39 protein-coding genes and 2 riboswitches (1 of these 41 running past the window's edge) are annotated in these 46566 nt (G+C 46.8%); of the genes, 24 read left to right on the top strand and 15 right to left on the bottom strand.

Going from position 1 to position 46566, the window contains the following annotated elements:
* Positions 1-235: 235 nt before the first annotated feature.
* The 5 genes from AC58U0_RS27985 to AC58U0_RS27965 all read right to left on the bottom strand — a co-directional run bounded on the left by AC58U0_RS27985 (position 236) and on the right by AC58U0_RS27965 (position 2176).
* Entirely contained in the window at positions 236-685 is a 450-nt protein-coding gene (locus tag AC58U0_RS27985) for a spore germination protein GerPE (protein ID WP_497382132.1), read from the bottom strand.
* Between the two features lie 3 nt (positions 686-688).
* Positions 689-871, bottom strand: a complete 183-nt coding sequence (locus AC58U0_RS27980) for a spore germination protein GerPD (protein ID WP_057303656.1) — start codon at positions 869-871, stop codon at positions 689-691.
* A 3-nt stretch (positions 872-874) separates the two neighbouring features.
* Positions 875-1639 (bottom strand): spore germination protein GerPC, encoded by a 765-nt coding sequence (gene gerPC, locus AC58U0_RS27975; RefSeq protein ID WP_497382131.1) that lies wholly within the window; start codon positions 1637-1639, stop codon positions 875-877.
* 61 nt (positions 1640-1700) lie between these two features.
* Positions 1701-1910: a spore germination protein GerPB gene (locus AC58U0_RS27970; protein ID WP_497382130.1), complete on the bottom strand. Its 210-nt coding sequence runs from the start codon at positions 1908-1910 to the stop codon at positions 1701-1703.
* A gap of 41 nt (positions 1911-1951) precedes the next feature.
* The gene (locus AC58U0_RS27965) at positions 1952-2176 is read right to left on the bottom strand and encodes a spore germination protein (protein WP_497382129.1); all 225 of its coding nucleotides are present in this window, start codon (positions 2174-2176) and stop codon (positions 1952-1954) included.
* A gap of 131 nt (positions 2177-2307) precedes the next feature.
* On the opposite strand from AC58U0_RS27965, the gene AC58U0_RS27960 reads away from it, so the two are divergent.
* On the top strand, positions 2308-2766 hold the full coding sequence (locus tag AC58U0_RS27960; protein ID WP_497382128.1) for an Hsp20/alpha crystallin family protein: 459 nt from the start codon (positions 2308-2310) through the stop codon (positions 2764-2766).
* Positions 2767-2860: 94 nt separating this feature from the next.
* On the opposite strand, the gene AC58U0_RS27955 is transcribed toward AC58U0_RS27960, so the two are convergent.
* The 3 genes from AC58U0_RS27955 to AC58U0_RS27945 form a co-directional block, all read right to left on the bottom strand.
* Positions 2861-3379: a C40 family peptidase gene (locus AC58U0_RS27955; RefSeq protein WP_497382127.1), complete on the bottom strand. Its 519-nt coding sequence runs from the start codon at positions 3377-3379 to the stop codon at positions 2861-2863.
* Positions 3380-3620: 241 nt separating this feature from the next.
* Positions 3621-4988, bottom strand: a complete 1368-nt coding sequence (locus tag AC58U0_RS27950) for a sensor histidine kinase (RefSeq protein ID WP_497382126.1) — start codon at positions 4986-4988, stop codon at positions 3621-3623.
* Entirely contained in the window at positions 4985-5749 is a 765-nt protein-coding gene (locus AC58U0_RS27945; protein WP_497382125.1) for a response regulator transcription factor, read from the bottom strand. Before AC58U0_RS27945 ends, AC58U0_RS27950 begins: the two co-directional genes overlap by 4 nt.
* Before the next feature lie 202 nt (positions 5750-5951).
* Here AC58U0_RS27945 and AC58U0_RS27940 point away from each other — a divergent pair, with 202 nt between their 5' ends.
* Positions 5952-6275, top strand: a complete 324-nt coding sequence (locus AC58U0_RS27940) for a hypothetical protein (protein ID WP_057303663.1) — start codon at positions 5952-5954, stop codon at positions 6273-6275.
* Positions 6276-6364: 89 nt separating this feature from the next.
* Here AC58U0_RS27940 and AC58U0_RS27935 read toward each other — a convergent pair whose 3' ends face one another.
* Positions 6365-7330 carry an aldolase catalytic domain-containing protein gene (locus tag AC58U0_RS27935; RefSeq protein WP_057303664.1) on the bottom strand — a complete coding sequence of 322 codons (966 nt, stop codon included), beginning with the start codon at positions 7328-7330 and terminating at the stop codon, positions 6365-6367.
* Between the two features lie 168 nt (positions 7331-7498).
* Here AC58U0_RS27935 and AC58U0_RS27930 point away from each other — a divergent pair, with 168 nt between their 5' ends.
* From AC58U0_RS27930 to AC58U0_RS27915, 4 genes are all read left to right on the top strand, one after another.
* Entirely contained in the window at positions 7499-8605 is a 1107-nt protein-coding gene (locus AC58U0_RS27930) for an inositol monophosphatase family protein (protein ID WP_497382124.1), read from the top strand.
* A gap of 65 nt (positions 8606-8670) precedes the next feature.
* Positions 8671-9087 (top strand): hypothetical protein, encoded by a 417-nt coding sequence (locus tag AC58U0_RS27925; protein ID WP_497382123.1) that lies wholly within the window; start codon positions 8671-8673, stop codon positions 9085-9087.
* A 757-nt stretch (positions 9088-9844) separates the two neighbouring features.
* Positions 9845-10630 (top strand): hypothetical protein, encoded by a 786-nt coding sequence (locus AC58U0_RS27920; RefSeq protein ID WP_497382122.1) that lies wholly within the window; start codon positions 9845-9847, stop codon positions 10628-10630.
* 175 nt (positions 10631-10805) lie between these two features.
* Positions 10806-12161 carry a dicarboxylate/amino acid:cation symporter gene (locus AC58U0_RS27915; protein WP_497382121.1) on the top strand — a complete coding sequence of 452 codons (1356 nt, stop codon included), beginning with the start codon at positions 10806-10808 and terminating at the stop codon, positions 12159-12161.
* Positions 12162-12214: 53 nt separating this feature from the next.
* On the opposite strand, the gene AC58U0_RS27910 is transcribed toward AC58U0_RS27915, so the two are convergent.
* Positions 12215-13474, bottom strand: coding sequence for a BaiN/RdsA family NAD(P)/FAD-dependent oxidoreductase (locus AC58U0_RS27910; protein ID WP_497382120.1), 1260 nt, complete (start codon positions 13472-13474; stop codon positions 12215-12217).
* Between the two features lie 264 nt (positions 13475-13738).
* On the bottom strand, positions 13739-14635 hold the full coding sequence (locus AC58U0_RS27905) for an FAD:protein FMN transferase (protein WP_497382119.1): 897 nt from the start codon (positions 14633-14635) through the stop codon (positions 13739-13741).
* Between the two features lie 285 nt (positions 14636-14920).
* Here AC58U0_RS27905 and AC58U0_RS27900 point away from each other — a divergent pair, with 285 nt between their 5' ends.
* From AC58U0_RS27900 to AC58U0_RS27855, 10 genes are all read left to right on the top strand, one after another.
* Positions 14921-16954, top strand: a complete 2034-nt coding sequence (locus AC58U0_RS27900) for an ArnT family glycosyltransferase (RefSeq protein ID WP_497382118.1) — start codon at positions 14921-14923, stop codon at positions 16952-16954.
* 29 nt (positions 16955-16983) lie between these two features.
* Positions 16984-17952, top strand: coding sequence for a glycosyltransferase family 2 protein (locus AC58U0_RS27895; RefSeq protein WP_497382117.1), 969 nt, complete (start codon positions 16984-16986; stop codon positions 17950-17952).
* Positions 17953-18031: 79 nt separating this feature from the next.
* Entirely contained in the window at positions 18032-18934 is a 903-nt protein-coding gene (gene galU / locus AC58U0_RS27890) for a UTP--glucose-1-phosphate uridylyltransferase GalU (protein ID WP_497382116.1), read from the top strand.
* 167 nt (positions 18935-19101) lie between these two features.
* Positions 19102-19785, top strand: coding sequence for a response regulator transcription factor (locus AC58U0_RS27885; RefSeq protein ID WP_497382115.1), 684 nt, complete (start codon positions 19102-19104; stop codon positions 19783-19785).
* Positions 19782-21290: a sensor histidine kinase gene (locus AC58U0_RS27880; RefSeq protein WP_497382114.1), complete on the top strand. Its 1509-nt coding sequence runs from the start codon at positions 19782-19784 to the stop codon at positions 21288-21290. The genes AC58U0_RS27885 and AC58U0_RS27880 overlap by 4 nt, the downstream gene beginning before the upstream one ends.
* 677 nt (positions 21291-21967) lie before the next feature.
* Positions 21968-23068 carry a hypothetical protein gene (locus AC58U0_RS27875; protein WP_497382113.1) on the top strand — a complete coding sequence of 367 codons (1101 nt, stop codon included), beginning with the start codon at positions 21968-21970 and terminating at the stop codon, positions 23066-23068.
* A gap of 552 nt (positions 23069-23620) precedes the next feature.
* Positions 23621-25291: a permuted SH3 domain-containing protein gene (locus AC58U0_RS27870; protein WP_497382112.1), complete on the top strand. Its 1671-nt coding sequence runs from the start codon at positions 23621-23623 to the stop codon at positions 25289-25291.
* A 34-nt stretch (positions 25292-25325) separates the two neighbouring features.
* Positions 25326-26051, top strand: a complete 726-nt coding sequence (locus AC58U0_RS27865; RefSeq protein ID WP_497382111.1) for an ABC transporter ATP-binding protein — start codon at positions 25326-25328, stop codon at positions 26049-26051.
* On the top strand, positions 26048-27226 hold the full coding sequence (locus AC58U0_RS27860) for an ABC transporter permease (RefSeq protein WP_497382110.1): 1179 nt from the start codon (positions 26048-26050) through the stop codon (positions 27224-27226). Before AC58U0_RS27865 ends, AC58U0_RS27860 begins: the two co-directional genes overlap by 4 nt.
* Positions 27227-27247: 21 nt before the next feature.
* The gene (locus tag AC58U0_RS27855; protein WP_497382109.1) at positions 27248-29452 is read left to right on the top strand and encodes a hypothetical protein; all 2205 of its coding nucleotides are present in this window, start codon (positions 27248-27250) and stop codon (positions 29450-29452) included.
* A gap of 163 nt (positions 29453-29615) precedes the next feature.
* On the opposite strand, the gene AC58U0_RS27850 is transcribed toward AC58U0_RS27855, so the two are convergent.
* On the bottom strand, positions 29616-30530 hold the full coding sequence (locus tag AC58U0_RS27850; protein WP_497382108.1) for a metallophosphoesterase family protein: 915 nt from the start codon (positions 30528-30530) through the stop codon (positions 29616-29618).
* An 841-nt stretch (positions 30531-31371) separates the two neighbouring features.
* Between AC58U0_RS27850 and AC58U0_RS27845 the strand changes: the two genes are divergently transcribed.
* The 3 genes from AC58U0_RS27845 to AC58U0_RS27835 are packed head-to-tail and all read left to right on the top strand — an operon-like array spanning position 31372 to position 33307.
* Positions 31372-31731, top strand: coding sequence for a GntR family transcriptional regulator (locus AC58U0_RS27845; RefSeq protein WP_497382136.1), 360 nt, complete (start codon positions 31372-31374; stop codon positions 31729-31731).
* Positions 31731-32624 (top strand): ABC transporter ATP-binding protein, encoded by an 894-nt coding sequence (locus tag AC58U0_RS27840; protein WP_497382107.1) that lies wholly within the window; start codon positions 31731-31733, stop codon positions 32622-32624. The genes AC58U0_RS27845 and AC58U0_RS27840 overlap by 1 nt, the downstream gene beginning before the upstream one ends.
* Positions 32624-33307: a hypothetical protein gene (locus tag AC58U0_RS27835; protein WP_497382106.1), complete on the top strand. Its 684-nt coding sequence runs from the start codon at positions 32624-32626 to the stop codon at positions 33305-33307. The genes AC58U0_RS27840 and AC58U0_RS27835 overlap by 1 nt, the downstream gene beginning before the upstream one ends.
* Positions 33308-33349: 42 nt before the next feature.
* Here AC58U0_RS27835 and AC58U0_RS27830 read toward each other — a convergent pair whose 3' ends face one another.
* Positions 33350-33976: a DUF5701 family protein gene (locus AC58U0_RS27830; RefSeq protein ID WP_497382105.1), complete on the bottom strand. Its 627-nt coding sequence runs from the start codon at positions 33974-33976 to the stop codon at positions 33350-33352.
* 169 nt (positions 33977-34145) lie between these two features.
* On the opposite strand from AC58U0_RS27830, the gene AC58U0_RS27825 reads away from it, so the two are divergent.
* Positions 34146-34859 carry a MerR family DNA-binding transcriptional regulator gene (locus AC58U0_RS27825; protein WP_497382104.1) on the top strand — a complete coding sequence of 238 codons (714 nt, stop codon included), beginning with the start codon at positions 34146-34148 and terminating at the stop codon, positions 34857-34859.
* A 194-nt stretch (positions 34860-35053) separates the two neighbouring features.
* Here the strand turns inward: AC58U0_RS27825 and AC58U0_RS27820 are convergent, their stop codons facing one another.
* Positions 35054-35587, bottom strand: coding sequence for an SRPBCC family protein (locus tag AC58U0_RS27820; RefSeq protein WP_497382103.1), 534 nt, complete (start codon positions 35585-35587; stop codon positions 35054-35056).
* A gap of 2 nt (positions 35588-35589) precedes the next feature.
* On the bottom strand, positions 35590-35931 hold the full coding sequence (locus AC58U0_RS27815) for an ArsR/SmtB family transcription factor (RefSeq protein ID WP_497382102.1): 342 nt from the start codon (positions 35929-35931) through the stop codon (positions 35590-35592).
* 312 nt (positions 35932-36243) lie between these two features.
* Here AC58U0_RS27815 and AC58U0_RS27810 point away from each other — a divergent pair, with 312 nt between their 5' ends.
* From AC58U0_RS27810 to AC58U0_RS27795, 4 genes are all read left to right on the top strand, one after another.
* Positions 36244-36933 carry a 3D domain-containing protein gene (locus tag AC58U0_RS27810; RefSeq protein WP_497382101.1) on the top strand — a complete coding sequence of 230 codons (690 nt, stop codon included), beginning with the start codon at positions 36244-36246 and terminating at the stop codon, positions 36931-36933.
* 192 nt (positions 36934-37125) lie between these two features.
* A riboswitch (cyclic di-GMP riboswitch) is annotated at positions 37126-37220 on the top strand.
* A gap of 56 nt (positions 37221-37276) precedes the next feature.
* Complete coding sequence (locus AC58U0_RS27805; RefSeq protein ID WP_497382100.1) at positions 37277-40000, top strand: stalk domain-containing protein; 2724 nt, start codon at positions 37277-37279, stop codon at positions 39998-40000.
* A 27-nt stretch (positions 40001-40027) separates the two neighbouring features.
* Positions 40028-40122: riboswitch (cyclic di-GMP riboswitch) on the top strand.
* Between the two features lie 45 nt (positions 40123-40167).
* A complete protein-coding gene (locus AC58U0_RS27800; RefSeq protein WP_497382099.1) occupies positions 40168-42207 on the top strand; it encodes an S-layer homology domain-containing protein in 2040 nt (679 codons plus the stop codon).
* Between the two features lie 32 nt (positions 42208-42239).
* Positions 42240-46566: the 5' portion of a DUF6531 domain-containing protein gene (locus AC58U0_RS27795; protein WP_497382098.1), read on the top strand. Its footprint extends 1907 nt past the window's final position; 4327 of the gene's 6234 nt are visible here — the first part of the coding sequence; its start codon is at positions 42240-42242; its stop codon lies beyond the right edge, outside the window.

Here is a 46566-nt window from a genome sequence, read left to right as displayed (position 1 = left end):
GAATTTCTCGAGAAGTTAAAGAAAAATGAAGTAAAGCCGTTTAAACTCGCAATTTAATAAGTAATCTGTTGCTTTAGTCGACTAGTGTCCAGTATTAGGGGGTTAGACCGATCATTCGACCGAGGGTGTGGGTGCAAACATATATTCATTCATTTTTTCATTCATCCAGCAACATCACGCGAGCATACATGGCGATGGATTCCGATTTTAGAAACTCAATGTCGCTCTCCTAAAGTTACTGCTGGGGAGTCGCTTCGAAGAAGCCAACGCCTTCTTCTTTGCCTAGTTTGACAAAGGTTGTCTTTTCTTTGGGGCCGGGTTTATCTGTGACGAATTGGCGGATGTTTTTGATGCGGGTTTCGCCACTGGTGATACGATTACAGCCGATCTGCAACATAGAGGAAGAGGAAACGCCAAGAATACGGATATTATGCACACGAATAAATGAGCCTAAGTTATCCACACACATTGTGAAGGGTTCATGAGGCTGGGGGATGGGAAAGGGTCTTTGATAAAAGGGATAAGCCTTGAAGCTTCCCTCATTCCCATAATAGAAGGGAACTTCACGCTGGACAGCGAAGACTCTTGTTTTTAGAGCTGTGTTGACGTTATCGCCAACTTGCATGATACTGCTTGAGCTTAAGTCATTGATATAGACATTGCCGACGATGGATAAGCGAACCATAGGTCAACCCTCCGATGGAAGAGGTACGAATGGAGAAATGATGACCGATTCGGGAGGGGTGTCGAACATGGAGGACAATGAAATGACTTCCGTATCGCCAATAAGAAATACAGAAGAACTGGCGACCCCGATGATTCGCACATCACCTACGAAAAGTTGTTTGTTTTCCACATGTAAGTTCAGCATATTCTAGCCTTCCTTCCTTGGTAAACTGGATATGTAACTCTCAATTGCACTGATTATGTCTTGTTTTGTTTTCTCAAAAATACTAGTTGTGACGGCATCCATCGGTTCTTTGAAACCGACACTGCGGTACTGATTGATATAAAGCTGAATGCGTGTGTCTAGCTGTTTACGGATATCATCGATAATGAGGGCTTTGTAATCTTCGTCCAATGGATACTGATATTTGTTTTCGAGATTGTGCATATCGGCATGAACACCATATTGCAAGTATTGTTCTATTCCGCTAGAGACTTCCTGCTGAATGCCAAAACCTGCGGGATTTCCTTTCTCCTGTTCTTGCCCTTGATTCCCCGCCCCTGGACCTTGCTTTTGTTCTTGCTCTTGTGGTCTCTGCCCTATTCCATGCCATTGACTTATTCCTTGACCTTGCATTTGCCCTTTCATTTGCCCTTGCCCCTGAAAAAATGCATTCGCATCAGCACCGGCATATTTGCCCATCGAGGCACTATTCACTGATAAGTCATCGATTTGGTCAAGTAAGCTGGGGCTGATACCGATTGTTAAGGTCCCGTCTAGCTTTTCGACTTTGAGTTGATCGAATTTATATTCAATTTTATCGATGTGGACGCCCTTCTGATTTCTCAAGGCGTTGAGGTCCGTTTGCAGTTTGCTTACGGTTTGTTCGAGCGTATCGATTCGCTGTTTCTGCATCTCAATATAGGCGGAGACCTGCTGGGCCCATTGCTGCCAAGTTATACAATTCTGCATCTAGGAAAGGCACCTCCTTCCGGTTTCATTGAGCTTGTAACACCCCGAGCTGGGGAATATATTAAGTTGGCGGTGGTAAAGGAACCAGAGAGACGGGGTTCGTTGTGCTTGCCCCCATCTCTGGAGCGGATTCAACGAAGCCGCCTGTATTGTAAAGATTAGATAATGATCGGATAGATCCGGCGGTGCCAATTTGCAGAACGGAGGAGTTAGCGACTGAGTCCACTTTTAAATGCTGAATCATAATGGTCTGATGAATGGTCCAGTTCATTTTGGATGAACACCTCGCTCAGGTTAATAAATGAATGGATATTAAATGATAATTCCGCTGGCATTGTTTTCGATAAGGTCGGAATCGTTGGTTACGGTGGTGCTGTAGGCATTATAGATGCGAGGAAAATCCCCGGTATTAAATGAGCCTGCTCCGGCAAAAGTTTTGGAGGAGCTATTAGGTGCGATGATAAAGGAATCGCCGAATTGGACAACGGAGCTCGGCCCCACGCTGATGATTTTGACATTCCCTACGATAGATGGCATAGTTGATCCCCCCTTGCGCTAATCACAACTATAGTATATGAGGGTATTCGCCTAGTGGTGCCCTGTTTTTCCTCGGGGTGTCACATCAGGGAGTAGGCACATATACTGCTAGTGAAAATGAGGTGATGAGCTTGAGCGGGTTTAATCGCCATCCTTGGCTAAAATGGGAGCAAGTTGAGAAGTTCCTTGGGCAAAAGCTGCCTTTCGGTGAAAAAGGGCAGACCTTTCTAGATAATATGACGTGGGCCGAAGGATATGTACAGGACATGCTGAAAAAAGCAATGCCGGGTTTGGATGCCACTCTCTCTTCCCAGGGATTTGCGGGCTCTGAAATCTTTGAGACGCATGAACACGTCATTATTAAAGTGAAGATTGCCAAAGATGAAGATCCAAAAGCGCTGCAGGTGTTTGTGAAATCCAATCAGATTAAGCTGACTGGCTTTCTCAGCGGCAAGAACCGAATCATTAAGCTGCCGACCCTTGTGCAGCCGAGGACGGCTAGAGTGAGCTACAAACAACGTCTGCTGCAGATCAAGGTACGCAAGCGAGGCTTGAGGGAAAACTATGTTGAGGCGTACATCCGTTACTAGCGAGTCAGTAGGGCGGAATACATTACGGCTTGCAGATTCCTAGGTGAAAAACAAAAACCCTCAAGCCATATGGCTGAGGGTTATCCTTGTTGAACTATAGGACGCGGCGAGCGGTCATGTAACGGGACGACCAAGTTCCGCTGTGAATGTTAGTAATGCGGACTCCGCCTGCACCGTATGTCTGCAGTAGGTTACCGTTGCCCATATAAATGGCTACATGGTTAATGACGCCGGGTTTGCCCGGAATAGAGAAGAACACGAGATCGCCTGTGCGAAGGTTGCTTCTAGATACGTATGTTCCGACATGGGATTGCTGTTTAGATGTCCGCGGCAGGTTTACGCCAACCCGCTTGAACACGTATTGCGTGAAGGAGGAGCAGTCAAATGTTCGCGTTTGGCCCGCTTTTGCACCGAATTGATAAGGTCTTCCCAAATAGTTTTTACCAATCGAAATCACTTGACTGCCACGAGAAGTTGCTGTGATTGATGCATCGATAGCTGCTGCTGCTCCGGCTTGATGAGGCGCACTCACCATTCCTGCAGAAAGTCCTATGGAAACGGTCAATGCCGTAATGACTAATTTTTTATACCACGTTTTTTGATGGTTTTTCATCTGGAATGCCTCCTTAGAGTTTTCGTAAGTAAACTTACGTTGCAAGCCTATGCTAAGTTTTCATTAGAAAACTTGATTTGCAAGACTCTTCTACTGAGCTAACTTGTGGATTGTTCGTCTAACAGCCCAAGTATACCAGATGAAATTCCACCTAACATTTACCTTGCAGCCCTGTGGCCAGTGGTATCAATGGTGTTAAGATAAATTCTGAGAATATGATGAGAATTCCATTATAATATTTTTATTGACATGTTCTTGGCAGCGTAATCAAAGCGGTAGTTCCTTGACCTAAACAGCTTTTGAGCTGAATGGTCCCCTCATGCTTCTGAACGATATGCTTCGCAATAGCCAGTCCCAGACCCACTCCGCCTTGCTTGCGATTCCTTGCTTTATCCGTCCGATAGAAGCGGTCAAAAAGGTGCGGTATGTCACTTTCTGCAATACCAATGCCTTGATCAATGACTTCGATGGTAACGCATTTGTTCTCTGTGATGCCGATTTTCAACACAACCATTTGCTGGCTGTATTTGAGCGCGTTATCTAGCAAAATAATGAGAAGCTGCCTGATCTTATAAGGATCTCCGGTCATAGGAAGCTCTTTCAGATCTTGCGCAATCTGCACCTCAATCTCTCTGCTGGAGGTGACTCTAAGCGAGCCTGCGGTTTGCTGGGCAATCGGAAGGAGGTCGAAGGTGCTCTTTTGTTCACAGTCTTCTCGCTCTTTATCGGTAAGGGAGAGCAGATTTTGCGTGAGAATCTTCAGCTGGGCTGATTCGGAGATGATGGCTTCGAGCGCTTCTTCACGCAGCTTATCATCCCGGAAAGCCCATCTTCGCAATAAGCTAGCGTAGCTCTCAATGATCGTGAGCGGCGTACGCAGCTCGTGTGACGCATCCGCAAGGAATTGCTCTTGCTTTTGAAACATTTCCTTCAGCCTATCAATCATTCTATTAAATGTTGCACTAAGTATGGTTAACTCATCATTCGTGAGCTTGTCGGGCAGGGGGATGTGTCTAAAAGAGCCGCTTTTCTCAATATTTTGCATGGTGGTTGCTAATTGCTGAAGCGGCCGAAAGAGCACATTCGTGTAGAAATAACCCCCAAGGAGAGCTAGGATCAGCGCACCCGTGGAAGTTAATAAAAGTATAGAGATGAGCATGCGGGAGTATTCACCCAACCTCCGCAGGTTGCGTCCAATTTCTAAAATAGCAACCTGATGGCCTTCTTTGAACACAGGCATTTTCACGAATATAAAAATTCCGTCGGGCGCTGTTTCTAAGATGACCGTTTCTTTGTCTACATATTTGGCAAAAAAGCGGAGCAACTTGGGGTCAGAATATATTTGGTAAACAACCTTCGAATCAGGAGCAATATACCGTACCATTTCTTGCGGAATGAGGAGCTCTTCCATCTGCGAGTTATTCTGCCAATATTCCGGATGATTAGGTAAATCCTTCAGAATCAGGGTGCGGGCTTTTTCTTTCAGCAGCTCCAGTTCGCCATTGGTTGTAACCCGAATGAACATATAGTAGACAAAGGTGAAGCTGAAAAAAAGGATCAACATCAGTCCTGCGGAAACCCACAGTGTGATTTTCAACTTAAGGCTCATGAGGGTGTCTGCCCGTCTTTAGGGAGAGCTTCACCAGCTGATTCGTCCGCCTCTTTGCTTGAGGAAGGTTCAACCTTCAGCAAGTAGCCGATACCGCGCATCGTCTGAATGAGCTTGGAGGAGAAGGGCTTGTCCACCTTTTGCCGCAAATATCGGATATACACGTCAACCACGTTCGTATCCCCTACGAAATCATATCCCCAAACCTCCGAAATGATCTGCTCCCGCGACATCACTTCATCCTGGTGCTGAATCAGGAAGCGCAGTAAATCAAACTCTGTAGGCGTTAATTCGATCGGTGTACCTTCTCGGGTAACGGCTCTACTCTTTAAATCCATGGTTAGATCATCCACTTTAAGTAAATGAGGCTGCTCTGCTGACTGGTCCTGAAAGCTTTTTTGGCGGAGCAGACTGCGAATGCGGGCGAGCAATTCGATCGTGGCAAAAGGTTTCGTCACATAGTCGTTAGCGCCTTGGTCAAGTCCGCTGACTCGGTCGGGGACGGCGTCACGTGCCGTCAGCAGGATAATGGGAAGGGTAGCGGTTACCTGCCGTATGCGGCGAAGCACCTCTAGACCGCTCAATTCCGGCAGCATGACGTCAAGCAGGATAAGCTCCCAGTCCTCCGACTCGTCTAAGGCTGCATTCAGTCCAGAGCGCCCATCTGCTCTTATATGTACCTCATAGCCCTCATGCTCCAGCTCCAGCTGAAGCACCCTAGCGATGCGTTCTTCGTCCTCAATTAGCAATATGCGGCTCATGGCGGATAGATTTCACTCCTAACGGCTGGCTGATGGTCAGCGGTGTCGATTCGTTCTTTATTTTCTCTATTCGGTACATTTACATACATATGTGAAAAGCCCAGTCTTTGGGGAGTGTCTCGTTAGCGTTCATTAGCCTAGTCCGCGTTCCGCCTTTGTGACATAAAATAACCTATAGAAGACTAACGAAGGAGTAGGACAAATGAGCATAACTCCAAAAAAGAAAGTGCGCATCAAAACTAACCAAAAAGTAGCGATTTTACTGCAGGACCACGATGCTACCGCAAAAGTCTATGTAGAGATTCAAGGGGAGTTCAAATCCCGGGAGGTTATGGTTGAGGCGCTAAAACGTTTAGAAGACGGATTGATCTACGCAGACGAGAATTGTACAGAGTTAATCGAGAGTGAGTATATTGAAGTTTTCCCTAAAAAAACCCCGTATCGCCGAGAAGAAGAGGATTTCATCTTCCTCATTGACCGTGCGTATGCAGAAGACTACGTCGTATCAGCCAAAATCATCAAATAGGTTAAGGCATATGAAAAACCCCCTATCGATAGATCTAAAGGCCGAAGCCTTCGAGAACTGTCAATAAGGGGTCTTTTTAGTTGAGAATATTAGTTTTTATGAACAATAGGAGCTGTTTCTACGGAAGTCAAACGGTCATAGAAATCTACAAAGTTATTTCTTTCATCTGAGCTAAGTTGAGCCATAGCCGTACGCGGATGCTCATCAAGCGCTCCTACGATCATGTAAGGAATGAGATAGCCCCAATCCCATTTTTGACGCATAGTAATCATGTGTTTCTCGATAATTTCTAGTACTGGACGAATGTCGTAACGTGCTCCTTTTAAATAGCTAAGAAGTAGTTCCGTCGTACAGTTCCCTGCTGCGCGGCCCATTCCATATACGGAGGAATCAAGGAAAGACACGCCTTTGGAAGCACCGGCAATTGTGTTTGCGAAAGCAAGCTGCAGGTTGTTGTGCATGTGTAAGCCTAGTTCTTTCTCAGGAAGCAGACGTTGGAACTTCGTTACGAGGTAGTCAATGTCTTTATGATCCATGCTGCCGTAGGAGTCTACGATATAGACAACGTCAACAGGGCTTTTATTAATTTCTTCAAAAGCTTCAACCAGTTCATTTTCCATTACGTGGGAAAGCGCCATAATGTTAATGGATGTTTCGTAGCCCATGTTATTGAACTTTTGAACAAGCTCCAGGCCTTTATCAACGTCTTTGATGTAACAAGCAACGCGGATCAGGTCAAGTAAGCTGTCTTCACGAGGTAAAATGTCGTTCTCATCGACACGGCCGATATCTACGAGAGCAGATAGTTTTGTATCGGTTTTTTTGGTAATAACGTCACGAAGAAAGGACTCATTTAAGAATCTCCAAGGACCGGACGCTCCGCCTTTAAGCAGCTTTTCCGAGTTTTTATAACCAATTTCCATATATTCTACACCGGCTGCACTTAAGCCGCGATACATGTCTTGAACAAATTCCACGCTAAAATCCCAATCGTTCACCAAACCGCCGTCCCGAATCGTACAATCCAATATCTTGTGTTGATGCTGCTTAACCATACTCGTATTGCCCCTTTCGACTGCTTATATCGCTTCTGATTTTGCTATATTATCACTTATGTAGAGGCTGCTTGTCAATGCAGCAGTGTGCGTTTGCGACAACTTTTGCAGGGAGGATATGGTAAAATATGAGAAGGAGTACTAGATTACTTGAAGGGGCCTAAGTGAATGAATCGTAACGAGTGGTCATTAGCAAGAGAGGTTGCTGTTAAAGCGGCAACGAAAGCAGGAGAACTGGCAAGAGAGCGTTTCGGAGGTAAGCTGACCATTCAGCATAAGGATGATCGCGGCGATTTGGTCACCGAAGTAGATGTGCAGGCGGATCGTTTGATTGTGGAAGACATCCTTGCGGTGTTTCCGAGTCATCGTATATATAGTGAAGAAGCGGGTGAAGGAGGGGCAGTCAGCGATTGGGTTTGGCATGTCGATCCGCTGGATGGAACGAATAATTTCGCCTTGGGCATACCGCTTTATGGCGTTTGCATCTCTTTGAGTTATCAGGGACAAATTGTCCTTGGGGTAATCCGTGATTCGGCTTTGGGGCTAAATTATGTTGCTGTTAAAGACGAAGGTGCTTGGCAGGAGGATGTTGAACTTGAGGCGAAGCCGAAAGGAATGTTGGTCAAGTCCACAATTTCATGGATTCAAGGCCATGGGGTTGGCAAGGACGATCATAGAGCGTTGGGACTAAGGCATCATCTAGAGCATTCGGTTAAAAGAGTGCTGCGCATGTGGGCGCCGTCATTGACCTGGGCGATGCTCGCCAGAGGCGACCTTCATGGTGTCGTGTTGTACAACTCCGAAGGTGAGGATTTGTACGCGGGTTTGCTGCTCGCGCAGGAGGCCGGCGTGAAGGTGACGGATTTCGCGGGTAATCCGGTAGCTATGCTTGGTGGTACGGCTGCTGTGGTGGGTAGAGGGATAAGTGCAGGTGTGAGTGCGAGTGCGAGTGCAAGTGCGGGTGCGAGTGCGAGTGCAGGTGCAAGTGCAAGTGCAAGTGCAAGTGCAAGTGCAAGTGCAGAAATAAGTACAGGGACAAATATAGGTAGTAATGCAGATACAATTGCAGGTACAAATGCAGATACAAATACAGGTACGAATACAGATACAAATGCTGGTACAAATGCTGGTACAAATGCGGGTATAAATCCAGGTGTGAGAACAAGCTTCGAAGAGGGGAGAGAGATGGCACAGGCAGTTTACTTGGTGGCTGCTGTGCCAGAATATCATGCGGAGCTGCTGGCATTCGTGCAGGAAGCCATGAACGTAGAATAAAGTGGGAACAATATGTAGATGATAATGGCATACTTTGCATGTTGAGGAAGAAAGGATGCTGTGCGATGAAGAGCTTTGTTCCTATATTTTTTGAATTTGAGAAGGAGCGGGATGCGCTCCTTGCGCTTGATACGCTGGACGAGCTCGGCTACAAGCCGGAATTACTGGGTGGAGAGATGTCCACGGTGCATATCCATCTTGATGAACAGGAGATAACCTCAGCGCTAGAAATTGCGCAATCACACGGCGGGCGCTTAGTGGATCGCCCGCAGGCTGAGTCAGAGCCAGCGATATACTCCATGGCGTACGATCTGGAGGGTTCCATCCGCATTCCGGCCCACACCGTGAATGAGGATTGGTCCGAGAGCTACGCTGAGGCGAACGCATCGCCCGTAACCGACGCAGTGCCGAGCGAGGAAGAGGCAGCTTTTGACCCGTCTGCTGACGACTACAACCATTTCAGCGCCGGTATTCGGATGTAAAATGGAGCGGGGAGTCGGCCCGGAAGCTAAAGTGAGCGAATTCCGTTCGAATGAGCGAGCTTATGGCTCGAATGAGCGAGGTGCAGCCAGCGAGGGGCGAACCGACGCGTGGCGCAAGAAAACCGAGCTGGTCGTGCGAAAGCATAGCCATAGCGATGAAAAACATCGCTAACTCGCGCCCGCGGCCGAGCAACCCCGCCATAAGGATGAAAAACATCCTTATGTTGGGCCAGCTTCACCTACCCTCACAATCCACGTGTCCACTCATCCGTGGGCGTTCCTTAGCACTAGCCCGAACTGGGTTAGTGCTTTTTTGGTAGGAAGCCGAGTTGTACCACGTACAACAATTTCCATGATTTCATCTGGGTAAGCTAAAGAATGTTGTATGTTGTACAACAATTTAGCCTTTTTATAGGCTATAGAGCCACATTTGGCTGGAATTGTTGTATTTTCTGCAACATTCGCGCGGGAAACCTCGATTAGCTTGCCTATTGTTGTACAAAATACAACATCTCACGGATAAGCAACCGAATGTTACACATATTCGTCTTGGGCGTAACTTTTGTGCATAAGCCTTTGCAAACACTCTCGCCCAAGGACTGAGTAAGCCGAGTACTTCAGCTTATTTATTCACTTCTATCTCTGCTGCTTTCTAGGCATGCGCCTTTTTATTGTAGATAACACAGAATGCGTAACCTTTACCATCATTACCGCGTCTGGTGAGATAAGGAAGTAAATTTGTGGAGGAGTGATTCGGATGAGACGCATGGTGGAGATGGTTTTGGTGGCAGCAATAATAAGCGTGATGACTGGATGTATGGGTGATCAAACAAAAGGTGCCACAGGCACAAGCAATAGCAGCAGCCCTCAACCGACATCAATGGCCCCACAGACAGCAGCTCCTTCTGCATCATCGACGCCAATCTCACCGGCACCAACACTCACACCGAATTCAACCGCACAGGTACCGAGATCAACTACTACTCCTCCTAGTATCAAACCAAGTCCAACTTCGTACGCCAAAGAAGCCGACGCGAAAAAAGCAATCGAAAGCCGAGCCAAAGAAACGATACAAGCGCTGAAAGAGAAGGATCTGAAAAAGCTAGCTGAGCTAATCCATCCCAAAAAGGGTGTACAATTCTCGCCGTACTCCTATATTCATGTGTCGAGTGATGTCCAGGTTCTAGGCAGCGGGCTTGCAGCCCTTTGGGCAAATACAAGTACGACACACTGGGGCGATTACGACGGTTCAGGTGACCCCATTGATCTCACTTTTCCCAACTATTGGAACAAATTTGTATATAACGAAGATTTTGCAGCCGCACCGCAAATCAGTTATAACATGATTCTCGGCAAAGGGAATATGATTAATAATGTATTCAGTGTATATCCGACGACTTCAGCGATTACGGTGGAGTATCATTATCCCGGTCTAGATCCACAGTTTCAGGGGATGGATTGGACCAGTCTGCGGCTTGTTTACGAAAACTCAGGGACTCAGTGGTATCTAGTTGCAATTGTGCATGACCAGCATACGATGTAAATCCATTTTCCGAATTCAATAAAACGTTTAAAAGCCGTATTAAACCTCGATTTTTCCGTGGAATAGTTCGGTTTTTCGTTTTTTTTGAAAATTAATTATTGACAGGTTACGCCTAATGTCATATTCTTATCCCATAAAACCGAGTAACATCGTAGGAATTAAGGAGATGATTCTAGTGAATAACAATTTAGTGACGGCATTTCAAACCAACTGGGTCAGCCTAGTCGTATCCATTATCATTATCGGGTTCCTCTTCTTATTGGCGAAAAAGAGAGTAAGCTTTGGTAACCGTGTTTTCATTGGTTTAGGACTTGGTTTAGTAGCAGGGGTAGTTTTTAATCAACTGGGGCTTCAATTTAAAAGTGTGAGTACGATCGGAACTATCTATGTAAACTTGATCAAAATGCTCGTAATGCCTTTAGTACTTATTCTAGTCATAAACAGTATTTCATCGTTATCCAGTCTAGGCCAACTCCGTAAACTGGGTTTGAAAACGATCGGTTGGTTCTTGCTAACAACAGGAATCGCAGCGCTGATCGGTTTGATTGTTGCTTTGGTGATTGATCCGGGTAACGGCATTGCACAGGCTGTACCGAAGGATTTTAAAGCAAGAGAAATTCCTACGTTTTCACAGGTTATTCTGGACTTAGTACCTTCCAATCCAATTAACGATATGGCAACTGGGAAAGTTGTACCGGTTCTGATCTTCGCGATTTTTGTTGCTGTAGCCATTGTACATGTCGGCTCGAAAAAGCCAGAAAGTGTAGCAGCAGTTAAATCGTTTATTACATCGGCAACAGCTGTGGTCCACCAAGTAGTTAAGTATGTTATTCGTCTGACACCTTATGGGGTGTACGCGTTAATCGCAGCAATGGCTGCCAAATATGGTTTGGATACACTTGCTCCTCTGGCTAAAATTATCCTAACTTCTTATGTAGCTTTGATTATTCACTTCGTGTTGATCTTCGGTGGTTTGGTGCTTTTCGTGGCAAAAGTAAACCCAATCAAATTCTTCAAAAAGGCTTATCCGACAATTGCTGTCGCATTCACAACACGAAGCAGCTATGCAACGCTGCCTGTGAATTTGGAAGTAATTACGAAGCGCCTTCGTGTATCACCGCGTATTGCAAGCTTCGTGGCACCGCTTGGGGCAACGATGAACTTCAACGGCTGCGGCGGGGTTTGGCCGGCGGTTGTGGCGATATTCGTAGCGAAGGTTTACAATCTTCCGCTTGGCATTTCCGAATATATTATTCTTATCTTAGTTAGTGTGGTTTCCTCCATTGGTGTGGCTGGCGTTCCAGGTCCAGCTGCGATTTCGACAACAGTTGTACTTACAGCTTTAGGCTTGCCTTTGGAAGGTATGGGTCTTGTGCTTGGTGTTGAAGCACTGATCGACATGGGCCGTACAGCAGTTAATGCTACAGGAACAACAGTTACGGCATTGCTCGTGGCTGAGTCTGAGGGAGAATTCGATCGTGCAGCATTTGATCGTGACGAAGAAGACGACCTCGAATTGGCTACAGCATAATCAATGAACAAAAGGAAGAAGGACCTGCATCTGAGGATGCGGGTCCTTCTTTTTTATGCCTGCTGAGCAGCATTCTTGCCAGCCATATAGCCAGTAGAAAATGCCGCGGTAATGTTATAACCGCCCGTATAGCCGTGAATATCGAGGATCTCACCGCAGAAATAAAGCCCATTCACGAGCTTAGACTGCATCGTGCTCGGATCGATTTCTTTCAGCTGAACGCCGCCTCCTGTGACGAAGGCTTCTTCTATAGAGAGTGTCCCTTTGACGATAACGGGGAAGGCTTTCATCAGTTTGCACAGCTCGAGCCATTTTTGCTTCGGGATATTGTCGTACGTAAGCTGATCGTCCAAGCCAGACTTCTCGAGCATGATCGGGATTAGGCGATCGGATAGAAGTGGCTTAAGCACGTTTTTGATCGCTTTTTTAGCTTCAGCTTTGGCGAGAGCCATGCTTTGGTTGTAAACCTCGTCCGTGCTTTGATCCGGAAAGAGATCAACGGTTAAGAGTACTTCTTTACGCTCTGATTTGGCGAGCTCTTTTATGACGAATTGACTACAGCGCAGCGCAATCGGCCCTGACAAGCCAAAATGAGTAAATAACATATCGCCGCGGTGGGAGATGATCGATTTCCCTTTGGCGTTCCACACGCTGAGTGTCACGTCCCGCAAGGAAAGACCTTGCAGCTCACGGCTGCGGATAAAAGCTTCTTTCGAGGTTAAAGGCACCTCGGTCGGGAACAGCTGCGTGATGGTGTGCCCGCCAGCTTCGGCCCAAGCATAACCGTCTCCTGTCGAGCCGGTATGCGGCACAGAGCATCCGCCGGAAGCAATGATAACAGCTTTGCTGTTCATCGTTTCGCCGGAATGCAGACGAACGCCTTGGACGCTGCCGTCCTTGTACAAGACCTGCTTGACCGGACTATTCGTCCGGATCTCGACACCCTGTCTGCGAACTTGGCCGATCAACGCGTCTACGACGGTTTTGGCCTTGTCGCTGATAGGAAACATACGACCGTTGTCTTCTTCCTTCAGGCGTATCCCGAGATTTTCAAAGAAATTAATGATGTCCTTGTTGCTGAAATGGGTTAAAGCACTGTATAAGAAGCGCCCGTTGCCCGGAATATGCTTGATCAATTCATCCATGTCTTTGTTGTTCGTTACGTTGCATCTGCCGCCGCCGGATATCCCGAGCTTACGCCCCAGCTTGTCCCCTTTATCCACCAAAAGCACCTTCGCGCCATCCATACTCGCAGCAATGCTGGCCATGAGTCCAGCGGAACCGCCGCCAATTACAATTACATCATATGTCATTTGAATAAAGCCCCTACATCGCATATTTTGACACCATCATAGCATGCAAAGCGTGTCTAGTTCAAAGTAGGGGGACAGTCAGATATCCGATTTAGGTGTTAACAAAGTTATAAAAGATGCACACAGGTTGTGGATAACATGTTGATAAAACAGATTATTTTGTGAATAAATTGTAAGGGTATTGTGGATAAAGTGTAATTGAATGTGGACAAAGGGCGGAATTAGAAAAAGTAATGGCTAAAACCTGTGTTTAATTGTAATTACTCAGGACGCCACGTCCTGAAAGTGATAATGGTCAACGTGCATGTCCAGCCATCTTCTATTAAGAGATGCTTCTCTCCCAAAGTAATGCAGCTCCTGGTTCGTGGAGAGCACTATAGCTTCGCAAACGGAGGTGCGCTTTGCAAGCAAGGCAAGCCCTGCTTCGACGCCAAGAATACACAGTATTCTTGCCCACACTTGGCACTCAACCATATCTTGGCCAGCAACGGTGCACTGCACGATATCGCTGCTGGGAACGGATGTTTTATCCTCAAATGGACTATAAGTGGACAGGGAGCCCTCCGGCATCGCGATGGCGCCCAGTTTGGCGTTCGTATTCCATGGGTTTTGAATGCCAATGACCCAAGGGTCTAGCTTCAGTGAGCTGCGGCCCCATACGGTGATATCCCCTCCGGCTAAGATTAGGCCTTGATCAAGCGACATGTTCTTTTGCATATATTCAGCTAAGCGCTTAATTGACCAGCTTTTTTCGATCCCTCTTAAATCAATGTTTGTATGGTTTGGAAGCTTAATTGATTTCATTGTCGGATCTATTTCCCACACTAATGCAGCAGGAGCTTTCTCAAGGCACGTTGGCGAACCTTTTTGCTGGAGAGGAATAAAGTGCCCATCCGTTATTGCTTGATACCCCTCAGCTAGAAAAAGCACCTCTAACATCGTAGCAGAGACCATACAATTTTCACCGGCTAATGTATTTAGTAGACTGATTTCACTGTCGTCGAGATAAGGGTTGAAACGCTTTTCCACATTTCGAAACCAATCGATAGCCAGCTTCTTAATGAGAGTACTTTCTTTCTCTTCACAGCGCAGCAGCAGTTCGATATTAGACTCCATAGTCTGGAAATGAAACGGATGCAAGTACTTTGTGATACGTTCCATAAGGTTTTCCTCTTTTCTTTCGTGTCCTGAAGGATATGAACCTATTATAGAAGCGTTAACTGAGATTCAATTGATAGTTGGCTGAAAAGTTACTGAAAAATTAAGCTGGACGCTGACCTAGAACGCTGCGATCTGGCTTATTCAGCAATGTCTCAGAATGCTTTCAAGAAACGCTCAGTGCGCATTCAGCTGGAATTCAGTATGGGTGGGTAAAGTTGTACCTGTAAACGAGGGACACGGATGACAATCCCATCGACGAAATGATGAAGGGGAGTGCTAAAGAAGATGAATACACCAAAAAGCAAAAAAATCGATTATATCCTCGTAGCGATAGCATTATTAGCGGGTTTTCTGAACATATTTAACATTTGGAAAGACCAGACAGTGAATGGGTACTACACGGCAGCGGTGACAAGTATGCTGCAAAGCTTTCATAACTTTTTCTTTGCTTCTTTCGATCCGGCCGGATATGTGACGGTGGATAAGCCGCCGATGACGTTTTGGATTCAGACGATAAGCGCGTATGTATTCGGGGTGCATGGTTGGAGTGTGATTTTGCCTCAAGCGTTGGCGGGTGTTGGTTCCGTGCTGTTGATGTACGTCCTAATTAAACCTACGTTTGGCAAAATGTCAGCCCGATTGGCCAGTCTTGCCTTTGCTTGTACCCCGATCGCCGCGGCGGTTAGCCGTACGAATAATGTGGATAGTATGTTGGTTTTCACGCTCGTACTTGCAACTTGGATGCTGTTCCGCGGTATTCGCGGCAACAAGTGGGGCTTCGTTGTAGGCGCGTTTGCCATGATCGGCGTTGCCTTCAATATGAAAATGCTTCAAGCCTACATGGTTATTCCGGCTTTCTATTTGTTCTACTTTTTCGCAAGTAAAGTGAATTGGAAAAGTAAGCTAAAAGTGCTTACAGGCGCCTCGGCTGCACTTATCGCCCTATCTTTATCATGGGCAGTCATCGTAGATTCGATCCCGGAGGACAAACGTCCTTATATGGGAAGCAGTCAGACGAATTCTGTGCTGGAGCTTGCCTTTGGCTATAACGGTGTATCCCGTTTGACGGGTAATCAAGGGCCAGGTGGGGGCGGGGGTGGCGCTAGACCGGACGGTGGAGCCACGGTTGACGACCGAGCTCCAGGTGGTAAAGGCGGTGGCGGTGGTGCATTCAATACTGGAACGGCAGGACCTCTGCGATTGTTCCAATCGGCACTTTCCGGTCAAATCAGCTGGCTCATTCCTTTCGCAGCTATTGGAGCTCTCGCGCTTTTAGTAGGGATTCGCAGAAAAAAACCGATGACTGCCAAACAGTTTGAAACGTTATTCTGGCTAGCATGGCTGCTCCCAGCAGCGGCGTTCTTCAGTGTTGCAGGCTTTTTCCATCAATACTATTTGATTATGTTGGCCGCGCCAATCTCGGCTTTAGCGGGAGCTGGTTGGACCGAGCTTTGGAACCTTTACCGTGATAAAACTTCTTGGAAAATGTGGTTGTTACCCGCAGCGATCGCGGTGACGACAGCCTTAGAAGTATACATTATCGCTCCTTATAATGGTCAAATCGGAGCTGGATGGGCTATCGGTGTAGGCGCGGCCGGAGCGGCTGCAGCACTGATCCTTGTGCTCGCTTCTAAGAAAGAGAAGCTCGCTCATACGGCAGCTATTCTCGGATTGTTGGCCTTGCTTGCAGCGCCAATGTATTGGGCAGCGACACCGCTCCTTTATGGTGGAAACAGCATGCTTCCTGAAGCTGGACCGAGTTTGAAGCAAGGCTCAGGAATGGGCGGTTCCCGCATGGGGGGACCCGGCGAAGTGAATACGAAATTGTTAGATTACGTGACCAAAAACAACACAGGAGAAACATACTTGTTCGCTGTCTCTAGAGCAACGGAAGCTTCTTCTTATATTATACAAACCGGTAAAGCGGTGATGGCGATGGGCGGCTTCTCAGGCTCTGACCCCATTCTCACGGTAGATAAGCTGAAAGAAATGGTTCAGAACAAAGAAATTAAATACTTCCTGATCTCTTCTGGCGGGTTTGGTGGCGGCGGAGGTACCAGTTCGGAATTAACGACTTGGATCAAAGCGCACAGTACCGAAGTTCCGAAGAGTGAGTACCAATCGGAGACTGCTCGAACGCAGCAAGGTGAACAAGGCCAAGTCTCAACGCAAGATAGGCAAGCCCAAAATCAGCAGATAGATCGTGGCATGAGTGACGGCCGAGATGGTCAAGAGGGTCGAGACGGCCAAGGCGGCCCTATGGGCGGTGGCATGAATGGCTCCGGAACGCTCTACGAAATCAATGTTGATTCCCTATAATTCAATGCAAAAATGAAGGAGGAAACACTATGACTGAGTATGTACGATATTCTGTTGTCATTCCTGTGTTTAATGAGGAAGCTGTTATTCAAAAAACATACCAGCGGTTGAAGCAAGTGATGAACCGAACAGACGCCCCCTATGAGCTGTTGTTCGTCAACGACGGAAGTCGCGATCAGACAGCCGCGATCATCCAAGGCATCTGTGAAACAGACGAACGCGTGAAACTCATTAATTTCTCCCGTAACTTCGGTCATCAAATCGCCATTACAGCCGGCATGGACTATGCAAGCGGAAATGCGGTCGTCGTCATTGACGCCGATCTCCAAGATCCGCCAGAACTCATACTGGAGATGATTGCGAAATGGAAAGAGGGCTATGACGTCGTCTACGCCAAGCGTACGCAGCGCAAGGGAGAGACTTTCTTCAAGAAGCAGACAGCTCATTTGTTTTACCGTATCTTACAGGCGTTTACGGAGATTGCCATCCCTATGGATACAGGCGACTTTCGCCTCATGGACCGGAAGGTTTGCGATGAAATGAGCCGGTTAACGGAGAAAAACCGCTTCGTACGCGGCCTTGTTTCTTGGGTCGGTTTTCGCCAAACAGCCGTGGAGTATGTGCGGGATGAGCGCGCCGCGGGCGAAACCAAGTATCCTTTGAAGAAAATGTTAAAACTTAGTATGGATGGCATTACGTCGTTTTCGATCAAACCATTGAAGTTGGCTACCTATCTCGGAGGTGCTCTTTCTGTTTCAGGTCTAGCTTACCTAATGGTCATCATCTACCTCAAGCTATTCACAGAAAGCGCTGTGGGAGGCTGGAATGGAATTGCCATTATGCAGCTCTTCTTAAGCGGCTTTATCCTGATCAGTCTCGGCCTAGTCGGTGAATACATTGGACGTATTTACGATGAATCCAAAGGCCGCCCTTTATATATCGTTCGCGATTGTCACGGCATGAAGAAAAAAGAACGAAGAATCAAGAAAGTCGTATGAGCAAACCCATGGCACAATTTAGGAAGCCGCGTAGGGGTATTCAACTCTTCGAAAACAATGGAAAAAGGAGTGGTATAAGATGAAAATTAAAAAAGCCGTTATACCAGCAGCAGGCCTGGGTACCCGCATTTTGCCTGCGACAAAAGCACAACCTAAGGAAATGCTGCCCATTGTCGATAAGCCGGCCATCCAATATATTGTCGAAGAGGCTGTACAAGCCGGTATTGAAAGCATCCTAATCGTTACTGGCCGCAATAAAAAGTCCATCGAAGACCATTTTGACAAATCGGTCGAGCTGGAGCAGATGCTATTCGAGAAGGAGAAGTTGGAGCTGCTGAGAGAAATTCAAAGCATTTCGAACATGGGTAATATCCATTATATTCGCCAAAAGGAGCCGCTTGGGCTGGGTCATGCTATTCTTTGTGCCGAGCCTTTTATCGGGGACGAACCTTTTGCTGTGCTGCTCGGGGATGACATTATGAATTCTGAGACTTCCGCTTTGCTGGAGATGATGCAGGTTTTCGAAGCAACAAACAAGCAGGTTGTCGGTGTGCAGCAAGTTCCGCAAGCTGATGTCAGCAAGTACGGGATTATCGCGGCAGGCGCGCAGCATAATCGAACGTACCAAGTTAGCGATTTGGTGGAAAAGCCTTCTCCGAGTAAAGCGCCATCGAACATGGCAATTATGGGCAGGTACATTTTGAAACCATCCATATTCGAGGTGCTGCAAACGATTGAGCGGGGAGCGGGGAACGAGTACCAGCTGACGGATGCTCTGCGCAAGATGTGTCTGCAGGAAGGGCTGATGGCGCTTGAACTTAAAGGAGATCGCTACGATATCGGAGATAAATTCGGTTATATGAAGGCGATTGTTGAGCTGGGGCTTCAAAGAGATGAGCTTCGCCCGCAGCTGCTGGCGTATCTGGATATCCTTTTGCAGAAAGAATTGGGGAAGGAGAAGCTGCGGAGGCGAGTCGTGTAACTTGAATAGGCAGGGATAAAAAGTCGGGTCCGCTCAGGGTCCGGCTTATTCGTACGGAACATCGAACATTCAGCAACCTTTCAGCATCCGCTCAGATTGCTTTTAGGGAGGATATGGGATACTGACTGTAGAAAACGTGTACAATGAACTTCGGGGGGACAAAAACTATGCGTCAATTAAAAGGTATTAAAATTCTGCTCGTTGATGACGAGCCTCATATTTTAGAATTTCTGGAGTTAGGTTTAACGAATGAAGGGTTTGAGGTCATGACGGCTCAGGATGGGATTAGTGCGATTACAGCATGCAATAAGTTTCAACCGCATATCGCTATCTTGGATGTGATGATGCCGGGGATGGATGGATTCGAGGTTTGCCGAATGATTAAGAAGACGGAAAATGTCGCAGTTATCATGCTGACGGCTAAGGATGAAGTCGATGACCGGGTCAAGGGACTCACGCTTGGGGCCGATGATTATATGATTAAGCCGTTCAGCTTTGAAGAGCTGCTTGCCCGCATCTATGCGCGAATTCGCAACCATTTTCCAAACTTGTTCGGTGAAGTGATCATTGGACCGCTTCGTATGGATGATCGACGCAAGGAAATTAGCCTGAATGACAACGTGTTGGAGCTATCTCCTACGGAATATGAGCTGCTCAAATTTATGTCGATTAACCACGGACTTGTATTAAGCAAATCGATGATTCTCGATAAAGTATGGGGCTATGACTTCGGTGGCGAAGAGAACATCGTCGAGGTGTATATTCGCTCCTTGCGCGATAAGTTAGGCGATAAAGAGCATAAGCTGATCCGCACGATTCGCGGCGCCGGTTATCGGATGGATTTAACATGAAAAGGCGGGGCCGGTTTGCCGAGCATTTTGTTACCGGTTCGCTGAAATTCCAGTTGCTATCGCGGTCTTTATTGGTGATGTCTGTGTTATTACTGCTGATTGGTGTATTCCAATATATTTTCATGCAGCAATTTCTGTATAAGAACAAGGCGGAAACGATTCGCAATCAGCTTGCGACGTTACCTCCCAATACGTGGCAGCGGGCAGGGGAATTTCCGGATCGTGGCCAGAATCCTTTTATGCCCAGACGAGACACGAACGGTGGCGGTGGTAATCATTCGGACAATACGGGAGGAGAGTTTCCCCGGATTTTCGTTCCTGATTTATCCATTGCTTTGATCGATAGTGAAGGGACTTACAAGCAGTTGTCTTCAGAAAATGTAACCTCCCCTTTGCAGCTTACGAAGGAAGAATATCAGGAATTATTGAAATCGAAAGAGAAGCTAGACTACCGAATCATGAAGGATAAGGATGGCAATGAACAGTTGATTGTCTTTCATCAAATTCGTGAGAGATCCCAAGGCGTACAAGGACTTATTCAGGCGAGTACGAGCACAGCGCCAATCAAAGATTTGCTGCTCCGTCAGTTGTTAACCTTTCTGCTATTGTCCATGACAGCATTGATTGTAGGACTGCTTGGATTTCTGCCTGTGTTAAGGCGGACGTTGGTGCCGCTTTCTAACATGGTGGATACGGTGAAACAGATCGATTCAGGTAATCTGGGCGAGCGGTTTCCTGCGCATCAGGGGCAGGTAGAGATTGACCGGTTATCGACTTCCTTCAATAGTATGCTTGAGCGACTGGAGTTTTCTTTTGAAGCTGAAAAAGAAGCAAAAGAGCAAATGCGCCGCTTCGCAGCGGATGCCTCGCATGAGCTTCGCACACCGCTGACTTCGATTCATGGCTTTCTGGAAGTACTCCTTCGCGGAGCGTATCAACAGCCGGAGCCATTGCTGAAAGCGCTGAAGAGTATGCACGGCGAATCCGTGCGTATTAATAAGCTAGTCGAAGACTTGCTGCTGCTAGCTCGTTTGGATCGAACGCCATCTTTTCAAAAGTCGGAAGGGCTGCTCGATGAAATGCTGCATGAGATGGAACCCCAGCTTCGTCTACTGGCAGGAGACAGAACAGTTACTTTTACGCTGCAGCCCCAGATCCGTTGTCTGTATGATCCGGATAAAATCAAGCAGGTCGTTCTGAACTTGTTTCACAACGCCGTTCAGCATACGCATCCTTTGACCGGTGAACTAGGGCTTTCGTTAGCAAAGACCAACGCAGGTGTCGAAATTGCTGTTCATGATAATGGGCCAGGTATCGCACCTGAACATCTCCCTCATTTGTTTGATCGGTTCTACCGAATTGATTCCTCTAGGGCGCGAAGGAGCGGTGGAGCAGGATTGGGATTATCCATCACCCGTTCCATTGTGGAGCTGCATGGCGGAACGATTGAGGTTCATAGCATAGTAGGTGAAGGTAGTACATTTAAAGTACTGCTGCTTCCATAAATGAGAGGAGCTTTATCTCGACGGGATGTCGGGGTAGGGCTTTTTTAATTGATAGGAATGTAAAATAAGAGCCTCCAGAAGCTTCTATTCCGCCAAAAAGTGGCTAATGGTGGGGAATAAGAGTCTCCAGAGACTCTTATTTGGTGCAGAACACGGTATGTGCGGTTTATTCTGCGCGAATAAGAGCCTCCAGAAGCTTCTATTTCGCCAAAAGGTGGCTAATGGTGGGGAACAAGAGTCTCTAGAGACTCTTATTTGGTTGGTGCTGAACACGGTATGTGCGGTTTATTCCGCGCGAATAAGAGCCCCCAGAAGCTTCTATTTCGCTAAAAAGTAGTTAATGGTGGGGAATAAGAGTCTCTAGAGACTCTTATTTGGCGCTGAACACGGTATGTGTGGATTATTCTGCGAAAAAATGAGCCTCCAGAAGCTTCTATTTCGCTAAAAAAAGGCTAATGATGGGAATTTGGTTTCGGGGTAAGCGAGGGTAGCTGGTCGATGATACCAAGCCAAACTATATCAGCGAGCCGCCTTATAGGCGTTTTCCTCTTCAGCCAATCCTCAGAAATCTCTCAACCAATCTTCAGTTTACACTCAGATGAGATTCAGGTTAGGCGTCTATACTTGGTTTTGTAAGGAAGAAACAAAAAATATAAAGAAAAAGGTGGAAACAAATTATGAAAAACATCGGCAGAAAAATTCTTACTGGTTCATTGGTCGCTTCTTTTGTACTCGGAGTTGGTTTTGTTGGAGCCTTACATAATCAAGCATTTGCAGATACGGTAACAGGCACGTCAACGAGCACATCAACTCAAAATGCAGGACCAGGAGGAAAAGGTCGTGGAGATTTCGGAGATCGCGGTGGCTTCAAGGGCGCAAACTTGGTCAAAGAAACAGCGACAATCCTGGGCGTTGAAGAAAGCGTCGTACAAGATGCATTGAAAGCGGACAAAACATTGGCTGCATTTGCAGAAGAAAAAGGGCTTGCGAAAGCAGACTTTTTGCAAAAGCTAGTCGCAGCAGAGACCGCTTCGATTACAGCTGATGTTGCAGCGGGCAAAATAACACAAGCGCAAGCAGATAATGTTCTCAAAGGTCTAACTGATCAATTAACGAAGCGTATTGATGCGATTGGGTTCAAAGGTGGATTCCCTGGTGGAGAAGGCGGGCGCGGTGGCATGGGCAAAGGTCACGGCGGCAATTTGGTAGAGCAAACAGCAACAATTCTTAGTGTAGAGCAAAGTGTCGTGCAGGATGCTTTGAAAGCTGGCAAAACATTATCGGCTTTTGCAGTGGAAAAAGGTTTAACGGAAGCAGACTACGTGGCTAAGCTAGTTGCAGCAGAAACCACTTCCATCAACGCTGAAGTTACAGCTGGTAAATTAACGCAAGCACAAGCAGATCAAATGTTGTCGGGCTTATCCGACCGAGTAACGAAACAAGTGCAAAGCACACGTCCAGAGGGTGGTCGGGATGGTAGAGGTGGCGGTCATGGCGGCCCTGGCGGTGGGCAATTCGGGAACCCTGAAGTGTTAACGCAAATTCTGGGTATCACGCAAGATGAGCTAAGAACCGAACTGGAAGCGGGCAAATCGATCTTGGATGTTGCTACAGCTAAAGGCATCAGTGAAGATGATCTCATTAACAAAATCAAAGACGGAATGACGGACGCGATTAAGAAGCATGTTGAGCAAAAAGGCACTGATCGTAAGCGCCCAGCAGGCACACCGTCTTCAAATACAACAGCACCAACTGCAACTCCGGCTGCAACTAGCTAAAAATAAAAATGGAGGAAGCTGCTCGCTACGCGGGCGGCTTTTTCCTTTCCAGTGAGATAGTCAATGAGTCCGCTTTCCGCCGTAAATAAAGGGGAAACAGGCCGTGCAGTCCGATTTCCTCGCCGTAGTGATGATTTTCATCGCAAAAGTGGCGAGAAGAGGGAAAATGACTCGTTAACGATGTAAAACATTCTTAATGATGCGGAAACAGGCCGAGTAGTCCAATTTCAACGTCGTAGTGATGATTTTCATCGTTAAAGTGTGCGAGAGGAGGGAGAATGACTCGTTAGCGATGTAAAACATTGTTAATGATACGGAACAGGCCGTGCAGTTCGGCTTCTGCGCCGTAGTGCGCTCAAGTCGCCCCGCCGTCAGTCACCGAGTTAACCACACGCGTGACCTAATCTTTTCAGCAAACGCTCAGCCTGTGTTCAACTTATATTCAGCCTACGCTCAGACTGGTTTCAGCCATCCCAATTACACTAAGTCCAGTAGGGATTGTTATGGCCTGGGCGGTGGATAGTCTGGGTAACTGGGAGAGGGGCATAAAGGATGAAATTAGGTCGGAAGAAGAGATGGATCATTGTGGCCCTAGCTGCCATTCTATGTGGAGCGGGAACTTACTATTACGTACATAACAAGGCGCAGCCAGCGTCTGCAGCAACACAGCAAACAACGATGAAAGTGACCAAAGGGGCGATATCCATGGCGGTATCTGGGACTTCTCAGTTGGATGCCAAGGACAAGCAAAATATTGTGATTCCGATTGAAGGTATCATCAAAACGATGAATTTGACGCAAAATCAGGCGGTCAAGAAAGGCGATGTGCTAGTCGAGCTGTCGGTGCCTTCAACGGAAACGACTCTCAAGGAAGCCCAGGTTAGCTTGCAGCAGCTTGAGAAAGAACTTGCAGATCTGCAGGACCAACAAAATCATATGAGTGTTACAGCCTTAATGTCGGGCAAGATCACATTACCAGCCAATCTAGATGTAGGCAGTCAAGTTAATAAAACAACGAAAATCGGCACGATTTCAGATACATCGCAGTTTAAAGTGAAGCTGCCATTCTCCTTGCAAGAAGCGGTACAGCTGAAAAAAGGTGATCCGGTAGAGCTTAGCGTCGATGGCTATTTACTATCCAAAGTCGGAGCCGTGGATTCGATAGGCCGTGAAATTAAAGCGGATGCTTACGGCAACAAAGTGGTTACGGTGGAGGTTTTGGTTACCAATGATGGAACGCTTTCGGCGGGCCTTAAGGTAAAGGGCAGCATCGGCAGCGGTGACGGTAAAATCGATTCCTCCGAGCAGGTGGTGCTTGAGTATGTGCGTACCGCTTCTATTTTTGCAGAGGCAAGCGGAACGATTAAAAGCATGAAGTTTAAAGATGGCGAAACGGTGAAACAGGGCGATTTGATCGCCACCTTGTTCAATGACGACCTTCAAAATAATATCATTAGCAAGCAATCAGCCATCGAAAGCCAGAAAATCCGTATGAACGATGCGGAGCAGAAAGTAAATCAATTGACGATCAAAGCGCCGTTCGATGGCGTTTTCTCAGCTGATTTTGCCAATAGTAAAAACAATGTGCTTCGTAATTATCCGGCAGGCGCACAGATTAGTGCCAACACAACGTTGGGAGCCGTAGCGAGCCTAAGTACGATGCAACTGGCAATAGCCGTAGATGAGCTCGATTTAACAAGCGTCAAGGTCGGGCAGAAGGTAACCGTTAAGGTTGATGCTATCTCCGGCAAGACGTTCCAAGGTGAAGTGACTTCCGTTTCCAATGTAGGAACAACGACGAATGGGGTCACAACGTATGATGCTGTGGTAGCGATTCCGAATACCGATCAGAATGATTTGAAATATGCGATGACGGCGACGGCTGAAATTTCTATACAAGATAAGAAAGATATTCTCGTGCTTCCGATCCAAGTGGTTACAACAACCAGAGGAAAGTCTACCGTTTCGCTGAAGAAAGCGGATGGAACCGTCGAAGAGCAGCACGAAATCAAAGTGGGTATTCGCAGCAAGACGCAGGTTGAGGTGGTCAGTGGTTTGAACGAAGGCGACGAGGTCGTGATGCCGGTGCGCAGAGCGACAACGACGAATCAACAACAGCAGCAAGGTTTCCCTGGAGGTGCGGGTGGTTTTCCAGGTGGTGCTGGAGGCAACTTCCCTGGCGGAGCTGGCGGCACGCAAAATGGTGGAGGAACGGGCCGCTAGCTGTTAGCCAGCCCCTACGGAGAGGAGCGATTCGATGAATATCATTGAACTGAACGAGGTAACGAAGAGCTATGCTCGGGGTGCAGAAGAATTGCAAATTTTGCGCGGCATTACCCTGCATATTGCGGAAGGAGATTTTGTTGCCATCATTGGTCCCAGCGGATCGGGAAAGTCAACGTTAATGAATACAATCGGGCTGCTGGATAGTCCGAGCTCTGGCTCCTATACGTTAGACGGCGTAGCGACAGAGAAGATGTCAGACAACGGACTTGCTGAGCTGCGCAATCGGAAAATCGGCTTTATTTTTCAACAGTTCAATTTGCTGCCCAGACTTACTGCGACGGAGAACGTTGAGTTACCGATGATTTATGCAGGCATTCCTGCCAAACAACGAAGAGAACAGGCACAGCGGATGCTGGAGAAACTGGGGATGGGTGAGCGAGGACATCACAAGCCAAGTGAACTGTCTGGTGGGCAGCAGCAGCGGGTAGCCATTGCTAGAGCCTTGGCCATATCACCGTCATTAATTCTAGCAGATGAGCCGACTGGCGCACTGGATTCGAAGACCGGCATTGAGGTGCTGGAATTGATTAAGGAGCTGAATCGGCAAGGCAATACGATTGTTTTGATCACCCATGACCATCACATTGCAGACAATGCCAAACGCGTCGTGACGCTGCGTGACGGAGAAGTCATTAGCGATCAGAGAAACGAAATGCTTCCAACACCTGAACGTAAATTAGAGGGGGCTCTTTCATGAGAATTTGGGAGCTTTTCCAAATGGCGCTGGCAACGGTGCGTTCGAATCCGCTTCGTACGGTGCTGACCATGCTTGGCGTCATCATTGGCGTTAGCTCAGTTATTACGCTGGTTTCGATAGGCCAAGGCACGTCCAAGGCGATTGAAAAGCAATACGAAGGGTTGGGAACGAACCTGCTGACGGTTAACCTGATGGGTAACGGACGCGCCACGCAGCTGAATTATGATGAGGTCATGCAGCTTGAGAATACTTCAGGAATCAGTGCAATTGCACCGACGATGACTAGAAATAGCACTAGTATCAAATATGACCGGACAACAGAGACTTACAATGTCATTGGAACTAATGATCGATATCTCAGTTTGCAAAAGGGGACGGTCGCCAGCGGCCGCTTCTTGGCTCAAGCCGATCTGGACTTCCGCAATCACGTTGCGGTCATAGGCAGTGATGTGGCCAAGCAGTTTTTCGGTACGGATGACCCAATTGACGAAGAAATTAATGTGAACGGATATATGTACACGATTATCGGTGTGCTCAAAACGAAAGGCTCCAATACAAGCGGAACTTCGCTCGATAGCTCGGTTTATGTACCTCTCCCCACCATGAGCAGGGATTTTAAACTGGGCAACATTCGGACGGCTTACGTTGAAGCAGCTTCTGGCGATGAGGTATCCCGGGTACAAAGAACGTTAGAAGCTTATTTATTTAATAAATTTAAAAGCACAACGGGATACAACATTTTGAATTCATCCGAATTAATTAGCGCCAGACAAACGGCTTCCAGCACATTGACCAATCAGCTAGTCGCGGTAGCGGCAATATCCCTATTAGTAGGCGGGATCGGCATCATGAACATCATGCTCGTAACCGTGAGTGAGCGCACCCGGGAAATTGGGATTCGTAAATCGATTGGCGCGAAGCGGAGAAACATTTTGCTGCAATTTCTAGTTGAAGCTACCCTCATTAGCGGCATGGGTGGGTTGATTGGATTAATTCTGGGGATTGGCTTATCTCTAGCATGGCCTTATATTAACCCTAGTCAACAAACGAGTTTATCCATAAATATAGGGCTTTACGCATTCTTATTCTCGGCCTTGGTTGGTGTTATTTTCGGATTATATCCAGCTAATAAAGCATCTAAATTAAAACCTATCGACGCACTGCGTTTTGATTAGGTCCACAGGAGGTATGAAAATATGATTCGCAAATTATCATCAATTTCACTCAAACAGACAAGTCTTGCCCTGCTGTTGACTGGCAGCTTTGCAGCTGCATCGTGGATGGCTCCCGCTGCTCATGCGGCTACTGAAGCGATTTATATCACGAATTCCTCCTATTTTACTTTAAACCAAGCGGCACTCTCGTCTTCTTCTCTTCAGTTTTCCGTTCTTTTACATAACGGGGAAAGCCAAGCGATAGATTTTAACCAATATGGGGTACGGGTTACAGATCAAGCAGGACACAGCTACACGGCGAAATTAAGCGAGAAAAAGAGTGCGAGTGTCCTCCCAGGGCAGGATCAAAGCTTCCAATTCTACGCTAACCTGCCAGCAGGTGAAACAGCCGCTCAACTAAAAGTGGATGTGTTCCGCTGGGATTTCGGCAAAGCCGATTTCATGAATCATCTAGGCGATCTTCCTGTTTCCTCGGTTGTGCAGGAGGGACAGGTAAAGGTGCCTGTGCAAATAATTAATTTGCATGCACTCGACAGTACGCTCTCCAATGATGCCTCCGCTGCTTTTCAATTGGGCCAAAGCGTTCGCGTAACGGAGAATGGAAAATGGTACATGTACACACAAGTTTCAGTAAAAAACTTAGGCTCGAGCAGTGTTAAGCTGCCTTCCGGTCTACAAGTTAGACTCGTGGATGCTAATGGGTTGAAGTATACCTCTACGGTTGCTAGCGGTTCCGATACAACGTTCCTGCCGAATCAATCGGATACGATGACGCTCAAAACACTCGTTTCCAGACAAATGCCGACCAGTGGCCTCATGCTGGAATATTATTACTTGAATCAAAGCGAGGATGTCTCGCTTGGTACACTAAGTTTGAACACTTCGCTGCAAACAGCAGCGCTTGGCACCAAACAAGTCTATGCTGGGCAGCAGGAGGGCGAGCAGGTCACCGTGAAGGCGAATACGTCGACGTATTCGATTCAAGCAGACGGTGTTCATGTGCAGACCGTTGTCACGCTCAGCAATGATGGCGAGGCGATCGCCTCCGTGCCATCCTTCTCTGCTTCTTATCAGTTCGGCGATGCCGGCACATCCGTGACATCGACCGACAACGCCGCCCGTAGCGCCTACTTGGCTCCAAAGGAGACAGCTTCGTACTACTTCAACGCTACTCTGCCAACGGGGGTAGATCCGAATGCGGCTCAGCTAGTGCTGTGGCAGACGGCTACCGCGAGTAGCTCGGGCAGCTCGGCATCTAGCTCGACAGCGATTACATCGAGCGGCGGCACAGCTTCTGGAACAGCAACTACAGGGTCAGTTGCGGGGGCTTCTACTAGCTCGACGTCTACAACTAACAACAGTGGAGTAGCAGCGGCTAGTAAAATGCCTGTTGCCGTCTTCCTGCTTAAAGGGGCAAGCGAAGCGCAAAGCGGCTTTACAACAGCTGTGAACTATGAGCTCGGCAGTAAGCTGATTTTCAACAACAGCGCTGTTGTTAACAAAAATCTAGATGTCGCCTTAGTCGAACTGCATGCTCACGAGAACGACGATCTAGGCTACAAAACAGCTGTAGCCAAATACAAAATCACGAACAATGGAACAAGCACCATCGCCCTTCCTGAGCTTCAAAATGAGCTGATCGACAGCAAAGGGAATACCTATACGGGATCTCGCCAAAGCTCAGTTGCTACTCAAATCACACCGGGCAGTTCTTATGTGGTGAGCTATTCCTACTTGCTTCCGAATCAAACACAATCAGATGATGAGACATTCGCATTGAACGTTTATGACGATAAGTCTGTATCTGAGGGTAATGTGTCGGTAGGAACCTATCGGGTAGCGCTGCAGAAAGAGACGGAAAGCGATACGCTTGACTTGTATCCTTTCTCCCTCAAAGTGAATGACAGCTCGATAAGCTGGCTTTATAACAGCGGCACTTACTCTTACCAGCTTAATCTGGATCTAGACATTGCCCATGAAGATCAGGTGATTATCGATTCGAACTTCTCCAAAATTGAATTCGATATGGTCGATTCCCTCGGCCGTATTGTCGGCACTCAAACCGCAACACTGACGGGGACGGGGAAATTAACTAGCGGCAAGCAAAAAGTCGTCGTCACCGGTTTGAAAAATGAGCAGGTTGATTCCGGCGTGGTCGTCAATATGTACGAGGTCATTGAGACACCGAATGGGACGGCTAAGCGCCTTATTAAGCAGTTTCATTAGGATTGATGGGGAAAGGAATGATACAAAAGAAATGATACAAAAGAAATGATACAAAAGGATTAATGCAAAAAGATTAATACAAAAAGACTGCAAGACATTGGGCTATTCAAGCCTTGTCGGGCAGTCTTTTTGTATTAAAGGCGGCAGCGGAGGCGGCTGATGCCTATTTCACGTCGTAGCCTTTGGCGATGGATGGCTCGATCCATCGCTTTTTGAAGTGTTCGCGGCGCATGATCACCACGCGGTCCTTGTAAACGTCCACGACGAGACTTTGGCTGATGGCCTGCGTCTCGGGCACGTTGCTGGCGTTCCATACCTCCCGGATGGAGGCACTGGAAGCGGCAAGGAACTTCAGCTGCTTCACTTGTCTGGTCGTTTCCAGGTTCCAGTGGGTGTGACCACTGAACAGAATGACGTTCGGGTGCGCATCAAGCAGCGCCCGCAGCTCCTCGTGCTGGATGACGCCCAGCTCCTGATCCGTGCCATCCAGCGTCTGCGGCAGCGGCTGGTGGAGGAACACGAACACGGGCTTACCGGCGTCCGCCGAGCCCGCGGCTGTTAGCCGCTCGCGCAGCCAGCTGAGCTGCTCGGGCGAGAGGAACGCATCCTCACCGTAGGATGCGTTCACGTCCCTGTACGCTTCCCCGCTAAGGAACAGGAAGCGGTAGCCCTCCACGATAAGCTCGTGATACGGCTTATCGTAGCCCATCATGCGGTCGAATAACGCGACCGCTTGCTTGCTCGACCATGTTGGATTCATCTTTGATGTATCCAACCCACCCTCCGACGTGCGCCACACGCCGTAGTAATCGTGGTTGCCCATGGTCGCATGCACAGGGGCATGGTGCTGGCGGCCGAGCAGCGCCAGCAAGCTGCGATAGTCGGCCTCACTCCCATTCGTGAGGTCGCCGTTCAAGACGAGCAGCTTGCTGTCTGGGCGCAGCGCGTGATGATCGGCCAGCGCTTGGCTCAGCCTCAGCTGAGCGACTTGGTCGTAGGAAGTGATGTGAACATCGCTCATCACGGAGAACGAAAACAACGGTGCAGCTAGCGGCTGTTCAACCTTGTCGCTAGCCAAGGTTGTGCCTCGCAACGGGGTCAATAATAGAAGAAAACTAAGGATAAGTATTCGCAGCTTTAATGAGTTCATCTCGGATTCACCTTCCAATTAGACTTATCGATTGTCCTTATTTAGCTTGCTTAGCGATATATTGTGCTGGTTGAGATTGTGGAAACATTCAAGCTCACTTAGCGAATGATTGAGTAGAAGCCTTCGAATCTGTCAGTTCCCGCCTTTGTAATAAGGGAAAGTTGTACGGTGTACAACACTTTTGTCCAATTTTCCTCACCAAGCTGTAATTGTTGTAGTTTGTACAACAATACAGCTTTATTTCTGGTTATTTGGCTGTTTTTGGGCTAAATTGTTGTATTTTTTACATCATTCGCCGAAAACTCTCGGATTCGCTCACTTAATGTTGTACAAAGTACAACTTTGCTAACCGTGAGAGTGAGATGGGGGTGCTTAGAGCATTTAACTTTTTCTGCTTGATCCACAGTTATATGAAGCGTACCTTGTTTAGCATTTCACTAGAATGCTTTGCTTTAATTCTTTACTTAAGCATTTCACTAGAACGCTTTACTTTGATTCTTTGCTTCAACATTTCCTAAAGCGCCTCGCTCTGCCACTTTTCTCAACGCCTCGTATCGCGTCAAAGCCTTTATACGCTTCGTCTAAACCCCTTGCTGTCCCCAAAATACAGCTAGCACACGCACCCTAGTGGTATTCCCAGTTCCTTGGGAATTTATTTATTTTGCTGCCCAGCCCAAATATCAGTTTAAGTGTTGACTTTTAAGTCAGTTGGTTGTATGGTTAATTACATGAGTAACTAACCAATGTGGTGGTGAGAGAAGTGGGACTAATGATGGACGATAGCCGCCCGATTTTTGTGCAAATTGCAGAGCGTATTGAAGATGACATTATTGAGTCAAGAATGCCGGAGGAATCGCAAGTGCCTTCTACGAATCAGTTTGCATCCTTTTATCAAATTAATCCGGCGACAGCAGCGAAAGGCGTTAATTTGTTGGTGGACCAAGGGATTTTGTACAAGAAACGAGGGATTGGCATGTTTGTAGCGGAGGGAGCGCGAACGAAGCTGATGGAGAAGCGGAAAGAACTATTTTATGAGCAATATGTGGTGACGATGGTGAAAGAAGCCGAGAAGCTTGGGATTACCGTAGAGCAATTGACGGAAATGGTGCGCAGAGGGGAGAAAGCGTGATGACCAACATTGTGGAAGTGAAAGGACTAACCAAGTCCTATGGTCAAGTGATGGCAGTGGATCATGTTAGTTTCACGATCGAAGCGAATAAAATCTATGGCTTGCTAGGCAGAAACGGAGCAGGCAAAACAACGATCATGCATATGATCTCGTCCCAGCAGTTCGCTACAAGCGGCGAGTTGAAGGTGTTTGGGGAAGATCCTTACGAGAATAGTCGCGTGCTCAATCAAATTTGCTTCATTAAAGAAAGCCAGAAGTACCCAGATAGCTTCCGTGTCGTAGATGTAATTGAGGTTGCGAGATCACTTTTTCCGAACTGGGATCATGCTTATGCGCACACTTTGATTGAAGATTTCCGTCTGCCTTTGAAAAGGAAAATAAAAAAGCTATCCAGAGGGATGCTTTCTTCCGTTGGTATTGTGGTTGGTCTGGCTAGTCGAGCACCATTAACCATCTTTGATGAGCCTTATTTGGGTCTGGATGCTGTGGCAAGAATCCTATTCTATGATCGGTTGCTTGAAGACTATGCTGAGTTTCCGCGGACGGTTATCCTCTCCACGCATCTCATCGACGAAGTAAGCCGCTTACTCGAGCACGTGCTGGTTATCGATAACGGCAAATTGATTATGAATGAAGATGCGGATGCTCTTCGCGGTCGTGCTTGTACAGTTTCAGGTCTAGCGACAGCTGTGGATTCGTTCACACGGGGCAAAGAGCTGCTTGAACGCACAGCGATAGGTGCGGCTGCATCGGCTACAATTCTTGGTGCTCTAAGTGATCGGGATCGGAAGGAAGCAGAGGCATTGGGACTTGAATTCACACCGGTATCTATGCAGCAGCTTATCGTTCATCTGACACGCTCATCAATCGCGGGAAAGGGGACTGAGGAATAATGAATCAAGTGAACCAGGTAGTAAAACTCCATATGAGGAGCAAAATAACATCGTTTGCTATCCCGTGGAGCATTATTGGTGCAAACTTTTTGATCAATCTGCTCATAGCGCTGTCGCTAGAGGTAGGTGAATCTATAAATACTGGGGCGATCATTTCGATTTTCATCTACACCCTTGTAGCAGGAACGGTCACTATTAAGGAAACCTTCCCATTTGCCTTGGGACTGAGTATTCGGAGGAAGGATTATTTCTTTGGAACAGCTGTGACAGCTATTATTGTTAATGTTAGTTCAGCCCTAGCACTTGCCATCCTGTCTGTGATTGAAGAGGCGACCAATGGCTGGTGGGTTCGATTGCACCTTTTTAAAGTCCAATTTCTAAATGATCTTTCGCTGATAGGCACGTTTGGTATTTATCTGATTATACTTCTTCATATGTATTTCCTCGGGTTTGCGATATCCAGTTTACACCGTCGTTTCGGCGGGGCTTCGATGTATATCTTTTTTACATCCCTACTTTTGATTGGTACGGTAGGTTCCTATATTTTTACACACTTTGGATTGTGGGGCGGTCTCTTGGATTGGATCATTCACAGTTATATGGATATATTCTGGTGGATGGTGCCTTTGGTTATCGTGTACTTAGTGGCAGCTTATGGACTGCTTCGTAGAGCGACTGTTTAGAACTAAGAATAAGCCTGCTGCAGCTGCAGTAGGCTTATTTTGTTAGTTTCCTGCTCGAGATCCGCAAGAGGCGGAACCGAGCCACGTATGCGGGTTGCCTGCCCAGCACCAGCCTAGCTTCGGCTTGCCGGCGCTAATCCATAAAGCGGTCACTCTGCGGTCGCCGCAGCGAGAACCGAGCAGAGAGAAGCCGTTATTTTTCTGTAAAATATCCGGGAAATGAGTAATTAAGGCAATGCCTTCCTCGAGGGTGAGGGGGGTGCGATTTTCATTCATAATGGTTTTGATCGCTTCATTTGGGGTGATGTTAAGCGTTTCTTTACCTGTATCGATATCCACCGCCAGATAGGCGATACCTTTAGGAAGTTCAATACCCTCAATAGGTATAAAGCCCTTGATATCAGCTGCGTCAATGACACTAAAGCCCATTTTGTTATTTCGCTTAACAAGCTGCATCGCTTTTTCACCATCTATCCAGTCACTCTTAACAACGATGACAAATGGAACATATCCTGCTCGTGGTTCTTTGTTTAGCTTTTCGAGCTCCTTGATTCTATCTCTGAGCGGTTCGAGATGCTGCTTAAATGCTTCTTTGGTTACCCCAGCAATGTCAGGGTAGCCTTTATCCACTAGGTTTTCGACTTGCCGATCGAACTCATCATTTAACAAGTGATTCAGCTCCTTCCTTTTTTTGTCTAACAATCCTTCTTTTTTATAAAATCATTTTACAACATTCGTGCGAATGGTAAACTAATTGAGGATTGGCCTTTAATATAGGGCGGTTCGTTGAATAAACCTTATAAGTATACTTTAATCTTTATCAATTTGAGGTGAAGACATGAACTTGCGGCCAATTGATATTGCCAGAAAACTTAAGCTAAGTACAAGTGCCTTAAGGAATTATGAAACGAATGGACTTGTTCCTCCTACGCAGCGTTCTTCCAGCGGTTATCGGATTTACACCGAAGAACATATTGCTTATTTCGAGTGTCTTCAATTCATGGCACCGGGGTTTGGTATGGATGTAACATCGGAGGTCCTTCGGAAAATTCAGCTAAAAGAAGTAAATGCCGCCCTTTGGTTGGTCAACGACAAGCAGGCCGATCTCCATCGCGATAAATCGTTGGCAGAGAGGAACATTCAAATTCTAGAGACTCAGGAAACTGACACCAGCCTTGATTCAAACGCAAAGAAAGAATGGATGACCATCGGAGAAGTTACAGCGGAAACGTCCATACCAAGCTCAGCCATCCGACACTGGGAAAAGGTGGGGCTCATTACCTCATCACGAGATCCGGAAAATGGGTATCGCCAATTTAGTCGATCTCAAATGAGTAAAATTTTGCTGCTTCGCGCTTTGCGGCCAGCCGTTTATTCAATAGATCTTGTTGAACTTAAGCAAGCCATTGCGGAGATGGATATTCATGATGTGGAACATGCCAAAAAGATTGCCCGCGATTCCTTAAACTACTTAGTAAAAATCAACAAAGAACGGCTTCGCGGCATGTCCTATCTATATCGACTGTGCCGATTGTTGAGTTTGCTCGATTAAAAAAGGCTGTTGCGAGTACGTTTATTACGACGTAAGCGTGGAAACCGACTTCTCAGGCTCAGAAACCAACCCTAATCCCCTGGGGTAAACTCGCATCCCCCAAAAAAAGCAAAAACGCCACCCTAGCAGCATGCCCGGATCGGCAAGTGCTGCTAGAGTGGCGCAAAAAACATCTTTTAAACCGCCAAAAACTCTTATACGACTTTGGCTAAGTAGGCATTGAGCTGATCGAACGTTCCGCCGAAGCCTTGTTTCATGGAATCAAACATGCCCTCAAAGAACTTATGTTCTTCCTCAGTAGCATTGATAGGGCCTCCGCGCATGATCAGTGTAGTTTTTCCTTCATTTTCAGTAAAAGATAACTTATTCATTATTTCGAGTGGAAAGGTTTCGCTAAATGGTGCTCGGATAATGTTAGCCTCTGCATCGGAAAAGGAATTTACGTAGACAAGTCTCTCAGGAGAATGAATTTCATGGTAGACAAACTTACCCCACATTTCAAAGCCTTCAGCCGATTTCATGCAATAGTGGAAGCTGCCGCCAGGGCGAAGATCTAAGGTGTGTACACTCAATTCGAAACCTGTTGGTCCCCACCAATGAGCTAAATGTTCAGCCTCTGTCCACGCTCTGAAGACGAGTTCACGAGGTGCATGGAAGGTGCGAGTAAGAACCAACTCGCCATCTTCTACGGTGACATTGAAGTTGTTGCCTGCTTTTTCTTGAGTCATGTCTAATCCTCCAAATCAAATTGTTTTTTCTGTTCCTTCTCTACCATTTGCTGCAAATAATCGTCCAAACGGTCGAATCTCTCTTCCCACATGCGGCGGAAAGAGTCTAGCCATCCATCCATTTCTTTGAGCGACTGAAACTGCAGCTTATAGATTCTTTTATTCGCGGCGGGTTGTACCTCGACAAGTTCTGCATCACTCAGCACGCGGAGATGCTTGGATACTTGTGGCTGCTGAAGCTCAAGCCGATCCGCTATTTCCCCGACAGTAAGGGGGCTGTCACGCAAAAGCTCGACAATGTGCAAGCTGTTTGGCTCGGCTAGAGCGCTAAAAGTCTTATTCATACACATAATATACTCCGAATGGAATATTCCTGTCAAGGAATATTAATGGATGGATACAATCGTAATTTGTTGAAAAGCAAAAAGACTGCCTCACCGGCAGTCTTTTTGCTTTTCACATTTATAGTTTAAACCAAGATTCGTTACGTATACTGCTTTATGCTTTCTTAGTTTGTTTTTTAGCGCTTGGTTCACCTTGGTTTGCGTTCTCGATCTATTAAAATATGAAAAAATGATTAAGAGACGTATATAAATCTTCGAATTGGACGAATCTAGTAGCTATAACTCTACTATTTTTTAAGAGGAGGAACTACTATGTTTCGTAAAATTCTTTATGCTACTTTGATGCTGCCTTTGCTGCTTTGTTTGTGGCAGGTGCAGCCCGCCTATTCGTACCCTGAAAGTGAAGATGGGGGGGAATTACCTCCTACGTATAGTATGGCAAGAAATGCAGGCCCTGTAGAAGCAACAGCTCAAGCTGAACTAGCTCAGCCTAGGACGCAGTATCAAGTGGACCGAGGCGATACGCTGTTCAAAATTGCACGTGATTTTGGCGTAACCGTAGATGATCTTATCAACTCTAACAATATTCAAAATCCGAATCAGCTAACGATTGGTCAAAGTTTAACGATTCCAAAGAATGAATCAGAGATTGGTTTACCAAATGGTCAAAAGAAAATTATCAAAAAAGTGTTGAACACAACCCTTACAGCTTATACGGCGGGCTTTGAATCAACAGGCAAAAAGGCTTCCCATCCCATGTATGGCATCACATTTAGCGGTCTTAAAGCCAAAGAAGGACGCACGATCGCAGTGGATCCTGCTGTAATCCCTTTAGGATCTACGGTGTTTATTGAAGGTATCGGCATTCGTAAAGCGGAGGATATTGGTTCGGCTATTCGCGGTTCGAGAATTGACGTGTTCATGAATGATTTGAATGAGGCTCAGGATTTTGGCGTGAAAAAGAACGTGAAAGTCTATTTGCTAGATAGAGAGAATGTTTAAATGATTTGCCAGAGTTTAGGGTCAACCGGAACATCCGGTTGGCCTTTTTGTGTGAAAGCACACACTTTGTGTGTAAATTTCCTCTTTTTTGTAGAAAAGTGTTGAATTTTGAAATAACGTGGATTAATATGGAAAACAGTCAGTTCTAAATAACTAGATCGAATGAGTAAAAATACCTAAAAACCAAGCGATAATGAACAAAGGCAAATCCATCGAAAGGTGGAGACGCAAAGCCACGGGTCTAAGCCATGAGTCACACTTCATGGGATGATAGCCGGGTTACCTTTAGGGGCTTGGTTTTTTATTGTCTAAAAAAGCTTTCTATAGGAATGGAGCTGGAGAAATGATCAAAACACATTTTAAAAAAATGGTATTAGGCTGCTTAATGGCCATGTTGCTCTCAACTCTAGGAGAGGGGAATACAGCTTTAGCTAACCAGACGGTGACGGTTATGGATACACAAACTTCTCATCCTGCCCCTGTACGTAAATCTAATAATAATTCATTCATTTCAGGCGATGACCTGGTTTGGATTGGTAGTGATGCAACGAATTTGTATCAAATATTCTACCGTAATTTGGACACGGGGGAAACGAAACAGCTGACCGACACGAAAACAAACAAAACTGATCTATGGGCAGGAGGCGATTATGCAGTTTATTTCGCCGATAGGCGTGAAGTGGTGCTGCATAACCTCCGTACGGGTGAGTCGGAGTCGATTATAAACCATACTATGGTTGAAAACCTCACGACAGACGGGCGATATGCAGCTTATATGAATAAGACGGACAGCTACATATATGTTTACGATTTAGAGTCGAAACAAACGAAACAGTTAGTTAAAGGGCGTTATCCGCAGGTCGCGGACGGGAAAATCATCATGCAGGATGAGAAAGGAAGTTTGCTGTTATATGACTGCGCTTCAGGCACAACGAGGACGATAAAGGATCCAGTAGATGGATATATTATCAATTTTAAGTTCAACGGAAAAGTGGTCGTCTGGACGCAACAAGTTAACGAACACACAGTTCAAGTCAGAATGATGAATGTGGATGAGCTGAATGCGGTACCTACTGTATTAGCCCAAAAGAAAATGGATAAAAACACTTCCTGGCCTACGATGCTTGCCATTAGCAGCAATCTCATCGTCTGGAGGCAAGCATCGGAGGATGGAGGGAAAAGTGAGATTGCTGCTGGAGAGCTTACATACGGGGAATCAATCGTTATCGCGAACGAAACCACAGAGTCTAAGCTGATCGGAATTTACAATGATCAAGTCGCACTTCAGGGCAATGACGGAAATATTTTGCTGAGTTCGCTGCAAGTAAGCGGTACACCCACGGCGAAGAAAGAAACTCTTGCGTCCGCTGTACCAGATGTCAAGCAAAGGCCACAAGCTGCTGAATTTGATACACGGTTTTATAAAGAAGGGCTTACATACAAAGAACTTAGACAAGGAAATTCTCAAGTAGAGGGTCATCCTGCATCCTCGGATAAAAGTGTGAGCTTGGACGTGCCGCCATATGCATTCGAGGATACTTTAGGCAAAATTAAGCTGGCACCAGCGGAAGACAAGAATTTGGAACTCACAAAGGCGATGCAGAGCGGACAGATGATGGTCAGCTTGCCGTGGAATATCGATTTTCCGGATCAAACGGTGTTAGAAATCCAGCTTAATATGTCTTATATGGAGAGCAGAGTACCGCATAAATTTCGGGATAAGCTTGGCATTTTCCGACTGGAGTCTGACTCATGGATTTATATGGGGGGGCTATTGGGGGACAATTCAAATGTGATTCATACAGCAATTGAGAAACCGGGAATCTATGCAATCTTTCTACACGACATTGCCGATGTTCCTCTGCGCGAGTACTGGGTGAACAAGAGAATCAAGCAAACTATTGCGGAGGATCCGATTCGCGTATTTCTTGACGGAGAAGAACTGAAATTTAACGAGCAGCCTGCTCTGCATGACAATTACACGACGGTTGAGTTTCGTACTATTTTTGAAAAGCTGGGCTTAACCATTCAATGGGACGAAAACGCACGGAGGGTAACGGGACAAAAGGAAGGACAATCGCTCAGCTTGCAGCTGGGGAGCTTATCAGCATCCACCAATGAGCAATCCATCGAAATGCCGGTTGCACCCTATTCAAATAAAGGCTATACGTTCGTTCCGCTGCGTTTTGTCGGTGAAGCAACGGGTCGCAAAGTAGTATGGGATGCCAACTTGAAGGCTGTATACCTGTATGACGCAAGTACGGAAGGAAAGCTGTTTTACGAAGATGGTAAGGTAATGTACGAAGGTCAGCTCAAAGACGGCAAGATGAATGGGAAAGGCAAGCTTTACCGCAATGACGGATCGCTTTGGTACGATGCTGAATTTCAAAAAGATGAGGTTACGGGTTGGGGCACTATGTATTTCGAAGGCTTCTTGTTCGGAGAAGATCGTACGGGTGAGATTATTACCGGGCAATTTACGAGGGGATTGCCTAACGGCGTTATTCGTAAGTACGATGACAGCGGGTTTTTGAAGTACGAGGGTCAGGAGGTTTTTGGAAGCCTTACGGGCAAAGGTAAGTTGTACATCCAAGGCCGTCCAGTTTATGAGGGAGGGATGAAAGATGGCTACTTCAGCGGACATGGAAAATATTATGTGGGCGGAAAGCTGAAATATGAGGGTGGTTTTTTACAAAGTAGGGAAGATGGTAATGGTAAGGAATATGATGCCAATGGCCTTCTTCAACGAGAAGGAGAATATAAGGAAGGCAATCGGAATGGCAATGGGATTGATTATTATCCATCAGGAGCTAAGTCTTATGTAGGACCATTCGTGGGAGGTGCCCGGAATGGTGTTGGTAAAGAGTATTATGAGAACGGAAATCTGAAAGCCGAAGGTCAGTACGAACATTACTATCTTGTAAAGGGAACGTATTATTACGAGAACGGGGAACGTTACGAAGGAGACTTTATCAATGGTTTTCCTGATGGACAAGGCACTTTATATGATAAAAACGGCACTGTGAAATTCCAAGGGAAATTTAAACAGGGTAAGCCTGAAGCTTAGAACGAGTGAGATTATAGTTCTAGCAACATTGAACAAAGGAAAATCCATCAAAAGGTGGAGGCGCAAAACCATCGGTCTAAGCCATGAGTCGCACCCCATGGGACGTTAGTCGGGTTACCTTTAGGGGCTTGGGTTTTTATTGGCTAAAAGAGAGGAAGAGAAGTTAAATGTGGATCAAACAATTTTTGTGTAAATCATACCAGTGGTTATCACTGACACTTGTGCTTATGTTCACCTTGGTGATGCTTCCGACATCGTCTTGGGCAGAAGTACGCTACGAGTCAACCGACCAAGTAAGTCTGGTTAAGGCTCCAGATGAACGAACTTATGTATCCGGTCAACACATGGTCTGGATGCAAGGTGACGACAAGGGGATCCCGCAAGTCTTTTACCGCAGCTTGCAATCAGGAGAAACGAAGCAATTAACTACAGCTGATTCGTTGAAGTCTGATCCGGTTGTTTCGGAATCTGTAAATGGCTCGGTGTATGTTGCGTGGATAGATCGTCGTACGAGTGGTCCAGATACCGGAGGGTGGACGGTCTGGGGGATTAAGATCTCTGAAGGTACAGAGAAGCAACTCAGCAGCAATATGGGGAGTATCCCCCGCCTCTCGATGGATGGGGAGGATATCGTTTGGTTCGAGTCGACGGACTATAAGATGTATCATTACAACCTTAGCCTCAATAAAGAAACACAGTTCGGCAGTGGGCGTTATCCAATTGTTTCCAAAGGGAAGGTGCTGTTTACGAATGTAGCAAACGGGGGGCTAAGTCTTCATCGTTTGGCTATAGCAGACACGATTTCGGTGTTACCTTTGCCTAGAGGTCAGTTCATCATGGATTCTGCATTCAATGGAACCTACGCGATCATTAAACAATCCGATTCGGAATTCCGCACAAAAATCATCCTGCTCGATGTGTCGAATCCAAACGATCCGGTACTAAAGGATTTGACCCCGCAAACGAAAAAAGGTAGCGAATATCCGCGACTCTATATCGGCGATGAGTATGCGGCTTGGATTCAGGATCAAGGCGGGACACCACAGCTGAACGGAGTTAATCTGCTTCTCAATGAGACGTATGCGATGGAACGGGGGAGTACGGCCTTTAATGCGTACGCATTTGTTGAGAATCAGCTTGTTCTGAAGCGTCTGGATGGGATGATTTCATACCGCACAATGACGCGGATTGTGACTCAGCCGGTTTCGGGTGGTTATGGTCAGGCTGCTTCGTCAAAGACCGACGTATCGAAAATGATTGGCTCTGAGGGCGGAGAGCTTGATGCCTTGGACGGTCGCGTTAAGCTAACGGTGGCGAAAGGTGTTCTAACGGGCAATACTTCTGTGAGACTCAAGCTCGAAAAGAAACAAGATGCGTGGGCGCTCGCTGCTAATGGTAGCCATCACTTACAGTTTGTTTCTGGCATTTGGTCCGTATCTGGAATTGAAGGCGAGCACCCCGGCAATCTCAAGCTGGCTTTTGGCTATGATTCGGTAGCATTAACGCTACTTGAGCAGCGGAAACTGTTAGTTTACCGTTTTGATGATATAACCCAATCATGGATTCGACTAAATGGGCAACTATCGGGATCGATGGTTACAGCAGATATTCCGAGCTCCGGCGTCTATGCATTAATTTTGAACGACGTGTCCTTTCGCGATGCCGAGAGACATTGGGCTCGGGAAGTGATCGAGCCATTGGCTGCACGAGGTATAGTTAATGGCATGACAGAGACAAAATACGCACCGGATGAGGTGCTTACACGGGCACAGTTCGTCAAGCTTCTAACTGCTGCACTTGGTGAACAGCCAAGCAAGGTGGAAGGTGGCACTTTTGCCGATGTGAATGCCACTCATTGGGCGGCGGGCTGGATCGAGAGGGCGGCAAAGCTCGGTCTTGTCGAAGGGAGTGACGGGCGGTTTGAGCCCGATGGATCATTAACTCGCGAACAAATGATTGTTATGCTTGCCCGAGCGATGGGGCAGGAGCCGGCGGCTCGACCCCTGAGTGAATCTGAGATAACCGAGGGACTAAGTTACGGCGATTCTGGAGAACTTAGCGATTGGGCTCGCTCTTATGCTGCACTATTGACCCGTGATGGATTGATCGAAGGCAGCGATGGCAAGTTAAAGCCAAAGCAGACTTCGACCCGTGCTGAAGCGGCGGCCATTATTTATAGATTCTTGGATCGGCAACAAAAGCTGTAAATTGAATTCAATCACAAGGAGGTCGTAAATAAATGAAACGAAAATGGAAAAGTATATTCGCTTCTACACTTGCGATCACAATTGCTTTGTCTGGAATCCCGATATTTCCGGGGTTAGGTGCAAAGAAAGCGCACGCAGAGGCAAGTATGGACGCAAATGAGATCACATTTAATACGGTTTATAGGGAAGGGACAGCCATTACTTGGAAGTATTCAGATAAAGAGCACAGTACTTCGGTCGATACGTGCAGACCAGGAAAGAAAACGATCTACATCCCTAATCCACCAGGGCCACCTACACCGAAAGAAATTCCCGAACCGTACCCTATCGATCATATTGCGACAGTGAATCAAGGCACAGTGCCCTTGCATTACATGTATTTTTGGGACGGACATTTCGGAGACAGGCCGGCAGCCCTCGGTAACCACACGGTTTGTGCTACGCCACTAGACGAGTTTCGGGAATTTTTCGGTCAAATCAATGTGACGGTAGAGAACCCGAATCCTCCTGCGCCGGGGTATATCGAGGTTGCCCCTAACCAGGACCTGACGAAAACCACACATGTGATACGTGGGGTAGCCGAGAGAGGAACCGAGGTTTTCTTAGATATCCAATACTTCAAAAGAGATGAGAAAGATCGCCAGGTTCCCGGGGATCACATTCAGCCCCCTCCTATTATCGTGCCTTTCGATTCGCCCGGAAATAATGAAGGGACGCATTTAAAGTGGTCGAAGGGGAAAGATTTTTTGAAATATTTAGAAAAAAGAAACGTAGACCCAATCAAAAACCCAAACCCACTCCCGGACCCACCCTTTCCGCTTCGGGATGACAACAAGCCCGAGAACTACGTTCGGGAATGGACTTACGAGATTGAGTTAAACAAATACGAGATCGCAACGATTACCGGGCATGCAAAGCGTCTACCCTCCAATCCGTATTTCAATACGGAAGACGATAGCAAAAATCAATCGGGAATGTCTGAACCGGTTAGGTTTTTGCGCTACTTAGCACCGGAGTGGAACATTACTTGGGAGGCGCTTGCCGGGTACTACTACAAAACCAAGAGCGTGCCGGCAGTCGTTGACGGTGTCAATAAAATCGCTATTTATAACCTTATCAAGCCTTTCAATGATCCGCCTTATAACGAGAACCGCACATTAAGTGTTTGCAACGACGGTCAAACGTGTCCGGGTACGATCCCGATCGGCTGGAACTTAATTATTCCTGAACCCGAATTAGCGGGGGAAATCTCCTATAAAGAGTTTCGGGATGATTTGAAACGCGAACAAATCACCCACGATAGAGGCTCCAACGTTCCATCTTGGTGGGATCCGATCAATTTGGCTACTGGAGATTTTTCGTTTCACCATACGAATATTTCGTTGCAGGCGGTCATGCCGCTGGAATTCGGAGTCACTTATCACAGCCGAGATACATACGACGGTGCAGTGGGTTACGGCTGGCATCATACGTACGAATGGCGTTTGGAGCATCGGGAGAATGGCAAGCTGTACCTCATCAATCCGGAAGGCGCTGCCTATTTGTACACGCCGAACGCGAACGGCAATTATACGACACCTGCTGGTACGTATGATCAACTGAGCAAATTATCGGATGGCACTTTTAAGCTGGAAACGCCACAGGGTTTAAGCTATTTATTCCGTCAGGACGGCATGCTGTACCGGATTCAGGACCCGAATGGGAACGAGACCCGATTGAACTACACCAACACGATGCTGATGAAAGTAGAGACCGAAGGTGCCAGCATGACCTTCGATTACTTGAAGGGTGGCAAAATCGCCTCCATCACTGACCAGCTTGGCCGGCAGATCGTGTATGAATACGATGAACTAAACCATGATTTGTTATCGATCCGGCTGCCGGATGAAGGCACAATCCGTTTCAGATACAATAAGAAGCATGAGCTGGAGGAAATCGACAATCCGAACCATACGGCGACGCTTAAAAACGAGTACGATGAGCAGGGCCGGGTTATTTTCCAACGAGATTTTTACGGTGCAGACGGAGAAGTCCAGTATTTCCCAGAGGAACGTCGAACCGTCACGAAAGACCCGTTGGGAAGATTAAAAACATTCGAATTTGACGAACGCTTCCGCCAGACCGCCATCCATTACCCAGATGGAACCGCAGAACGTTTTGAATATGACAGTAACGACAATATGACGCTCAAAATAGATCGTAGAGGCAATTCGTGGAGATACATCTATGACCCTAATGGCAATCTGCTTCAAACAATTGATCCACTAAACCATACAACAACCATGCATTACAACGCCTTCAACAAACCAGATGAAATTACGGATGCTCTTGGAAACAAAACCATCATCGGGTATGACGGCAAGGGCAATATGGATACCATCACAAACGCTCTGGGTGAGTTAAGCCAAATTAACCGTGATGGGCGTGGCGTACCAACTAGCATCGTGAATCCCAAGGACGAGACCGTGGTGCTTTCTAACTACAGTAATGGATTTGTAGAATTTGTAACTGATCCTCTTGGCTACAAGAAGCACTTACAACGGGATGGTCTCAATCGCGTAACGGATATTGTGGACGCATTGGGTCAAGTCAGTTCAATGGAATATGACTCGCGTGACCGTGTCATAGCCAAGATTGATGCACTTCATAATCGGGAAGAGTTTCAATACGATAAAGACAGCAATCTGAAATACCATAAGGATGCTGCCGGTGCAGAAACGCACTTCACCTATGAATTTAATCGCATCAAAACCGTGACGGACGATCTCTCCAATACGACGGAGTTCTTTTATGATGCTGTAGGAAATATGAAGCGGAAAGTAGCTCCTAATGGAGCGGAGACCGAGTATCTATATAATAACGTCAACCGTATGGAGACCATGATCGTTAAGGATAAGAACGAACAAGGTCAAGACATTATGTTAGTGACGGAATTCAGATATGACGGCAATGGCAATCTCACTTGGACCAAGGATTCGAAGGGCGGCATTACCGAGATTCATTATGATGAACGGAATTTACCTGATCAAGTAAAGGATGCCTCAGGCGCTATAACTACCTATACGTATGATCACGTGGGCCGCTTAATTAATGAAACGAACGCATTAGGCCATGGCACAAAATATGGCTATGACGCAGTAGGCCGTTTAATTAAAGTGACGGATGCGCTGAATTTCGCAACATCTTTTGAATATGATAAAGCCGGACGTTTAACCAAGACGATCAAACCGGGTGGCGCTGTGTGGGAGATGTTTTACGATGCTCGTGGATTGTTGACAAGCACGAAGGATCCACTTGGTAATACGACATCTCTAGAGCGAGATGAATTGGGTCGAGTCCGCACATCTTCGGATGAGTTGGGAGCGACGACTCAGTATGGTTATAATGCCTTAGGTTTTGTTACGTCGATTGTAGACGCGATGAACCAGGCAACCTCGATGAATTATGATCCGCTAGGGCGTTTGAAAAGCATCACCGACGCCAAACAGCAAACAACAAACTATGGCTATGATCCGCTTGGCAGGTTAACGTCGGTAACGAATGCCTTACAAGCAACAACTAGCTATACCTATGATGCTGTAGGGAATATAACGAGTAAAACCGATGCTCTCATGCGGGTAACGGGATACGAGTACAATAAACGAAATCAACTTGTTAAACAGAAAAATCCCTTAGATCAACTTACACAATTAAGCTATGATAGCAACGGCAATGTGGATCATATTAAATATCCGGATAACAAACTAACGGCCTATCAATATGATCCGATGAATCGACTAAAGGAAATCGGCTACTCCGATGGGAAAAAGGTCAACTATGCGTACGATACCATCGGTCGACGCACTTCCATGAACGATTCAACCGGAACGACCTCATATGCATATGATGCATTGAATCGTCTGACTGGGGTTACGAATGGCGCCAACCAGACCATCGGTTATGAGTGGACACCAACCGGGCAGCGCAGCAAAGTCGTGTATCCAGATCAGACTGCCGTTACCTACCAGTATGATCTCATGGATCGCATGACTGGTGTCACCGATGCAAGTGGTTTAACCACCAGCTACACGTACGACAAGCGTGGCTTGCTGACTCAGAAAAAGCTGTCGACGGAAGGAATCAGTACCTATAGCTACGACGTGCTTGGTCAAGTACGGGAGCTACGTCATGCGAACCAATTTGGTAAAGTCGTAGAGGATCTCCGATATGCTTATGACCCTGTAGGGAATCGTTCACGATTGGAACGAGTAGAAGACGGTAACGATGAAGATGATTCGGATAGCGGCGAACATCAGGAATCGATGATTACCGAATACGCTTATGATGCGCTTAATCAATTAACACAAGTGAAGCAATACA

The sequence above is a fragment of the Paenibacillus sp. J31P190 genome (genome assembly GCF_059692075.1).
This window is presented reverse-complemented; position numbering and strand designations above follow the sequence as displayed.

Bases quoted from the DNA above. Each gene is read 5' to 3' on its own strand.
- AC58U0_RS27950 (WP_497382126.1), bottom strand. From the start codon at position 4,988: ATGAGCCTTAAGTTGAAAATCACACTGTGGGTTTCCGCAGGACTGATG.
- AC58U0_RS27815 (WP_497382102.1), bottom strand. From the start codon at position 35,931: ATGAATAAGACTTTTAGCGCTCTAGCCGAGCCAAACAGCTTGCACATT.
- AC58U0_RS27870 (WP_497382112.1), top strand. From the start codon at position 23,621: ATGAAATTAGGTCGGAAGAAGAGATGGATCATTGTGGCCCTAGCTGCC.
- AC58U0_RS27935 (WP_057303664.1), bottom strand. From the start codon at position 7,330: ATGGTTAAGCAGCATCAACACAAGATATTGGATTGTACGATTCGGGAC.
- AC58U0_RS27845 (WP_497382136.1), top strand. From the start codon at position 31,372: ATGATGGACGATAGCCGCCCGATTTTTGTGCAAATTGCAGAGCGTATT.
- AC58U0_RS27860 (WP_497382110.1), top strand. From the start codon at position 26,048: ATGAGAATTTGGGAGCTTTTCCAAATGGCGCTGGCAACGGTGCGTTCG.
- AC58U0_RS27800 (WP_497382099.1), top strand. From the start codon at position 40,168: ATGTGGATCAAACAATTTTTGTGTAAATCATACCAGTGGTTATCACTG.
- AC58U0_RS27920 (WP_497382122.1), top strand. From the start codon at position 9,845: ATGAGACGCATGGTGGAGATGGTTTTGGTGGCAGCAATAATAAGCGTG.
- AC58U0_RS27810 (WP_497382101.1), top strand. From the start codon at position 36,244: ATGTTTCGTAAAATTCTTTATGCTACTTTGATGCTGCCTTTGCTGCTT.
- AC58U0_RS27865 (WP_497382111.1), top strand. From the start codon at position 25,326: ATGAATATCATTGAACTGAACGAGGTAACGAAGAGCTATGCTCGGGGT.
- AC58U0_RS27885 (WP_497382115.1), top strand. From the start codon at position 19,102: ATGCGTCAATTAAAAGGTATTAAAATTCTGCTCGTTGATGACGAGCCT.
- AC58U0_RS27945 (WP_497382125.1), bottom strand. From the start codon at position 5,749: ATGAGCCGCATATTGCTAATTGAGGACGAAGAACGCATCGCTAGGGTG.
- AC58U0_RS27900 (WP_497382118.1), top strand. From the start codon at position 14,921: ATGAATACACCAAAAAGCAAAAAAATCGATTATATCCTCGTAGCGATA.
- AC58U0_RS27875 (WP_497382113.1), top strand. From the start codon at position 21,968: ATGAAAAACATCGGCAGAAAAATTCTTACTGGTTCATTGGTCGCTTCT.
- AC58U0_RS27905 (WP_497382119.1), bottom strand. From the start codon at position 14,635: ATGGAACGTATCACAAAGTACTTGCATCCGTTTCATTTCCAGACTATG.
- gerPC (WP_497382131.1), bottom strand. From the start codon at position 1,639: ATGCAGAATTGTATAACTTGGCAGCAATGGGCCCAGCAGGTCTCCGCC.
- AC58U0_RS27835 (WP_497382106.1), top strand. From the start codon at position 32,624: ATGAATCAAGTGAACCAGGTAGTAAAACTCCATATGAGGAGCAAAATA.
- AC58U0_RS27805 (WP_497382100.1), top strand. From the start codon at position 37,277: ATGATCAAAACACATTTTAAAAAAATGGTATTAGGCTGCTTAATGGCC.
- AC58U0_RS27930 (WP_497382124.1), top strand. From the start codon at position 7,499: ATGAATCGTAACGAGTGGTCATTAGCAAGAGAGGTTGCTGTTAAAGCG.
- AC58U0_RS27985 (WP_497382132.1), bottom strand. From the start codon at position 685: ATGGTTCGCTTATCCATCGTCGGCAATGTCTATATCAATGACTTAAGC.
- AC58U0_RS27820 (WP_497382103.1), bottom strand. From the start codon at position 35,587: ATGACTCAAGAAAAAGCAGGCAACAACTTCAATGTCACCGTAGAAGAT.
- AC58U0_RS27970 (WP_497382130.1), bottom strand. From the start codon at position 1,910: ATGAACTGGACCATTCATCAGACCATTATGATTCAGCATTTAAAAGTG.
- AC58U0_RS27925 (WP_497382123.1), top strand. From the start codon at position 8,671: ATGAAGAGCTTTGTTCCTATATTTTTTGAATTTGAGAAGGAGCGGGAT.
- galU (WP_497382116.1), top strand. From the start codon at position 18,032: ATGAAAATTAAAAAAGCCGTTATACCAGCAGCAGGCCTGGGTACCCGC.
- AC58U0_RS27840 (WP_497382107.1), top strand. From the start codon at position 31,731: ATGACCAACATTGTGGAAGTGAAAGGACTAACCAAGTCCTATGGTCAA.
- AC58U0_RS27880 (WP_497382114.1), top strand. From the start codon at position 19,782: ATGAAAAGGCGGGGCCGGTTTGCCGAGCATTTTGTTACCGGTTCGCTG.
- AC58U0_RS27895 (WP_497382117.1), top strand. From the start codon at position 16,984: ATGACTGAGTATGTACGATATTCTGTTGTCATTCCTGTGTTTAATGAG.
- AC58U0_RS27825 (WP_497382104.1), top strand. From the start codon at position 34,146: ATGAACTTGCGGCCAATTGATATTGCCAGAAAACTTAAGCTAAGTACA.
- AC58U0_RS27965 (WP_497382129.1), bottom strand. From the start codon at position 2,176: ATGCCATCTATCGTAGGGAATGTCAAAATCATCAGCGTGGGGCCGAGC.
- AC58U0_RS27980 (WP_057303656.1), bottom strand. From the start codon at position 871: ATGCTGAACTTACATGTGGAAAACAAACAACTTTTCGTAGGTGATGTG.
- AC58U0_RS27855 (WP_497382109.1), top strand. From the start codon at position 27,248: ATGATTCGCAAATTATCATCAATTTCACTCAAACAGACAAGTCTTGCC.
- AC58U0_RS27940 (WP_057303663.1), top strand. From the start codon at position 5,952: ATGAGCATAACTCCAAAAAAGAAAGTGCGCATCAAAACTAACCAAAAA.
- AC58U0_RS27910 (WP_497382120.1), bottom strand. From the start codon at position 13,474: ATGACATATGATGTAATTGTAATTGGCGGCGGTTCCGCTGGACTCATG.
- AC58U0_RS27955 (WP_497382127.1), bottom strand. From the start codon at position 3,379: ATGAAAAACCATCAAAAAACGTGGTATAAAAAATTAGTCATTACGGCA.